The organism is Staphylococcus sp. HMSC056G08, from assembly GCF_001812305.1.
Taxonomy (GTDB): domain Bacteria; phylum Bacillota; class Bacilli; order Staphylococcales; family Staphylococcaceae; genus Staphylococcus; species Staphylococcus simulans.
On the sequence record NZ_KV808446.1, the window covers coordinates 1 to 57671 of the forward strand.

Annotated in this window: 62 protein-coding genes (1 of these 62 running past the window's edge); 33 read left to right on the plus strand and 29 right to left on the minus strand. The window is 36.3% G+C overall.

Annotated elements, in window-relative coordinates:
* Positions 1-153 precede the first annotated feature (153 nt).
* From adhP to HMPREF2846_RS02365, 4 genes are all read right to left on the minus strand, one after another.
* On the minus strand, positions 154-1164 hold the full coding sequence (adhP, locus tag HMPREF2846_RS02355; protein WP_023014845.1) for an alcohol dehydrogenase AdhP: 1011 nt from the start codon (positions 1162-1164) through the stop codon (positions 154-156).
* A 105-nt stretch (positions 1165-1269) separates the two neighbouring features.
* The gene (locus HMPREF2846_RS14895) at positions 1270-1644 is read right to left on the minus strand and encodes a serine hydrolase (protein ID WP_141751854.1); all 375 of its coding nucleotides are present in this window, start codon (positions 1642-1644) and stop codon (positions 1270-1272) included.
* Between the two features lie 6 nt (positions 1645-1650).
* Positions 1651-2064 carry a D-alanyl-D-alanine carboxypeptidase family protein gene (locus HMPREF2846_RS02360; RefSeq protein ID WP_070625507.1) on the minus strand — a complete coding sequence of 138 codons (414 nt, stop codon included), beginning with the start codon at positions 2062-2064 and terminating at the stop codon, positions 1651-1653.
* Between the two features lie 142 nt (positions 2065-2206).
* On the minus strand, positions 2207-2716 hold the full coding sequence (locus HMPREF2846_RS02365; protein WP_070625509.1) for a YagU family protein: 510 nt from the start codon (positions 2714-2716) through the stop codon (positions 2207-2209).
* Positions 2717-2891: 175 nt separating this feature from the next.
* On the opposite strand from HMPREF2846_RS02365, the gene HMPREF2846_RS02370 reads away from it, so the two are divergent.
* The 4 genes from HMPREF2846_RS02370 (at position 2892) to HMPREF2846_RS02385 (ending at position 9698) form a co-directional block, all read left to right on the plus strand.
* Positions 2892-4757, plus strand: a complete 1866-nt coding sequence (locus HMPREF2846_RS02370) for a BglG family transcription antiterminator (protein WP_070625511.1) — start codon at positions 2892-2894, stop codon at positions 4755-4757.
* 78 nt (positions 4758-4835) lie between these two features.
* Positions 4836-6800 (plus strand): PTS fructose transporter subunit IIABC, encoded by a 1965-nt coding sequence (locus HMPREF2846_RS02375; protein ID WP_070625513.1) that lies wholly within the window; start codon positions 4836-4838, stop codon positions 6798-6800.
* Between the two features lie 13 nt (positions 6801-6813).
* Complete coding sequence (gene manA / locus HMPREF2846_RS02380; protein ID WP_070625515.1) at positions 6814-7749, plus strand: mannose-6-phosphate isomerase, class I; 936 nt, start codon at positions 6814-6816, stop codon at positions 7747-7749.
* 677 nt (positions 7750-8426) lie between these two features.
* Positions 8427-9698: an amidohydrolase family protein gene (locus HMPREF2846_RS02385; protein ID WP_023014842.1), complete on the plus strand. Its 1272-nt coding sequence runs from the start codon at positions 8427-8429 to the stop codon at positions 9696-9698.
* 62 nt (positions 9699-9760) lie between these two features.
* Here HMPREF2846_RS02385 and pbp4 read toward each other — a convergent pair whose 3' ends face one another.
* Entirely contained in the window at positions 9761-10999 is a 1239-nt protein-coding gene (gene pbp4, locus HMPREF2846_RS02390; RefSeq protein ID WP_070625517.1) for a penicillin-binding protein PBP4, read from the minus strand.
* A 164-nt stretch (positions 11000-11163) separates the two neighbouring features.
* Complete coding sequence (locus tag HMPREF2846_RS02395) at positions 11164-11544, minus strand: (4Fe-4S)-binding protein (protein WP_061055023.1); 381 nt, start codon at positions 11542-11544, stop codon at positions 11164-11166.
* Between the two features lie 186 nt (positions 11545-11730).
* On the opposite strand from HMPREF2846_RS02395, the gene HMPREF2846_RS02400 reads away from it, so the two are divergent.
* Together HMPREF2846_RS02400 and HMPREF2846_RS02405 are read left to right on the plus strand one after the other, a co-directional pair.
* Positions 11731-12009, plus strand: coding sequence for a GNAT family N-acetyltransferase (locus HMPREF2846_RS02400; protein ID WP_002480239.1), 279 nt, complete (start codon positions 11731-11733; stop codon positions 12007-12009).
* A gap of 179 nt (positions 12010-12188) precedes the next feature.
* The gene (locus HMPREF2846_RS02405) at positions 12189-12938 is read left to right on the plus strand and encodes a sugar phosphate isomerase/epimerase family protein (RefSeq protein ID WP_023014838.1); all 750 of its coding nucleotides are present in this window, start codon (positions 12189-12191) and stop codon (positions 12936-12938) included.
* A 140-nt stretch (positions 12939-13078) separates the two neighbouring features.
* Here the strand turns inward: HMPREF2846_RS02405 and HMPREF2846_RS02410 are convergent, their stop codons facing one another.
* The gene (locus tag HMPREF2846_RS02410) at positions 13079-13687 is read right to left on the minus strand and encodes a methyltransferase domain-containing protein (RefSeq protein ID WP_023014837.1); all 609 of its coding nucleotides are present in this window, start codon (positions 13685-13687) and stop codon (positions 13079-13081) included.
* 208 nt (positions 13688-13895) lie between these two features.
* On the opposite strand from HMPREF2846_RS02410, the gene rbsR reads away from it, so the two are divergent.
* From rbsR to rbsK, 4 genes are all read left to right on the plus strand, one after another.
* Positions 13896-14891, plus strand: coding sequence for a ribose utilization transcriptional repressor RbsR (gene rbsR, locus HMPREF2846_RS02415; RefSeq protein WP_070625519.1), 996 nt, complete (start codon positions 13896-13898; stop codon positions 14889-14891).
* Between the two features lie 171 nt (positions 14892-15062).
* Positions 15063-15944 (plus strand): ribose/proton symporter RbsU, encoded by an 882-nt coding sequence (gene rbsU / locus HMPREF2846_RS02420; RefSeq protein WP_002480233.1) that lies wholly within the window; start codon positions 15063-15065, stop codon positions 15942-15944.
* Between the two features lie 17 nt (positions 15945-15961).
* The gene (rbsD, locus tag HMPREF2846_RS02425; RefSeq protein WP_023014834.1) at positions 15962-16366 is read left to right on the plus strand and encodes a D-ribose pyranase; all 405 of its coding nucleotides are present in this window, start codon (positions 15962-15964) and stop codon (positions 16364-16366) included.
* Positions 16367-16383: 17 nt separating this feature from the next.
* Positions 16384-17295, plus strand: a complete 912-nt coding sequence (rbsK, locus tag HMPREF2846_RS02430; RefSeq protein WP_002480231.1) for a ribokinase — start codon at positions 16384-16386, stop codon at positions 17293-17295.
* A 44-nt stretch (positions 17296-17339) separates the two neighbouring features.
* Here rbsK and HMPREF2846_RS02435 read toward each other — a convergent pair whose 3' ends face one another.
* On the minus strand, positions 17340-17849 hold the full coding sequence (locus HMPREF2846_RS02435; protein ID WP_070625521.1) for an SA1002 family membrane protein: 510 nt from the start codon (positions 17847-17849) through the stop codon (positions 17340-17342).
* A gap of 112 nt (positions 17850-17961) precedes the next feature.
* Here HMPREF2846_RS02435 and HMPREF2846_RS02440 point away from each other — a divergent pair, with 112 nt between their 5' ends.
* From HMPREF2846_RS02440 to HMPREF2846_RS02465, 6 genes are all read left to right on the plus strand, one after another.
* Entirely contained in the window at positions 17962-18795 is an 834-nt protein-coding gene (locus HMPREF2846_RS02440) for a CPBP family intramembrane glutamic endopeptidase (RefSeq protein ID WP_002480229.1), read from the plus strand.
* A 253-nt stretch (positions 18796-19048) separates the two neighbouring features.
* Positions 19049-19450: a transporter suffix domain-containing protein gene (locus HMPREF2846_RS02445; RefSeq protein WP_002480228.1), complete on the plus strand. Its 402-nt coding sequence runs from the start codon at positions 19049-19051 to the stop codon at positions 19448-19450.
* On the plus strand, positions 19422-19862 hold the full coding sequence (locus tag HMPREF2846_RS02450) for a MarR family winged helix-turn-helix transcriptional regulator (RefSeq protein ID WP_002480227.1): 441 nt from the start codon (positions 19422-19424) through the stop codon (positions 19860-19862). Before HMPREF2846_RS02445 ends, HMPREF2846_RS02450 begins: the two co-directional genes overlap by 29 nt.
* Positions 19863-20000: 138 nt before the next feature.
* Positions 20001-20723, plus strand: a complete 723-nt coding sequence (locus HMPREF2846_RS02455; protein ID WP_070625523.1) for a gamma-glutamyl-gamma-aminobutyrate hydrolase family protein — start codon at positions 20001-20003, stop codon at positions 20721-20723.
* Positions 20724-20727: 4 nt separating this feature from the next.
* The gene (locus tag HMPREF2846_RS02460) at positions 20728-22086 is read left to right on the plus strand and encodes an APC family permease (protein ID WP_070625643.1); all 1359 of its coding nucleotides are present in this window, start codon (positions 20728-20730) and stop codon (positions 22084-22086) included.
* Positions 22087-22215: 129 nt separating this feature from the next.
* Positions 22216-23166 carry a CorA family divalent cation transporter gene (locus HMPREF2846_RS02465; protein ID WP_070625525.1) on the plus strand — a complete coding sequence of 317 codons (951 nt, stop codon included), beginning with the start codon at positions 22216-22218 and terminating at the stop codon, positions 23164-23166.
* A 61-nt stretch (positions 23167-23227) separates the two neighbouring features.
* On the opposite strand, the gene HMPREF2846_RS02470 is transcribed toward HMPREF2846_RS02465, so the two are convergent.
* Both HMPREF2846_RS02470 and HMPREF2846_RS02475 read right to left on the minus strand, forming a co-directional pair.
* Positions 23228-23959 (minus strand): glucosamine-6-phosphate deaminase, encoded by a 732-nt coding sequence (locus HMPREF2846_RS02470; RefSeq protein ID WP_070625527.1) that lies wholly within the window; start codon positions 23957-23959, stop codon positions 23228-23230.
* Positions 23960-23982: 23 nt separating this feature from the next.
* Positions 23983-24651, minus strand: coding sequence for an N-acetylmannosamine-6-phosphate 2-epimerase (locus HMPREF2846_RS02475; RefSeq protein ID WP_070625530.1), 669 nt, complete (start codon positions 24649-24651; stop codon positions 23983-23985).
* Positions 24652-24823: 172 nt separating this feature from the next.
* Here HMPREF2846_RS02475 and HMPREF2846_RS02480 point away from each other — a divergent pair, with 172 nt between their 5' ends.
* Positions 24824-25633 carry a MurR/RpiR family transcriptional regulator gene (locus HMPREF2846_RS02480; RefSeq protein ID WP_023014827.1) on the plus strand — a complete coding sequence of 270 codons (810 nt, stop codon included), beginning with the start codon at positions 24824-24826 and terminating at the stop codon, positions 25631-25633.
* Positions 25634-25727: 94 nt separating this feature from the next.
* On the opposite strand, the gene HMPREF2846_RS02485 is transcribed toward HMPREF2846_RS02480, so the two are convergent.
* Complete coding sequence (locus HMPREF2846_RS02485; protein ID WP_023014826.1) at positions 25728-26594, minus strand: ROK family protein; 867 nt, start codon at positions 26592-26594, stop codon at positions 25728-25730.
* Between the two features lie 246 nt (positions 26595-26840).
* Here HMPREF2846_RS02485 and HMPREF2846_RS02490 point away from each other — a divergent pair, with 246 nt between their 5' ends.
* Both HMPREF2846_RS02490 and HMPREF2846_RS02495 read left to right on the plus strand, forming a co-directional pair.
* Positions 26841-27722: an N-acetylneuraminate lyase gene (locus HMPREF2846_RS02490; RefSeq protein ID WP_002480218.1), complete on the plus strand. Its 882-nt coding sequence runs from the start codon at positions 26841-26843 to the stop codon at positions 27720-27722.
* Positions 27723-27753: 31 nt separating this feature from the next.
* Entirely contained in the window at positions 27754-29280 is a 1527-nt protein-coding gene (locus HMPREF2846_RS02495; protein ID WP_002480217.1) for a sodium:solute symporter family protein, read from the plus strand.
* Positions 29281-29374: 94 nt separating this feature from the next.
* On the opposite strand, the gene merA is transcribed toward HMPREF2846_RS02495, so the two are convergent.
* Positions 29375-30700 (minus strand): hypothiocyanous acid reductase MerA, encoded by a 1326-nt coding sequence (gene merA, locus HMPREF2846_RS02500; protein ID WP_070625532.1) that lies wholly within the window; start codon positions 30698-30700, stop codon positions 29375-29377.
* A gap of 19 nt (positions 30701-30719) precedes the next feature.
* On the minus strand, positions 30720-31139 hold the full coding sequence (hypR, locus tag HMPREF2846_RS02505; RefSeq protein ID WP_070625534.1) for a redox-sensitive transcriptional regulator HypR: 420 nt from the start codon (positions 31137-31139) through the stop codon (positions 30720-30722).
* A 215-nt stretch (positions 31140-31354) separates the two neighbouring features.
* On the opposite strand from hypR, the gene HMPREF2846_RS02510 reads away from it, so the two are divergent.
* Positions 31355-32215, plus strand: coding sequence for a WYL domain-containing transcriptional regulator (locus HMPREF2846_RS02510; protein ID WP_070625536.1), 861 nt, complete (start codon positions 31355-31357; stop codon positions 32213-32215).
* A gap of 183 nt (positions 32216-32398) precedes the next feature.
* Positions 32399-32710: a TM2 domain-containing protein gene (locus tag HMPREF2846_RS02515; protein ID WP_002480213.1), complete on the plus strand. Its 312-nt coding sequence runs from the start codon at positions 32399-32401 to the stop codon at positions 32708-32710.
* Between the two features lie 135 nt (positions 32711-32845).
* Here the strand turns inward: HMPREF2846_RS02515 and HMPREF2846_RS02520 are convergent, their stop codons facing one another.
* Positions 32846-33196 carry a MerR family transcriptional regulator gene (locus tag HMPREF2846_RS02520; RefSeq protein WP_070625537.1) on the minus strand — a complete coding sequence of 117 codons (351 nt, stop codon included), beginning with the start codon at positions 33194-33196 and terminating at the stop codon, positions 32846-32848.
* Between the two features lie 71 nt (positions 33197-33267).
* Between HMPREF2846_RS02520 and HMPREF2846_RS02525 the strand changes: the two genes are divergently transcribed.
* Positions 33268-33888 (plus strand): nitroreductase family protein, encoded by a 621-nt coding sequence (locus tag HMPREF2846_RS02525; protein WP_070625539.1) that lies wholly within the window; start codon positions 33268-33270, stop codon positions 33886-33888.
* Positions 33889-33992: 104 nt separating this feature from the next.
* Here the strand turns inward: HMPREF2846_RS02525 and HMPREF2846_RS02530 are convergent, their stop codons facing one another.
* Together HMPREF2846_RS02530 and HMPREF2846_RS02535 are read right to left on the minus strand one after the other, a co-directional pair.
* Entirely contained in the window at positions 33993-34226 is a 234-nt protein-coding gene (locus HMPREF2846_RS02530; protein WP_002480210.1) for a hypothetical protein, read from the minus strand.
* 147 nt (positions 34227-34373) lie between these two features.
* Positions 34374-34922, minus strand: coding sequence for a TetR/AcrR family transcriptional regulator (locus HMPREF2846_RS02535; RefSeq protein ID WP_070625541.1), 549 nt, complete (start codon positions 34920-34922; stop codon positions 34374-34376).
* A gap of 154 nt (positions 34923-35076) precedes the next feature.
* Between HMPREF2846_RS02535 and HMPREF2846_RS02540 the strand changes: the two genes are divergently transcribed.
* The 6 genes from HMPREF2846_RS02540 to HMPREF2846_RS02565 all read left to right on the plus strand — a co-directional run bounded on the left by HMPREF2846_RS02540 (position 35077) and on the right by HMPREF2846_RS02565 (position 41226).
* Positions 35077-36099, plus strand: a complete 1023-nt coding sequence (locus HMPREF2846_RS02540) for a 2,3-butanediol dehydrogenase (RefSeq protein WP_070625543.1) — start codon at positions 35077-35079, stop codon at positions 36097-36099.
* A 115-nt stretch (positions 36100-36214) separates the two neighbouring features.
* Entirely contained in the window at positions 36215-37021 is an 807-nt protein-coding gene (locus HMPREF2846_RS02545; protein WP_023014816.1) for a metallophosphoesterase, read from the plus strand.
* A 14-nt stretch (positions 37022-37035) separates the two neighbouring features.
* Positions 37036-37377, plus strand: a complete 342-nt coding sequence (locus HMPREF2846_RS02550; protein ID WP_070625545.1) for a hypothetical protein — start codon at positions 37036-37038, stop codon at positions 37375-37377.
* A 373-nt stretch (positions 37378-37750) separates the two neighbouring features.
* A complete protein-coding gene (locus HMPREF2846_RS02555) occupies positions 37751-38872 on the plus strand; it encodes a M23 family metallopeptidase (protein ID WP_002480205.1) in 1122 nt (373 codons plus the stop codon).
* 212 nt (positions 38873-39084) lie between these two features.
* Positions 39085-40392, plus strand: coding sequence for a CitMHS family transporter (locus HMPREF2846_RS02560; protein ID WP_002480204.1), 1308 nt, complete (start codon positions 39085-39087; stop codon positions 40390-40392).
* A 174-nt stretch (positions 40393-40566) separates the two neighbouring features.
* Positions 40567-41226, plus strand: a complete 660-nt coding sequence (locus tag HMPREF2846_RS02565) for a hypothetical protein (RefSeq protein WP_070625546.1) — start codon at positions 40567-40569, stop codon at positions 41224-41226.
* A gap of 137 nt (positions 41227-41363) precedes the next feature.
* Here the strand turns inward: HMPREF2846_RS02565 and HMPREF2846_RS02570 are convergent, their stop codons facing one another.
* The gene (locus HMPREF2846_RS02570) at positions 41364-42035 is read right to left on the minus strand and encodes a hypothetical protein (RefSeq protein WP_070625547.1); all 672 of its coding nucleotides are present in this window, start codon (positions 42033-42035) and stop codon (positions 41364-41366) included.
* A 235-nt stretch (positions 42036-42270) separates the two neighbouring features.
* On the opposite strand from HMPREF2846_RS02570, the gene HMPREF2846_RS13825 reads away from it, so the two are divergent.
* A complete protein-coding gene (locus HMPREF2846_RS13825) occupies positions 42271-43644 on the plus strand; it encodes a YqeG family HAD IIIA-type phosphatase (RefSeq protein ID WP_083309959.1) in 1374 nt (457 codons plus the stop codon).
* 118 nt (positions 43645-43762) lie between these two features.
* On the opposite strand, the gene HMPREF2846_RS02580 is transcribed toward HMPREF2846_RS13825, so the two are convergent.
* From HMPREF2846_RS02580 to cstR, 6 genes are all read right to left on the minus strand, one after another.
* On the minus strand, positions 43763-44257 hold the full coding sequence (locus HMPREF2846_RS02580) for a thioesterase family protein (RefSeq protein WP_070625548.1): 495 nt from the start codon (positions 44255-44257) through the stop codon (positions 43763-43765).
* A gap of 4 nt (positions 44258-44261) precedes the next feature.
* Entirely contained in the window at positions 44262-45230 is a 969-nt protein-coding gene (locus tag HMPREF2846_RS02585) for a 3-hydroxyacyl-CoA dehydrogenase NAD-binding domain-containing protein (RefSeq protein WP_002480199.1), read from the minus strand.
* Position 45231: 1 nt separating this feature from the next.
* Positions 45232-46119, minus strand: a complete 888-nt coding sequence (locus HMPREF2846_RS02590; RefSeq protein ID WP_023014809.1) for a beta-keto acid cleavage family enzyme — start codon at positions 46117-46119, stop codon at positions 45232-45234.
* 153 nt (positions 46120-46272) lie between these two features.
* Positions 46273-46803, minus strand: coding sequence for a TetR/AcrR family transcriptional regulator (locus HMPREF2846_RS02595; protein WP_070625550.1), 531 nt, complete (start codon positions 46801-46803; stop codon positions 46273-46275).
* 197 nt (positions 46804-47000) lie between these two features.
* A complete protein-coding gene (locus HMPREF2846_RS02600) occupies positions 47001-47756 on the minus strand; it encodes a sulfite exporter TauE/SafE family protein (protein ID WP_070625552.1) in 756 nt (251 codons plus the stop codon).
* Positions 47756-48016, minus strand: coding sequence for a persulfide-sensing transcriptional repressor CstR (gene cstR, locus HMPREF2846_RS02605; protein ID WP_002480195.1), 261 nt, complete (start codon positions 48014-48016; stop codon positions 47756-47758). The genes HMPREF2846_RS02600 and cstR overlap by 1 nt, the downstream gene beginning before the upstream one ends.
* 150 nt (positions 48017-48166) lie before the next feature.
* Between cstR and HMPREF2846_RS02610 the strand changes: the two genes are divergently transcribed.
* The 3 genes from HMPREF2846_RS02610 to HMPREF2846_RS02620 all read left to right on the plus strand — a co-directional run bounded on the left by HMPREF2846_RS02610 (position 48167) and on the right by HMPREF2846_RS02620 (position 51720).
* Positions 48167-49222, plus strand: coding sequence for a DsrE/DsrF/DrsH-like family protein (locus HMPREF2846_RS02610; protein WP_070625555.1), 1056 nt, complete (start codon positions 48167-48169; stop codon positions 49220-49222).
* Positions 49223-49259: 37 nt separating this feature from the next.
* Positions 49260-50597, plus strand: coding sequence for a persulfide dioxygenase-sulfurtransferase CstB (gene cstB, locus HMPREF2846_RS02615; protein ID WP_070625557.1), 1338 nt, complete (start codon positions 49260-49262; stop codon positions 50595-50597).
* A gap of 232 nt (positions 50598-50829) precedes the next feature.
* Complete coding sequence (locus tag HMPREF2846_RS02620) at positions 50830-51720, plus strand: CPBP family intramembrane glutamic endopeptidase (RefSeq protein ID WP_070625559.1); 891 nt, start codon at positions 50830-50832, stop codon at positions 51718-51720.
* 148 nt (positions 51721-51868) lie between these two features.
* Here HMPREF2846_RS02620 and HMPREF2846_RS02625 read toward each other — a convergent pair whose 3' ends face one another.
* The 5 genes from HMPREF2846_RS02625 to HMPREF2846_RS02645 form a co-directional block, all read right to left on the minus strand.
* Positions 51869-52717 (minus strand): SAM hydrolase/SAM-dependent halogenase family protein, encoded by an 849-nt coding sequence (locus HMPREF2846_RS02625; protein ID WP_070625561.1) that lies wholly within the window; start codon positions 52715-52717, stop codon positions 51869-51871.
* Between the two features lie 316 nt (positions 52718-53033).
* Positions 53034-54416 (minus strand): NAD-dependent succinate-semialdehyde dehydrogenase, encoded by a 1383-nt coding sequence (locus HMPREF2846_RS02630; RefSeq protein ID WP_070625563.1) that lies wholly within the window; start codon positions 54414-54416, stop codon positions 53034-53036.
* Positions 54379-54702, minus strand: a complete 324-nt coding sequence (locus tag HMPREF2846_RS02635; protein WP_371099729.1) for an APC family permease — start codon at positions 54700-54702, stop codon at positions 54379-54381. The genes HMPREF2846_RS02630 and HMPREF2846_RS02635 overlap by 38 nt, the downstream gene beginning before the upstream one ends.
* A 286-nt stretch (positions 54703-54988) precedes the next feature.
* A complete protein-coding gene (locus tag HMPREF2846_RS02640; RefSeq protein ID WP_061055051.1) occupies positions 54989-55315 on the minus strand; it encodes a hypothetical protein in 327 nt (108 codons plus the stop codon).
* Positions 55316-55360: 45 nt separating this feature from the next.
* Positions 55361-56854: a catalase gene (locus tag HMPREF2846_RS02645; RefSeq protein WP_002480188.1), complete on the minus strand. Its 1494-nt coding sequence runs from the start codon at positions 56852-56854 to the stop codon at positions 55361-55363.
* A 208-nt stretch (positions 56855-57062) separates the two neighbouring features.
* Here HMPREF2846_RS02645 and HMPREF2846_RS02650 point away from each other — a divergent pair, with 208 nt between their 5' ends.
* A complete protein-coding gene (locus HMPREF2846_RS02650; RefSeq protein ID WP_002480187.1) occupies positions 57063-57485 on the plus strand; it encodes a cupin domain-containing protein in 423 nt (140 codons plus the stop codon).
* Between the two features lie 147 nt (positions 57486-57632).
* On the opposite strand, the gene HMPREF2846_RS02655 is transcribed toward HMPREF2846_RS02650, so the two are convergent.
* Positions 57633-57671 carry the end of a 2,3-butanediol dehydrogenase gene (locus tag HMPREF2846_RS02655; protein ID WP_070468887.1) on the minus strand. It continues 1014 nt past the right edge of the window, so the window shows 39 of its 1053 coding nt (coding positions 1015-1053); its start codon lies off the right edge, out of view; the stop codon is at positions 57633-57635.

Genomic DNA, 57671 nt, shown 5'->3' on the forward strand with positions numbered 1-57671 from the left:
TTTTGCTCACCAGTCCTATTTGACAGAGAGCCAATATATTTATTGAACAAAAACTAAGAAGCTCTGAAGGATATCAGTAATTAGATTTCCTTCAGAGCTTCTATCTATTTTTAATCAAGTGTTATTTAAATTAGTTGTGTTTTAAGATTATGATTAATGGCGTAAATCAATAACCATACGGCCGTTGATTTTACCTTCTTCCATTTCTTTGAAGATATCTTGAACATCTTCCATTGGACGTAATTGTGTTTTTGGCACGACTAGACCTTCAGCACCAAATTGGAAAGCTTCTTTTAAGTCTTCACGTGTACCTACTAGTGAACCTACAACACGAATACCGTCTAATACTAAACGTGGAATTGATAAGTCCATTGATTCTGTTGGTAAGCCGACTGCGACTACAGTACCGCCAGCACGTACAGATTCAACAGCTGCGTTGAAGGCTTGTTTAGCAACCGCTGTAACAACTGCCGCATGTGCACCGCCTACATGTTCTTGAATGTATTTTGCGACATCCACTTCTTTAGGGTTTAAAGTAACATCTGCATCGTATTGTTTCGCAAATTCAAGTTGACTGTCATTGATGTCTACTGCGATAACTTTAGCGTTAAATACTTTTTTCGCATATTGTAAAGCTAAGTTTCCAAGTCCACCTAAACCGAATAAGACAAGCCATTCACCAGCACGTACGCCTGATTCTTTAATCGCTTTGTATGTTGTGACACCCGCACATGTGATACTGCTGGCAGCTTCTGATGATAAACCATCTGGAACTTTAACAGAATAGTCTGCAGTAACGATACATTCTTGTGCCATACCGCCATCTACAGAATAACCAGCGTTCTTAACTTCACGACATAATGTTTCACGACCTGTAGTACAATATTCACAGTGGCCGCATCCTTCAAAGAACCATGCCACACTTGCACGATCTCCTACTTTTAAGCTTGTAACACCTTCAGCGACTTCTTTTACAATACCGATACCTTCATGACCTAAAATAGTGCCAGTTACATCGCCAAAATCAGCATGGGCAACATGTAAGTCTGTATGACAGACACCACAACATTCCATGTCTAATAATGCTTCACCGTATTTCAAAGGGCGTAATGTTCTCTCAGTAACTTGGGGTTGATGATCTTTACCTACTACAATTGCTTTCATTTAGAAAACCTCCTTACTTAATCAATACTATTATATTAATATTGAGAGCAATAAGGTTATCGTAAATAAGGCTAATTTAGTAACTTTTATATAAGTATTTAAGCGTTAAAGATAGTGCTCTGAGACATATCTACTAAGCATGTTAGCCATAATATTTGAAGATCTCAGTAATATTAAATGTAAGGCATCATCTAAGCTGATAATATCTCCTTCTCTAATGTCGTTGAGGTTATCTTCAGCCATGTCTTCAGCCTTAACAGTTAAATTTTTATTTAAATCCAGTGGATAATCTAAAGCGGTCAACAACGTCAATAGCTTAGTTAGGCTTGCGGGGTTATTGCGCGCATTACCGTTTTTAGAAATAAGAATTTCTGGTTTGAAACGTGTGAATAAATAAGGATTACATGATGGGTATTTTAAAACTGTATAAGCTGTTGTATCTACACCATCTAGAGAACCTTTATTTAAAAGATAATCAATAAGTAACTAAGCTTGATGGAATCGATTACCTCTCGCTTTAAGCAAGGTTACGATATAGACAGTCTCACCATCATAGATTAAAAGACATAGGTTTTTTATAAAGCCCACAGTTCCAGTTTTGCCGCCTAAAATATCGTAATATTGATTCAGTTTTTCATTATCTACTCTTGTTGTGAGATCCATACGTCTTGCATTAGGACCCTTAACCCAGAATGAATAATGCTTCTTCTTCCAAATTCTCACAATATCCACATTCGCACTCGCATGTAGTGTTAACAATGACAGATCATAACTCGTTGATAGTTGATACTTTTCCGTTAAACCCGTAGGATTTTTAAACATAGAACGAGACATACCAATACTAGCTGCTTTTTCATTCATCTTCTCAACAAACATTTGAATTGTCTTTGGCTTTTCCACACTGATGCTCCTTTGTTGTAATTATCAATATATTACTATTGTATATCAATCAAAGGAGAATTAGTTGTGTATATAAAAGTTGTAGAAAATTTGTTACAAGTGATACTTAGTCAAAATAAGGACAGTCGTAAGTTAAATGATATTATGATTTTAAGGTCTTATCTTTGTAGATTGCATAACGTCTTACTAATTCAATTGTCATCATCCATACAATATGACCGAATAGTTCAGATAAATGTTCATCAAATGGTTGGTCCCAAGGTGCTGGAACAGTTTGAATAATAGGCATAATCAATAAATGGAAAGCTACCCATATAAAGATGCCGAATAGAGCACCATAACCTGCATAAACAATTGGATGTTTTTTAGCTAAATAAATATAAATTATTGCAATCACAATAGAGAAACTATAGTGAACGATAAAGCTGACCCACGGTAACATTTGTTCTGAAAATTGATAGGTTTGGTGTGTAAAATCTTGCGAAAATCCAAATTGCTGCAATAACTGTTGGGGTGGGTTAGTAGCATTTCTTTCTGGAGTACGAGGTGGAAACATGACTTCCCAACCTAATTTGACAATTCCTGATAATAATCCTGCAATGACCGCAGTGTAGATAAATTGAAATGTAGAACTTGTTTTTTCTTGATGCATAAAATTCTCCTCCTTAACAATAATCTTATATTAGCATGGTAAGGTTGTGTATAATATAACAAATTCAAGAAAGTTGAAAATCAATTAGCAGGATAAGAAATTGTGCTTAATATAAAAGATAGGAATTTTTATTAAAGTGCTTTAAACTAAATATAATAAATAGGAGGTGGTTTCTATGATTGAAAGACAGATTAAATTAATACAACTTTTTATTAATAATGCAGAACAGTATCTTACGTCTGACGACATAGCCACTTTCTTGAATGTATCGAATCGTACCACGAGAAATGATATTAAAGCAGTGAATACAAACTTTATGAAAGATTTAATAGTAAGTGTAAAATCAAGAGGTTATCAAATCAGCACTAAGCAATATACTATTAAAGAAGTTGAAAAACGACTCGAAGAATATACTGATAAAGACCATAAAATACTAGTAACTTTAGGTTATCAACTATTGATGAATGATACTCAATTAACATTACATCAATTAGAAAAAACGTATCATCTGACTAAGAAAGAAATACTTGATTATATTGGACGTATTCATGCCTGGTGTGAAAAGTTTGATGTAGCTATCAATGTTAAGCCCCGCAAAGGTATAGAAGTAGTAGGAAGTCAGACTAACCTAAACAATGCCACACTTCATTTAAATCAGCTTTCTACGCGTAATCATCGTGTAGAGTCACTTATATTAGACGAGTTGCCTAGAGCGCATGTAGATACAATCACACAAATTATAAAACGTAATCTCAATGACTTTGACATTAAAACTTCAGATATTCAAGTTGAACAGTTATTGATTCATTTGATTTTAATTATGAAGAGAAGCTTTACAGAGAATATCAACGGGGGGTTAAATGAAGAAGCATTATTAATTTCAAATAAGATTATTGAAGAAATAAACCTTAAGTTAGGCTACACTTTAAATTTACAAGTGACTAAACTGTTCTCATTTTTTATTAGCTATCACTTTAATAAGTTTGACTTAGGCGTGCAACAACTATTTATAGAAAGCTATATTAACCGAATGATTGAACGTATGGAAGAAAGAGTAGGCGTACACTTTACGCAAGACCAAGTGCTAAAAGAGAACCTCTATTCCCATTTTGGACGGACATATTTAAGAATTATGAAAGAAGTTTACCTTAACAATCCACTGACTAAAGAAATTAAAGCACTATATCCGTTCATTTTTAACGTACTTTATGATATTGGGCAACAAATGACAGAAGAAGCGGGTGTAGAATTAACTGAGGATGAGATTGCCTTTCTGACAATACATTTTCAATCTTCAATTGATCGTAATGAACAACATCATTTAAATGTGGTGATTGCCTGTTATTATGGAATTGGTATCTCTCAATTACTTGCTACAAAAGTTTCGAAGTTAAGTAATCATATTAAAGTTAAAGATACGATTAGATTGGAAGATATCGATCATTATGATTTCACAGGAATTGATATGCTAATCACAACTCATGATATTATTATTGATCAACTTACAGAAGATGTAGAGTTACTTCAGGTGTCACCGCTTTTAAGCGATGATGATAAGCATCAATTAGAAACATTTATGGCCAAAAAGTTAAAACCAGCTATGAAGTCAGATGAGTTTTCAGGTGTGAACTTTATAGTTGAAACAGAAAGTGAAAAAGCATTTAATACTGCTTCTATATTTGAAAAAGCGCAAGACATACTGAGTAATAATCATGCTGTATTAGAAGGGTATATCGAAAGTGCTTTAGAACGTGAGAGAATGTCTTCAACCTATATAGGAAATCAAGTTGCTATACCGCATGGCAACCCTGAGAAAGTATTAAAGTCTCATGTCATTGTTTTTAAAAGCACTAAAGGTTTCTATTGGAAAGAGCACCAAGTTAAATTAGCTTTCTTCTTAGCAACGACTAAACAAGATATTCAACTTACAAAACGTATAATTCAAACTATCGCACAACTGGATGAAAAAGCTATAGATGAGCTTATATATCTTGAAGCACAACCATTTAAAACTAAACTAATGAAAATGATTAAAGGATAATTGCCACTAGTAACGGTAATTATCTTTTTTTATGTCTTGGTGTTAGCGCTTACACTTTAACTAAGGAGCGTGATTCACATGAAAATATTAGCGATTACGTCTTGTCCGAATGGTATCGCTCACACATATATGGCTCAAGAAAAATTAGAGCAAGCAGCTAAAGAGATGGGTGTAGATATCAAAGTTGAGACACAAGGCGGCGTAGGTGCAGAAAATGTATTAACAGCAAAAGAAATTAAAGAAGCAGACGGTATTATTATTGCGGCAGATAGACAAGTAGACTTATCACGTTTTAACGGTAAACGTTTAATTAACGAAAATGTCAGAGAAGGTATACATCATCCAAAAGAATTAATACAACGTATTATTGATAAAGATGCACGTATTTATCATCATGAAGGTGCTTCAGAAGATGACAGTTATGAAGAAGAAGAGAAGAAGAGCGGCGTACAAATGATTTACCAACACTTGATGAATGGTGTGTCCTTTATGGTGCCTTTCATCGTCGTTGGTGGATTATTGATTGCCATTGCCTTAACGCTTGGCGGTGAACCTTCAGCTAAAGGTTTAGTCATTCCAGATGATTCATTTTGGAAATCTATAGAGAAAATCGGAGCATTGTCATTTAGCTTTATGGTACCAATACTAGCAGGTTATATCGCTTATAGTATTGCTGATAAGCCAGGGCTCGTACCAGGTATGATTGGCGGTGCTATTGCAGCAGACGGAAGTTTCTATGGCAGTGAAGCTGGTGCAGGATTCCTAGGCGGTATCGTTGCTGGTTTTATTGCTGGTTATGTTGCGAAATGGATTAAAAACGTTAAAGTGCCTAAAGCTATGGCACCAATTATGCCGATTATCATTATTCCAATTTTAGCTTCATTAGTAGTTGGATTAATATTTGTCTTTGTTATTGGTGCGCCAATTTCAGGCGTATTTACAGCATTAACTGGTTGGTTAAAAGGTATGCAAGGCGCGAACATTGTTGTTCTCGCACTCATTATTGGTGCCATGATTGCATTTGATATGGGTGGTCCAGTCAACAAAGTAGCATTCTTATTCGGTTCAGCATTAATTGCTGAAGGTAACTATGCAGTAATGGGTATGGTAGCGGTTGCGGTATGTACGCCTCCAATAGGTTTAGGGTTAGCGACATTTATTCAAAAACGTAAATTTAATAACTCAGAACAAGAGATGGGTAAAGCGTCATTCACAATGGGGCTATTCGGTATTACTGAAGGCGCGATTCCATTCGCTGCACAAGATCCGCTTCGTATCATTCCAGCAAATATGATTGGTGCTATGGTGGCAGCAGCTATCGCAGCTTTAGGTGGCGTAGGAGACAGAGTAGCTCACGGCGGTCCTATTGTTGCAGTACTTGGTGGCATTGAGCACGTATTGTGGTTCTTCGTTGCAGTTATTATCGGTAGCTTAATCACAACAGCAACAGTTTTATTATTCAAAAAAAATGCACCGGCTGCAGTACTTGAAGGAGAAGGTGTAACAACGGAACTTTCTGATGAACAAGATACGCAAACAAACATAGCTCAAACAAAAACAGAGCCGGTACATGCAGACACAAATACACAAGAAACAAAAGAAGATACTGTTTTCCATAAAAGCCTAATTGAATTAACAAACAGTGAAATGAAACGTGATGATGTGATTGATCGACTCATCACAGAACTAAAAAATCAAAACTATGTTGAAGACTTTGATCAAGTTAAATCCTCTGTATTAAAACGTGAATCTGAATCTACGACAGCCATCGGTATGAACGTAGCTATTCCACATGCGAAATCAGATGCAGTCAAACAACCTGTAGTTGCAGTATTACAAAATAAAAACGGTATTGAGTGGGAAAGCTTAGATGGCTCATTACCTAAGATTGTTTTCTTAATCGTCGTACCTAACAACAGTAATGATACACATCTGAAATTATTACAACGCTTATCTAAGACTCTTATGGACGATGAAACACGCGAAAAATTAATTAATGCAGAAGATAAAGAGACAATTTACGACATACTAAAAGCAATATAAAGGATGATAACGTATGGTATTATTTCTAAAACCAGTATTTCAAGAACGTATTTGGGGAGGCACAGCCTTAAAACAATTTAATTACAACATCCCAAATGATTTAACAGGAGAATGTTGGGCAATTTCAGCCCTGCCACATGGCTCAAATGTGATTGAGAATGGTCAGCATCAAGGTAAAACGTTAGAACAAGTGTGGAATGAAGATAGAGCATTGTTTGGAAATGACCAAAAAGACGAGTTTCCACTTTTAACAAAAATTTTAGATGCGAATGATAAATTATCTGTTCAAGTTCATCCAGATGATGCATACGCGAAAGCACATGAAGGCGGCTATGGTAAGACTGAGTGCTGGTATATTTTAGACGCTAAAGAAGATGCAGAAATTATATATGGTGTTAATGTAGATAATCAAGAAGATTTAGAGCGTATGATAGATAATAAAGAATTCGAAGGTTTATTCCATAAAGAAAAAGTAAAACCTGGTGATTTCTATTATGTACCAGCAGGTACTGTTCATGCGATTGGCGCAGGGATATTAATTTTAGAAACACAACAATCATCGGATACAACGTATCGTATTTATGACTATGACCGTAAAGATAAGCATGGTAATACACGTGAATTACATCTTGAACAAAGTAAGGCAGTCATCGATGTAAACCAAACAAATCCAAATACAAAACCAATTCACGAAACACGCGATGGGCAAGCATTTACACAATTTGTATCAAATGAATTCTTCACTGTAGAGAAATGGGATATTCAGGGTGAATTGATTTTCAAAAAGCCGTATGAGTATTGTTTGATCTCTGTGATTGAAGGAAGCGGAGAAGTAATTGTAGATGGCCAATCAAACACTATAGACAAAGGTACACATTTTGTCATAACTTCAGAAGATTTAGATATCACATTCAAAGGTGATATGAGTATTATAGTAAGTCATTCATAAATATTTGTATGAACTAATGAAGAGTTGAGACAGTTTTGGCTGTTTTAGCTCTTTTTTTACTTTGCGAGAAAAAATATTACATTTAAAAATTATAAAGTAATTTATAGATAAAGGTGGTATAATATCCAAGAATAAAGAACCTTGCATGAAATAGAGAGAAGCATGTGAAGCCGCCTCGAGCCTTAAATGGAGTTATCGGGGAGGTGATAGTATGGATATTACGCTAATAGAAATTCATTTGAATTTTGAAAATGTATGTTCCGTCGTTTTAGTAACTTTTTTGCTAAAAGGAGCTATCAATAAGATGGAAAAAATAACTTCTGTACTAACGGACAATTAAGTACAGAAGTTAACTAACCATTTAGGTTCGTTAGAGTTTCACAAGATCCATTGTGAGCCTTTATTAAAGGCTAAGTAAGTTCCAGCTTGTTTAGCTCTTTATATTGCATTTATATAATATAACAGTATCATAATACAAGTCAATAAAAATATAAAATAATTTTTACATATTAATATGGGTGTCGGTTTGAACATATGGTTAAAATAGCTTCGAAGTGGTAAAACTCAATGCGTTAAGTTTCTTTATTGAATCTTAAGTTGATAAAATTGGGATGTAACATTTTTGGAATACTGAATAATTTTTTGTTTGTGAAGGTAAGAGAGATGGAGGAATGGAAATGAGCAAAAAATTTATTAACGCATCAATCTATAAACATGATGATGCCTCTGAAATCTTAGTAGAGAACGGCAAGTTTGTGGCGTTCGGTAATGATTTAGGTGACGCTGATGAAGTCATCGATTTACAAGGGCGTTTAGTGCTACCACCTTATGTAGATTCACACTTGCATTTAGATTACTACTTTACAGGACAAGATCCTAAAATCAAAAACGAATCAGGTACGCTATTTGAAGCGATTGATTTATGGAATGATTATAAAAAAGGTACGACAAAAGAAGAAATGAAAGAACGTATGCGTAAAGCAGTCAATGATGTCGCAAGTTACGGAACACAATATATCCGTGCACAAACAGACTGTACAGACCCTAACTTAACAGGGATTAAAGCGGCAATTGAAGTCAGAGACGAATTGAAAGACAATATCACAATTCAAGTAGTCGCATTCCCACAAAACGGTATGTATTCATTCGAAGAAGACGGTAAAACAGGCCGCGACTTAGTAGAAGAAGCATTGAAACTAGGTGCTGACTGTGTCGGAGGTATTCCACATAACGAATGGAGTCCTGAAGACGGTGCAGAATCAGTGAAAGAAATCGTACGTCTTGCGATTAAATATGACAAATTGATTGATGTACACTGTGATGAAACAGATGATGCAGAAGCACGTTATCTTGAACAATTGAACGCAGAAGCAATGAAACAAGGATATGGTCCTTATACGACAGCTTCTCACACTTGTTCATTCGGTTCAGCAGATGATGCGTATGCATTCCGTATGATGGGCTTATTCCGTCAATCTGGCTTGAACTTTGTTTCATGCCCAACAGAGAACTTATTCTTGCAAGGACGTCAAGATACGTATCCTAAGCGACGTGGTTTAACACGCGTAAAAGAATTTGTAGATAACGATATTAACGTCGCATTTGGTCAAGACTCTATCGTAGACCTATGGTATCCAGCAGGTTCAGGTAACTTGATGAATATCTTAGATAATGGTCTGCATGCGACACAATTAATGCGTGAACAAGACTTCCCACGCAACTTTGATTTAATCACTTACAACGGTGCACAATTAATGCGCATTGAAGATGAATACGGTTTAGATGAAGGCAAACCTGCTAACTTTATCGTAGTAGATGCGCCAACAGTATTTGAAGCACAAAGACGTCGCTCAGACTGCCTAGCGTCTGTACGTCATGGTGAATACTTGTTCAAGAAAGCATTACCTAAATATGAAACAGAACTAGATGTTACACGTAAAACAAAATAAAAATAGATTCGAAAAAATGAGCGGAACCTGTGAGATTCCGCTCATTTTTACATATAGAATGATTATCTACGTCGTTTCACAATAATATAGATGATTGCAGTCAGTAATATGACACCGCCAATCATGACAAGCGCACCTAAAACCAAAGTACCCCAGTGCGTTACTGGCTCAACTTCAACAGAAGGTGCATGATAACCTTTAAGGAATTTTCTAGGATAGTCTACTTTTAATTGTTCATCTTCAATAATTTTCAAGTCATATTTAGCTTTGTCTTTAGGCACCAGATCATATAAATCTTTTTTTACTTCATACGTCTTACCATCAATTTCATGTTCACCTTTAGAGATAACTTTACGGTATTCATAGTTTTTGAAAGCTTCTTCCGTTAAAGCATTCGCAAGCTTTTGGCGTGCATGTTTCGCAGCTTCATTAGGATAAGGTTGTACATTCATAACGACTGTGTTGATACGTAGTTCTTTTTGTTTGGCTGTTAATACTAAATTGTAGCCATTTTCACTCGTCCCTGTTTTTAGACCGTCAGCATTTACAATTTTTAATGCATCTGGACCATGCGGTAACGATAAGTTTGTATTTTTTAGTGTTTTACCATACTGTTTGTCGGTTTCTAACTTTGAGTAATTGAGTACCTCAGGATACTTTTTCAAGATTGCTTGAGAAAGTATTGCCATGTCTTGTGCTGTACTTTGAGAAGTTGTTTCACTTTTATAAGCCTTTGAGATAAATTGATGAATCAATTGGTTATTCGCACCACTTGGATTAGTAAAATGTGTATGATGCATCCCTAATTGTTTCGCTTTGTGGTTCATGCGGTCTGTGAATTTAGAAATATCACCATCCACATGGTGTGCAAGTACTAATGTCGCAGCGTTACTAGACTCTAACATGGCTTGTTTCAACAATTGGTCTACAGTATAGGTTTGTTTATTTTTTAAAGGAAATGTCGTCAAATTCGGGAGTTGAGACATTTGTTCATAAGTTGGTGTGATTTTAACTTTATCTGACAGGTGAGCGTCACCTTGTTTGATGTCTTCTAATATTAAGTATATGGTCATCAACTTTGCGGTAGAAGCAGGGTCGATGTTACGTGTGCCGTGATAATCATACAAAATTTGTCCCTGTTCGGTAGTCACATAGGCACTTTTAGGATCAAACTGTTTTTGAATCGTTTGATGGTTTTCTTTCGCAACGTCTATTGGCGTCCGTTCAGCGTGAGCGGTAGGTGCAATCAGTATATTCATTAAGAACATAACTGACACAATGATGCTTATAACTCTTTTCACAATGTATGGCCATCCTTTTATAAGATAATATACTCTTACGTTACTATAAGAGAATACTGTATTCAACAAGATTTAAATAAGATTTATTAATAAAGCGTAAATTTAATAAAACTACACTTCTAACTCTTTTATAAACAAGTCAAGAAGTGTAGTTAATATGATGATTAGTCTAAAGTATAGAATGGATTATCTGAAACATTCGGACCGCCTTTTAAAATCGCACGGTTTAATTCAATGACTTCACCATTATGGTTTAACGTAAATTCACCTTTAATAATAATTTGGTTATCTTTGCCGATTGAGATTTCTGTGTGTTCGTGATGTTCATTTGGTTTACCGTCTTTACGATGATATTCCAACGCACCGCTTGGACAACGTTCTACGACTTCTGCGATTTGATCAGCTGTCGCATTCGCAGGGTCAATCCAAGGGCGTTTCTTTGTATCAAAAACTTGTGGTAATCCTTTCACACATTCAGCTGCATGGATACAACGCGCAGGTTCAAAAGAGACATCAATTGTTTCACTAGTATAAGTCTTTCTCATTTTATCACTCCTCATATTATGCCAAATACTTAAGTTCAATATAGCACACAAATAAGTTGTTTAAAATTAATATCACTCGTTATACTATCGAGAATTATAATCAGTATTGTAAGGTAAGTTAATATTCTTGCTTTTAAGAGGTGCACAAGGTAATATCAAATTAATAAAAAGAGGGAAGTGATCTCAATGACAGAAGTAAAACACGGACACAATAAATTTTATGTAGGCCAAGACGAAAATAACTATCAAGCACAGATGACATATGTCCCAACAGGTCCAGACTTATTTATTATTGATCATACAGAAGTATCAGAAGCATTACGCGGCCAACGTGTAGGCTATGCAATGGTAGAAGCAGCAGTCAATTATGCGAGAGAAAATAATATGAAAATCGTTCCATTATGTCCATTTGCGAAAAGTGTCTTTGATAAAACACCAGAATATGCGGATGTATTAAAGAGCTAACACATTCTATACACACGACTTATGATAACAAGCAGACTTCTTCTTTAGAGAGGTCTGTTTTTTTGTCTTAATCATTGAATATAAAAAAATGAAAGCGTCGACATTTTGAGTAAACCAGTTTATGATATGGATGAGAATGATAAATGGGTTTACTAATTTATGTAAAGGACTGAACAACAATGAACAACAACTTAGTATTTAATACCTTAGTATTTCAAGCAAAAATTAACAGTGGTTTGAAGCAAGTTGAACTTTTTGATGATATTGTATCTTTAGGTTTCAATAAAATTGAACCTAGAAGAGAGTACTTCGTGGACATCGACAAAGAAATTCCTGAGATGCGCAAAGCAGCGGAGAGTAAAAACATTACGTTATTTTATAGCGTGCCCGACTATATATTTTTAGATGACGGTGAATTAAACCCTAAAATTTTCGAATATTTTGAAGAAGCTAAACGTCTTAATGTGGCTAACGTCAAGATGTCGATTGGAAATTATCGACATTTTAGTCAATTAAAACAACTGAATTTTATTAATGATCAACCATTTAACTTTACGGTTGAAAATGATCAAACACAACAGTCAGGAACGATCAATAAGATTAATCAATTCTTACAAGATGCTAAAAAAGCTAAATTAAATATAGGTTATACATTTGATTTGGGTAATTTCCGATATGTTCAAGAAAGTGAAGTTGATGCGGCTGACACATTAGGATCATATGTTACTTATATTCACTTGAAAAATCTAGCAGAACAAGATGGTAACTTTATTGTTACATCCTTAGATAAAGGTATTATTGATTGGAAATCAGTAGTTGAAAAACTACCAACAGGGCTACCAATAGGTCTTGAATATCCTTCTAGCGATGTTGATGAAGTATTAAGAGATAAGCAGTCAATCGAAGTGTTAGAAAATGAAAGAAAGTAGCGATGAAAAGTTTGCTTATGCAAGTATGAGCTCATCACAATCGCATTCTTTACATGCGAAACATTAGTGATATTTCAAAAGACAAATAAAAGCTGAGACAAAGTATGCTTTAATACATGTCTCAGCTTTTCATTTATTTATTATAGCTTTTCAATATGTCCTTGAATGACGCTCGCATGTCCTGTGTGTGCAGTGCCTTCTTTACGTTCAATATCTCTTTTTTCTAGACTATGGATTTTAACAGGAAGGTCTTCAAGATAACCTTTGATTTCATCTACTTCATAAAGCATGGCTTTGTTTGGTGGGCCACCTGTTTTATTTTCGAGTTGTTCTGTTGAATAAAGTTCAAAGTAACTATGACCTTCTGATTTTAAAGGTTTGATTAAGTTGTTGAACATCCCGCGTTTACCTTCTGGAGGAACATGTCCGAAGATATTCACGCTATAATCATAGGCATTTTCTGCAGTTAAATCAGACGCAGTGATGTCACCATAGTTCGCATCGACTGTAACACCTGCTTCTTCCGCAAGTTTCAATTCTTTCTCAATGCCGACTTTAGATAAATCATACGTTGTGACATCATAGCCTAATGTCGCAAGATAAACTGCGTTACGTCCTTCACCTTCAGCTAACATCAATACTTTCTTTGGTGTATCTACTTTTTCTGAAAAGACGCTTTTAACATATTGATTCGCTTCTTTACCATAAATATATGTGTCGGAATCAAATTTTTCATCCCAATGATTCATGGTGATGCCTCCTCTCTTTAACCTCAGTACTAGTCTAAAAAGTTTGAAGGAGTTAAGCAATTAAAACGAATTTAATAAATTATGAAAGGATTAGAGTTACAATGACTTACGAACTCTACAAACGAAATCAGAGATGATATGATGAAAGAGATAAAAAGGTGGCACATTTGCGTAAGCGAGTCTGTCAACGTAAGGGGATTAAGCACTCATGAAGAAAGTTTCAATTAAAGATGTCGCAAAAGAAGCAGGTGTATCCTTAACCACGGTTTCGCACATTTTAAATCATAAACAAGAACGCTTTTCGCAAGCGACAATTGATAAAGTGTTAACAGCTAAAGATAAATTAGGTTATATTCCAAATAAAAATGCTCAACAATTAAGAGGGCATACGATTAAATTAATCGGGGTTTTAGTCCCCAGTTTAACGAACCCTTTCTTCTCAGCGATTATGCAGAGTATGGAACAACATAAGCCGGACTATGTGGATTTATTCTTCTTAAGTACTTCAGGTGACCATCTAGAACATAACATCAAGCATTTAGTTGAAAGAGGCATGGACGGTTTAGTCATTGCGCGATTAATCGATCAACCTGAAAGTATGAACAATTATTTAGAGAGACACAATGTTCCTTATGTCGTGTTAGACCAAAGTGAAGATAATGGGTATACCGATATCATCCGAACAGATGAACAGACAGGCGGTGCTTTAGCGGCAGCACATCTTATTGCTTTAAATCATCAACATATTGCCATTGTACAACCGTATGAAATGATGTCGAATATGCAGGCACGTGTGAAAGGTTTTGAAGATTATTGCGAATCCCATGATGTTCAAAAACCGTTGAAGATAGAAACAGAACTATCACCTTCAGGCGGTAAACAAATCGTTGATCAAATCATCGACAGTCAAGTGACTGCGGTTTTTGCGATTAACGATGAAATGGCCATCGGGCTGATACGCGGCTTAAATGAACGTGGAAAAACTGTGCCTGAAGAGATTTCAGTCGTAGGGTATGATAACATCAGTTTTTCACAATATATGACACCGGCATTAACGACAGTAGCCCAACCCATTGCGTTAATTGGGGAAACAGCATTGAGATTAATCGTGAAGAAAATTACGGAGACTGATCAAGGGGTTGAACGTATTGAATTGCCGAATGAACTCGTGGTCAGAGAAACAACACAACAATTAAATCAATAATCATTCATCAAAGACGGGGCGCTTATCTCTTGATAAGTGTACTCGTTTTTTATTGTGTCGAAAATCTTAAATCTATATGAAAACGTATACAAAATAAATGAAAAGTGCTAGTATGTGAGTAAAGTAAAACGTTTTACTAAATCCACTTAGAAAAAAATAGAGGTGTTATTCATGAATCTAGTCGCTTTACTTATTGGTTTAGGTCCATTGCTTGGTTGGGGTTTATTCCCGACGATTGCGTCAAAGTTCGGAGGCAAACCAGTCCATCAAATTATCGGAACGACGGTAGGGACATTAATCTTTGCGTTAGTCTTTGCGGGATTGACAGCCCAACACTTCCCGACAGGTATGAACTTAATGTTTGCGTTGCTTTCTGGGGCAGGTTGGTGTTTCGGTCAAATTTTAACGTTCAAAGCCTTTGAACTCATCGGTTCTTCAAGAGCAATGCCAGTCACAACAGCTTTCCAATTGCTTGGTGCTTCATTATGGGGTGTCTTTGCGTTAGGTAACTGGCCAGGATTAAGCAATAAAATTATCGGTTTTGTGGCGTTAATTGTGATTTTAATCGGTGCACGTATGACAGTATGGAGTGAACATCCTGAGGAACAAAACAGCGGTAACTTAAAGAAAGCAGTGGTTATCTTGCTGATTGGTGAAATTGGATATTGGCTATATTCAGCTGCACCACAAGCGACAGATATCGGAGGAAAAGCAGCCTTCTTACCTCAAGCTATGGGTATGGTTCTCGTCGCAGTGATCTATGGTTTAACAATGATGAAGAAAGACAATCCATTTAAGAATAAGATTACATGGCTTCAAATCATTTCAGGTTTCTTCTTCGCATTTGCGGCGTTAACTTACTTAATTTCAGCACAACCAGATATGAACGGTCTTGCGACAGGCTTTATTTTATCTCAAACGTCAGTGGTTCTTGCGACGTTAACAGGTATTTATTTCTTAAATCAACGTAAGACGAAGAAAGAAATGTTGATTACGATGGTTGGTTTAGTGTTAATTTTAGCTGCCGCAACAGTCACAGTCTTTATTAAATAATTTTGGAGGGAATAGAAATGAAGAAAACCCCTGTATTAAATAGTCATGTTTCACAAGCCATTGCGACAATCGGCCACTTTGATTTATTAACCATTAATGATGCGGGTATGCCGATTCCAAATGATGCACGTAGAATTGATTTAGCGGTCACAAAAGAGTTGCCACGCTTTATTGATGTGCTAGAAACAGTCTTAACAGAAATGAAAATTCAAAAAATCTATTTAGCTGAAGAAATTAAAACACATAACCCAGCGCAGCTAAAACAAATTAAAGCACTGTTAGAGGATGATGTAGAGATTGAATTTATTCCACATACAGAAATGAAAGCCTACTTAAGTCATCCATTAAATAAAGGCAATATACGTACAGGTGAAATCACACCATTTTCAAATATTATTTTAGAATCTAATGTGACATTTTAAGCGAGGAGAGATACAGTATGACGAATAAAGTAGTAATTTTAGGTTCAACGAATGTGGATCAGTTCTTAACTGTTGAGCGTTATGCGAAACCTGGTGAAACCTTGCATGTCAAAGAAGGACAAAAGAAATACGGCGGGGGTAAAGGTGCGAACCAAGCGATTGCGACAGCACGTATGAACGCAGATACCACGTTTATTTCAAAAGTCGGTAAAGATGGTTTAGCTGACTTTATGTTTGAAGGTTTCAAAGAAGCAGGAATGAATACCGAGTATATTACAGAATCAGAAACAGCAGATACGGGACAAGCATTTATTACAGTAGATAAAGACGGCAGTAATACCATCTACGTCTATGGCGGTGCGAACATGGATATTACACCTGAAGATGTGGCACAAGCTGAAGCAGTGATTAAAGAAGCGGATTATGTAGTGGCACAATTAGAAGTTCCTATACCGGCGATTATCCGTGCGTTTGAAATTGCGCGTAAGCATGGTATTACAACGATTTTAAATCCAGCGCCAGCGAGCGAATTACCTGAAGAATTATTAGGGCTTATAGATGTGATTATTCCGAATGAGTTTGAAGCGGAAATCTTATCTGGTATTCCAGTGACGGATGAAAAATCAATGGCTCAAAACGCAGACTATTTCTTAAGCTTAGGAATTAAAGTGGTATTAATTACTATCGGTGCACAAGGAACATATTACGCAGTCAAAGGCAACTCTGGCTTAGTCAAAGCATATAAAGTTGATGTTGTGGATACAACAGCAGCCGGAGATACTTTTATCGGCGCATTTGTCAGTGCGTTTGACGTGAAACAAATGAATTTAGAAACTGCGATTGATTTTGCGAATAAAGCAGCATCTTATACAGTTCAAAAAGCAGGGGCGCAAATCTCTATTCCATTCGCAAAAGACATTGAATATTAAACGAACTTCAAAAACCTATCCATATATGCGAGGATAGGTTTTTTTCATTGTCTGAGATTAATCTTATGCATGATGAGGGAGATCCAACTGATTAAAAGCACAGGCAATAACGTTAAATTCAAAGCTTCGATATTCAAGATATGAAACAGCGTATGGATGTCGACTTCTAATTTAATTCTAGATAATGATTGTGTCATCACTTGATAGAGTGTGAGATAGACTAATAACCATTGGATGAAATATTCAACGACAGTTAAGGTCCATACATCATTGAACCAACGTTTGATGAAATAACGAAGTAAGAAAAATTCAATAATTCCACTTGTTAAAATCATTAAAAGTCCCGTTACGAATAAATCATTACCCAAGTCAATGACAGCGCTTATTAATAAGATAATAGATACGCCTAGCAGTAAAGCAATAAAAGCGGTCAAGATTAAGAGTGTACTTAAGAGTGCTGTTTGTAGGAATGCGTTTTTCTTTTTACCGAGATTAGCCAAATAATCAATAGCTAAAAACATGATAAGTACTAAGATGATGTTAAATAGCGTCATAGATGTCACGTCCTTTGATTAATGAAGTTAAAAAATAATATTTGCGGTAGATATCCGATTGTGAGAAAATTAAATAGATAAACTATACTAATTATATAATGGAGAACAACTTATGGAAAATCAATTTACACAACATTATAAGGGAAGTTGGCTTAAGTTTTCACTCTTATCCATCTTGATGATGCTAGGTGGCGGGTTGTTTGCGGGGCCTTTTTATTTAATGGTCAGAAATCATCCCCTTCAAGAAGTCATTCTACTTCCTGTCCCATTTATATTTTCAATATTAATTCTCTTTTGGTATGTACATAACAGAGAACACCTTCCGTTAAGTTCAGTCGGTATTTACCGTACATATGCTTTTAGAAAGCTAGGTATCGGAGGCTTATTCGGCTTTATCGTCTTCTCTGTAGTGATTTTAATTTTAGTGTTATTTGGCAATATCTCAATTGTCGGTAATACGCTGAATCAAACGGTGTTATTAGGTATCGGTTTAGCATTTATTGGATTTTGTATTCAAGCAAGCGCAGAAGAACTTTTGATGCGTGGATATCTCCAAACACGTTTAACACAGCGATATGGTGATCGTTTTGCGATTGTGTGTTCAGCAGTGGTCTTCACCTTACTCCATGGAATGAACCCTAATATTTCCATTGTCGGTGTGACGAATATATTCTTAGTCGGTATTGTCTTGTCTTTAATCTACAGAATCGACGGTACGATTTGGACAGTTGCTGGGTTCCATATTATATGGAACTTCGTACAAGGTTGTATTTATGGGATTAATGTCAGTGGAAATGAACTGAATTTCAGTTTGTTTAAAACGAAATATCATACGGATAACATACTGACTGGCGGTACGATGGGTATCGAAGGCAGTATTATTTTGACAGTGTTGTTTATCGTGCTGATTATTAATTTGGCGAAGCGGCTCAAAGTAAACTTTTAACTTAATACAAATGAAATTAGTCTTTTTCATCCTCTTTCATGTGAGTATCTCATTAATGAAAGAGGATTTTTTTATATTTATTTTTAAAAGAAATCCTTTAGTGACAAGGCTTTAAAGCGTATTGATATGAAGCAAATCAAAAAATTTAAAAAAAGTTGAGCTTAGGGGGTTTACAAATTTTAAAACACCACTTATAATTTAGTTAAGTTAACTAAACTAATTAAATAAAACAAGGAAGAGGTAGGCGGTTATTATGCTTAAAAATAAATCGAAAAAATTTAAAATAGGAATTACACTTTTAATTATTGGAGCAGCGATGTACGGTGTTGCAGCACTTATCGGATTCTTACCGATTGCGTTAAAACTTAAAGGAATTATTATCGGCAGTGTCTTAGTATTTGGAGAAGTTAATATTTTAGTATCAATCGTATTGCTTGGTAAACAAGTCGTTAAAAAATACAAAAGCAAATTAAACCCGAAAAACTGGTTCAAGAAAAAAGAAACTGTAGTCACAGAAGCAACTGAAGTGAACGTTGAGAACGCAACAGAAGCCCCTTATAATGAAACACAAGCAGATCAAACAACAGTTATTGAATTAAAAACAGTGAAAAAAGGAAGTCGTAAACATGACACAATCAAACCTAACGCAAATTGAACATGTCGCTCAGGAAATCACCAAAATTAACGAAGAGATTGCGATAGAATACATGCAGCAAGAACGAGAGTATTCACATTTTAAATTAAACAATCAGCAACATGTGATTATGACCATCTTAGTAGAAAACCAAGATATGAAACCAAGTGAATTAGCACAACGTTTAGATGTCTCTAAAAGTGCCATCAGCCAACAACTTCAAAAGTTGAAACAAAAAGATTATATCTATCTGTATAAAGATGACCATGATAAACGTTCATCCATCATTGGTCTAGGTGAAAAAGGACTAGAATATAAAGAGAGTATTAATGATTATATTCATGATTTTAGTAAAAAATGCGCAGATACTTTCTCATATGAAGAGCTTGTAGAAATCAGAAACGCATTAATAAAGTTACAAAAAATCATTTAATTTATAGATTCTAAAAGGCAACTTCCAATTGGAGGTTGTCTTTTTTATTGGGATGATATCTGAAAATTATGAATTCACATTGACAATTCCGACGGTCTCACTATAATTAAAATTATTCAACAACAGGAGGCAGACATCATGAAAACGATAGGTATTTCCGCAAATATATTAACGGATCAAGCAGGAATGTTTCCAGGCTATAAGCGTTGTTATGTCAATCAGGATTATATCCGCTCGATTGTGAAACAAAGCGCTGTGCCGATGGTTATTCCTATAACAGATAACGATGACATTATAGAAGCACAAATCAGACAAGTAGATGCTTTACTTTTAAGCGGGGGACAAGATGTCAGTCCGCAACTATACAATGAAGACCCGCAAGACAAATTAGGTGAAACATTACTTGCGAGAGATGTGTTTGATTTTAAATTGATAGAGAAAGCGAAAGAACGCTTTATACCGATTCTAGGGATTTGTCGTGGTGCACAAGTCTTAAATGTTTTCCACGGTGGTTCTTTATTCCAAGATACGTCATATCGTCAAATACAATCACTCAGACATTGGCAACCAACAAACCCGACTGAGAAGACACATGAAATCAGAGTCTTTCCGAACACACGTCTAAGTGCGTTATTTCCTGAAGGTCGATTCTATGTGAACTCTTTCCATCACCAAGTCGTTAATCAACTCGCAGAAGGCTTCAGAGTCATGGCACAATCTAATGATGGGGTGATTGAAGCCTTTGAATCAGAATCATATCCATATATGGTCGGTATTCAGTGGCACCCTGAAATGTTGTGGCATGAAAACAGTATGGATGCTCTATTTAAAGATTTTGTGGATCAAATTGAAAGAAGATGACAGCATGAAAAAACTAGGATTTTGGTCTATTGTCCTTTTAGCGATTAACTCTATTATCGGTTCAGGTATTTTCTTATCACCTGGAGCGGTTATTCAAAAAGCAGGTAAGTATACTTTAGTAGTTTATGCCGCCGCTGCAATCTTTGCGGCAGTATTAGCGATTACTTTCGCAGCTGCAGCGAAATATGTGAATAAAAGCGGGGCATCTTATGCTTATGCCACAGCAGCATTTGGTGAAAATGTAGGTTTCTATGTAGGGATTACACGCTTTGTTGCGGCAAGTATTGCTTGGGGTGTCATTGCGACGGCAGTAGTGAAAACCACACTCGCAATTTTCGGTGGTAATGCCCAAGATTTTGTATCAGTGACTATCGGGTTATTGATTTTAATGGTGGTGTTATTACTGGTGAATGTGACAGGTAATAAAGTATTTGCCTTTTTCAATAACTTAGCTACAATTGGTAAACTCGCTGCCTTAATCACAACGATTATTGTTGGTTTTATCGTCGTAATGATGACCGGTCATTCTCACTTTAATGACATTAATCAATTAGTCGATGTTTCTAAATTAAATACATCAACTTTTGTGATGGCAGTTATTGCAGCATTTTATGCCTTTGTGGGCTTTGAGAGTGTCGCAAGTGGTGCGGAGGATATGAAAGCACCAGAAAAGAATTTGCCACGTGCGATTCCATTGGCCATTTTAATTATCGCAGTGATTTATATTAGTATTATTGCGGTCATTATGATGATTAATCCGACCGCAGTATTAACCAGCAAACATGTCGTATCTTTAGTTACTGTGTTTGAATCACCTATTATTTCGAATATTATTTTGTATGGTGCTTTAATCTCTATGGTAGGTATTAGTATCGCAGGATCATTCTCAACACCGAGAATTTTAGAAGCGATTGCGAATGAAAACCAAGTACCCGCATGGTTTAAACAAAGAACGAAATATGATTTTCCGTTCAATGCGTTCATTACGACGTTCTTAGTCGCATTAATTATTCCGATGGCCTTTCAATATAATATGGTGAGTATCATTGTATTAAGTTCAATTTCACGCTTTATTCAATTCATTGTAGTCCCTATCGGTGTGATGATGTTTTATTATAATCGTTCACGAGGGGAAGTATTGCCGAATGTCTATAAAAATAAATTTACAGATGTGATTTTACCAATTATCGCATTAATTTTAACCGTAGTGTTACTTATCAAGTTTGATTGGAAAGGTCAATTCTCTATTGTGACACCACACCATATTGAACCGAATTACTTCGCGATTACTGCGATGGTAATTGGTTATGTTGTCTTACCATTGGTGTTATTTATAGCAAACCAAAAACGCAGACATGTATAAAATGAATGTAGGCAGACACTATCTTCTTTTGAATCATCAGGGAAGATAGTGTTTTTGTAGGTATATGAAACTTTTTCTTTCATTAGGGTAATTAAAATACAAAATAAGAAAGAGAAAGGAGCGTACACTATGGCGATACGTTGTATATATGTGACACCAGATCATGAAGTTATTGCGACAGATAAAGTTGAAGAAGTGCCAAAAGAAAGTGTGTTTACTTGGTATGATTGTATACAGCCGACGAAAGAAGAAACGCATTTTCTCGCAGCAACATTTGAATTGAATATTCAAGAGATTACAGCTTCTATATATACATTAAGACGGCCGAACCTCTACCATGATGCTCAAAATGATGTTGAACATTTATTGATGCATGCGATAGATGGAAAGGACTTTGAAGCGGAACCATTAGGGATTACGATAGATGGTAATCATGTGATTACGGTTCATGATGCTGAACTTCAAACGGTGACACAATTGTTTGATGCTGTTAAGACAAATAAAGTAAAACGAGATGCTGGATTAATCGCATTGAAGTTATTGAAGGGGATTGTAGAGTCTTATTTCTCTTATGTCAATGCGATTGAAGATCAGGTGTTTTCATTTCAATACGAAGAAGAGAATCGTAAACAACGACGTGCATTTATGAAGCAAGTGTATGAGATACGGTCTGAGATTATTAAGTTGAAGCGGATATTACTGCCGATGGAACAAATGGTCAATGCGATTCAGACATTAGATATTTATGACAGCGGTCAAGATAAAGCACGTTTGTATCATCAAATTTATAACCATTTGAAACATCAAAATGCAACATTAGAATCTTGTGAAGCATTGACGGATGATATTAAAGACAATAATCAGTCTTATCACTCAAGTCGTATTAATTCAGTGATTAATGTGCTGACAATTATTTCATCCATCTTCTTCCCGTTATCTTTCTTAGCGGGTTGGTATGGCATGAATTTCACAAACATGCCAGAGCTGCATGGTCAGTACAACTACTTTATTTTCATCGCATTTTCTATCATTATCGTAGTGGTATTGTTGTTAATCTTTAAGAAGAAAAAGTGGTTCTAACTATAAAATGCCTTTGAGGACATTCATTTTGTCTTCAAAGGCATTTTAATATAGTAAGTCATTATTTAATCGCTTGATAAATGACGTCATCTACAATGATTTCTACATTATCGTGGTTGTGAAGGATGGACGCAGGTAAATCTTCTGTAGTTTCACCGTTAACGAGTCGTTGTATCGCATCGATTTTCTTATCTCCGAATGCGAGTAAGATAATACGTTTTGCGCGCATGATAGAAGAAAGACCCATAGACAGTGCTTGTTTCGGTACATCTTCTGAGTGTTTGAAATGGACACTGTTCGCATGCATCGTAGAAGGTGTAAGGTCTACGACTCTTGTTTGGCTATCGAAAGGCGTACCGGGTTCGTTGAAACCGATATGACCATTTTCACCGATACCTAAAATTTGGATGTCAGGTTGACCGACAGCTTTAAGCGCATCTTCGTAATGTTTTGCTTCTTGAACTAAGTCTTCAGCTACACCGCTTGGAATATAGATATTGTCTTCATTCCATTGTTCATTTTGGTTAAAGAAACGTTGATGCATGTACGCATAATAGCTATGCAGATCTTTTGGACCTGCACCAACGTATTCATCTAAGTTGAACGTTCTGACACCACTGACATCGACGTGATTCGCATTTAATAAATCTGAGAGTTGAGTATATAAATCTGTCATCGTCGAGCCTGTAGCTAGTCCTAAGACAGCGTCAGGGCGTGCTTTAATTTGTTTCAAGAATTCGATTGCGACATATTGACTGGCAAGTTGTTTATTTCTTAAGTTGTAGAGTTGCATTTCTAATCCTCCAAGTAGTATGACTATTCTTTTACGGCGTTAATAAAACGTTCTGTAATTTGTTTCGGACGTGTAATCGCACCGCCGACAACCGTACAGTGTACACCTAAATCACTGACTGCTTTATACATTTCTGGTGTAATCACATTACCTTCAGCGATGACTTTCGCATTTACTTGATCTAAGACTTCCCTTAAGAATGCGAAGTTGTTTTCATATAGAATATGACCTTGAGTATAGTCTGTATATCCGCGTAATGTTGTACCTACGTAATCAAAGCCAAGCTCATCTGCATGTTTTGCTTCTTCAATTGTGGAGATATCAGCCATGATTTCAACGTTTGGTGCTTTTTCACGAATATAAGCAACAAGTTCTTCTAACGTTTCTTTCGGACGTTCTTGTTTTGTCGCATCTAGCGCGATGACCTCACATTTACTTTCAATCAGTTCATCGACTTCTTTTGAAGTCGCAGTAATATATACTTTTGAACCTGGATAATCTCTTTTAACGATACCGATAACAGGTAACGGTACTTCTTCTTTAATTGCGATGATATCTTCTTTACTGTTTGCGCGAATACCGACTGCACCGGCTTGGTACGCAGCTAGTGCCATTTTTGACATAATAAATGATGAATGTAACGGTTCATCAGGCAAAGCCTGACAAGAAACGATTAAACCTTGTGATAACATAAGCACACACTCCAAAATATTGTTAATTTGTAAATATAGTAGTTCAAAGGTTGTCGGTTAAGTTACTCATATCATAACACGATGAAATTTATATTCAATTCTTTACTATCATTTGAAAAAGATTTTCATATATAATAGAGTAAATGTAATACCTTAAGGGGAGTGAAGAGGCATGAAGTTTGAAAATCGTGTTCAACGTAGCCGCCATTTACTGACTAAAATGGATAAGAAGATTATTGAGTTTATCCGTACCAATGAATTAGATGATCGTTTCTCAACGATTAATTCTTTAGCACATGCGATAGGCACCTCTCCGGCTACTATTACTAGATTTAGTAATAAGTTGGAATATCATAATTTCCAAGATATGAAATTCAATTTACAACATGAAAAATCAGAGAAAGTTGTGGAGAATGCACCTTTAGTTCAATTGATACACCGTTATCATCAAAATATTATTCAACAAACGGGAGAGTTTATCTCAGAAGAGAAGATTAAACGGTTTGCGCATTACTTAAAGACCAGCAGACAAGTCAGTTATGCAGGACTAGGAAGTTCTGGCTTAACTGCGAGTGAGTTTTATTACCGTACGATGCGTATGGGTATTCGAGGTAATGTCTCAACGGATGCGCATCAAATGAAAATTTCAGCTTCATTGTTATCTTCACAAGATATGTTTGTCGGTATTTCTAATAGCGGTGAAACTCAAGAATTGGCAGATGCGGCTAAGATTGCACATGAACAAGGTGCCTTTGTGGCTGTGGTCACAAATTATAAAGGCAGTCTGATTACGAAACATGCAGACTTAGTTTTGATTACTTCTGCGAAGTCGAACGTCAATGATGCACGCTTTATTAATACACAAACTGCGACTACATTCTTGATGGACATTATCTGTTACTTATTATTGAACAATGATTATATGAATCAACTTTATCAACGTACACGTCGCACAGTATTAGAGAAAGGTGAAGACAAGTAAGGCTAACGGTTGTCTGCAGTCAGACATACGGAATACTAAATAAACCGCGTACTATCAAGGGTCTTAAGACCCTATGAGATAGTGCGCGGTTTTTTTAACCTTCGGTAATTGCGCCGAATAATGCAGCGTGATTTTCAGTTTTTGTTGTTTGGATAGGTGCATGTCCATAGTTTGGTGGCAAGAATTGATTGATTTTAGGTTCAATGTATTGGATAAGATTTTCACCTTGTGAAGAGATACCGCCGCCGATTAAAATCAAGCCTGGATCATAAATGATTTGAATTTGAGCGATGCCTTCAGCGACATAAGTTGCCCATTCTTCTAAGATAGCTTGTGCCTGTTTATCATTTGTTTGTGCGAGTTCAAATAACTTCGGTACGTCAGTACCATATTGAAAATCTCGTTCTTGCATCAAAGCTTTGAGGGCTGACGTTGAAGCACGTTGTTCAAACGTTTTTTGATCAGTGTCTCGATATAATAAATAGCCGATTTCATTCGCACGATAACGTGCACCACCATAAACACCTAATTGTTGATTATAAAATGCACCGCCGATGCCTGTGCCTAAAGTTAAACAAAAAATATTATCCTCTTCATAATCATTGAGTGACAATTCTCCAAGTAGGGCTGCATCCACATCATTGTGTACGGTCATTGATGAATATAAGTCTTTTAAAGAACGACGAAAATTCGTACCATCAAAGTTTTTAATAGTTGGACCAGTATAAACAATTTCTCCTAATTCTGAATCGACAACACCTGCACTGGAAATGCCGATATGGGGTTTATCTAGCTTATGTTTGGTGATAAGTTCATGTGCTAATTGATACACTTCATCGATAATCAGTGTCTGCACATTATCGGGTGTTGAGATTTTCTTATAATCTTTAATTTCTTGATTTTCATTGATGAGGGCTGCCTTGATGTTTGTGCCTCCGATATCTATTGCGATCTGGTTCATAAGATGATTCCTCCTCTGCTTCCACTTCATTATATATAGAGCATACTTCAACTAGGAAGTGTAAATCCAATTTTGAAAATTATTTTCATTATTTTGTCCATATTTTGTTACAATCTTTCAAAACCAGTTGTGTAGGGTTATGATAGCGTTTACAATTGAAAGTGTAAATATAGTATAAACAAGGGACATTGTTGGATGTTTAGGATAGCCATTGTGCTATTAATACTTAACTTGGAGGATTTAGATATGGAAGAAAAATTAAAAGGCTTATATGCTGCGTTACTTGTTCCATTTGATGAACAAGGACAAGTGAAAGAAGAAGGCCTCAAACAAATAGCGAGAAACGCGATTGAACATGAAAAATTAGACGGTTTATATGTCAATGGCAGCTCTGGTGAAAACTTCTTAATCAACACAGAACAGAAAAAACAAATCTTCAGACTTGCGAAAGAAGCAGTCGGCGATGATGTGAAATTAATCGCACAAGTAGGCTCATTAGATTTAAATGAAGCGATTGAATTAGGTAAATACGCGACTGAACTTGGTTATGATGCCATTTCAGCAGTAACACCTTTCTATTATCCTTTCTCATTCGAAGAGATTAAACAATATTACTTCGATTTAATCGAAGCAACTCAAAATAATATGATTATTTATGCGATTCCTGATTTAACAGGTGTCAACATCAGTATCGAACAATTCGGTGAGTTGTTCAATCACGAGAAAATTGTTGGTGTGAAATATACTGCGCCAAACTTCTTCTTATTAGAACGTATCAGAAAAGCATATCCAGACAAACTGATCTTATCAGGGTTTGATGAAATGTTAGTTCAAGCTGCGATTTCAGGCGTGGATGGTGCCATCGGTTCTACTTATAATGTGAACGGTGTGCGTGCACGTCAAATCTTCGATTTAGCTAAAGAAGGCAAAATTGATGAAGCTTACCAAATTCAACATGATACAAATGACATTATTGAAGGTGTTTTAAGCATGGGCTTATACCCAACACTTAAAGAGATCTTAAAATCACGTGGTATCGACGGCGGTGTGCCGAAACGTCCATTTGCGCCTTTCAATGAATCAAACAGAGAAGCGTTAAATAATCTTATTGATAAATACAACTTGTAATACCGACATAAAACGTTAAGGGGTGTTGTTTATGCAACAAGTGGGTTTTGGCACATGGAACTGGGTAGCGGTCATTACCTATCTAGTAGTCATGTTAATAATTGGAGCGTACTTTACTAAGCGCGCAGGTCAAAGCACAGATAGTTTCTTTACAGCCAGTGGACGCCTTCCTTCGTGGGCCATCGGTTTCTCAATCTATGCAACAACGTTAAGTGCGATTACATTTATGTCTACACCAGAAAAAGCATTTTTAACTGACTGGTCGTATATCGCAGGGAATATCGCGATTGTCGCAATTATCCCGGCTTTAATCGCATTCTACGTACCGTTCTTCAAGAAGCTTCGCGTAACGTCAGCTTACGAATATCTTGAAGCACGTTTCGGTCCAAGTGTCCGTGTTCTCGGTTCATTACTCTTCGTAGTGTTCCACTTAGGTCGTATCGCAATCGTTATTTACTTACCGACACTTGCGATTACAGCCGTTACTGACATTAATCCTTATTTAGTCGCAAGTTTAGTAGGGATTTTATGTATTCTTTATACTTTCCTCGGCGGTTTCGAAGGGGTGGTATGGAGTGACTTTATCCAAGGTGTTATCCTTTTAGGCGGTGCCCTCATGATTATCGTAATTGGTGCGATGGAAATCAAAGGCGGTTTCGGCACAATTCTTCATGATGCATTAGCTGAGAAAAAGTTATTGAGTGTAGATAACTGGAAGTTGAATACAACAGCGGCAGCCTTGCCGATTATCTTCCTAGGAAACATCTTTAACAACTTACATCAATATACAGCCAGTCAAGATGTAGTACAACGTTATCAAGCATCAGACTCTATTGATGAAACGAAAAAATCATTATGGATTAACGGTTTATTAGCGTTAATCTCAGCGCCGATCTTCTATGGTATGGGTACAATGATGTATTCATTCTATGAACACGAAGCAGCGTTACCACAAGATTTCAACACGTCTTCAGTGGTACCATTCTTTATCTTGACTCAAATGCCGCCATTTGTAGGTGGATTATTAATCGCAGCTATCTTTGCGGCAGCGCAATCTACGATTTCTTCAAGTTTGAACTCGATTTCTGCGTGTATTTCTGAAGATATTAAAGATCGTTTCTTCAGTAAAGGTACAGATAAAGGCAACGTTCGCTTTGCACGTTGGACAATCATTATCGCAGGTTTATTAAGCTATGGTATTGCGATTTACTTAATCGCTGCGGATTCTAACAACTTATGGGATTTATTCTTATTAGTTACTGGATTATTCGGTGTACCTTTAGCAGGTATCTTTGCGGTTGGTATCTTCACAAAACGTGCGAATACATTCGGTGTCTTAGTCGGATTATTCACAGGTGTTATTGTCGCTTACCTATTAAAAGGTATCGGTGGCGCGAACTCACCATTCTATGTATCAATTATTTCATTCTTCATCGCATTCTTATTCGGATACATTGTGAGTCTGTTCGTACCTGCTAAATATACGAAAGATATTACAGGTTTAACAATTTACGACAAAGATAAACCATCTACGTATATTTCCAAAACAAGACAATAAGCTGAAACAATCAAATAGATAAACAAAACAACCTTATATAAACATAAAAAAGTGATGCGTACACAAAGTATGCATCACTTTCTTTCGTTATAACTTAAACTTGAAAGATATTATTAAAGGCTTCAGCCATTGTAGGGTGTGTATAAATATTGTTGGCTAATACTTCTGCTGGGATGTTTTGATCAATCGCTAGTTTAACAAGGTTGATAATTTCCTCAGAGTTACGACAATACAGTGTCGCACCAAGTACTAAACCTGATTGTGCATCTATGACTGCTTTCAACATACCACGTGCATCATTATTTACTTTATGACGTGGGATATTCTTAACCGCAAGATTTGTTTCGTGTACTTCATAACCTGCAGTTTGTGCTTCATCTTTAGTCATACCGACACGAGAGAAAGGTGGGTTAATGAACATAGAATATGGTACCACGCCGCGATTTTCTGTCGTACGTTTACCTTCACCAAAGATATTGTCTTTAATAATTCTGAAGTCATCGAGTGAGATATATGTGAATTGTAAGCCACCAGTAACGTCACCTGCTGCATAAATGTTTGGTACGGCTGTTTGTAGGTGTTCGTTAACTTTTATTTCACTGCGTTTGCCGACTTCGATATCTGTATGGTCTAAACCAAGGTCTGAAGTATTTGGATGACGACCTGTCGCAAGTAAAACAGCATCTGCTTCAAATTCGCCTTGTGATGTATGCACAATTGTACTGCGTTCTTGATCTTCAAAGCGTTGTGTTTCTACATTATAGACAATGTTTACACCGTCTTGAATCAAATCTTCTTCAATAAGTTCAACAATTTCACGGTCTTCTTTTGGCAACAATGTATCGTGATGTACAAACATTGTCACTTTAACGCCGAAACGTGCGAAGAGTGACGCAAATTCTAACGCGATATAACCTGCACCGACAATCACTAAATGTTCAGGTTTAAATGGTAAGTCCATAATTCCTGCAGAATCATAAAGGTGTTTTGAGTCTCCAATACCTTCTATGTTTGGGATAACCGGTGTAGAACCTGTATTGATTAAAATATCTTCAGCAGTTAAGACATCTAATTCTTGGCCTGCTTCATCTAATAATACGATTTCTTTATTAGATTTAAATTGCGCTGTAGCATTAATCACATCAATCCCTGGTGTATCTGCCAACATGTGATAGTTTTTGTTATTTAATGCGTCTACAACTTCACGTTTACGATCAAACGCACTCGCAAAAGAACTGCCTTCTAAACTATCATGTATTAATGTTTTTGACGGAATACATCCGACGTTGATACATGTACCGCCATACATTTTCTGATCTTTCTCTATCATTGCGACGGCTTTACCTTCACTCGCCGCAAACTTAGCTAACGTTTTACCTGCTTTACCAAATCCAATAATCACTAAATCATAATGTGTCATGAAATCTTCCTCCAAATTCTTAAATTGCTGTTAATGTTTCACGTAAAACTTCTTCAATTGTGAAATCACGATAATACTGCATCAGCAGTTCGTGTTCCGTCGCATGATGTTTAGCCATAGTATTCCCGATTTTTCGAGAAATCTCACAATGACTGGCAGAATTTCCTGTAAAAAGACGACCTTGTGTCCGTTCAGCAGTAAATAATTGAAACAAATCTGCTAAATCAGCTTTGGCTGTTTTAACATTAGCTTGATAGCCACCATATTTACCGCGTACTGTATCAATATAGCCTTGTTCCACTAACTTTCCTGTCACACGCCGTAATTGTACGGGATTAATACAAACTAACTCAGACAAAGCTTTACTTGAGAAACGTTCATCTGCATGTTTCGTTAAGAAAGCCAGCACATGTACCGCAATATTAAATTCTAAGTTCACAGTGTTCACCTTCTTAATGTAACTATTATAATTACATTTAACAATATTTTGAGAGAAAAATAAACAGTTTTGCTCATAATGGTTTATCAATGGGGTAAGACAGGTAATTATTCATAATAATAAAGTGAGTTATTTGATAAATAACATAGAAGATTGTGTAATGGACAAAGATTGTCCACTTATAACTGTATATTGAACTGTAGGAGATGGTAAACATGGATAAATCAACAAGAGTCTTGAATATCTTCACACGTTTGTTGAATGGGGAAACAGTTAGAAAATCAGATCTCTCTGATTTTGGGAATGTAAGTACGAAGTCGATTCAAAGGGATATTAGAACGATTAATGATTTTTTCTATGAAAGTGAATATTGGAATAATAGAAATACTGAGGTAGTACATAAAAAGGGCGGCTATGAATTAATCACGCATTCTAACAGTTTAAGCGGCTTAGCACTGTTAGGGCTTATGGTAAAAATTAAAAGCTTAACACCTATCTTGCATGTAGATGTGTATAACTTATTCAGAAGAGAAATACAGGGCATGCGTATTGAAGATAGAAAAGTTTTAAGTGAAATGTTGGATCATTTCAATAACCGGAATGAAACATTTCCAGGTGAAACTCTAATGTTAATCGAAAAAGCGATTAGTCAAAAATACTTAGTATGGATGAAATTCAAAGGACGTAATATTGAAGTGAAACCATTATCAACGATGTACATGCATTATGACTATTGGTTTACTTATGAATATGAAAAAACAGTTTATACCGAGCGCGTCCGCCTGATTGAAAATTTTATGGTTTCCAATCATAAGTTTGATGAAGTCAAAAGCAAAGAACTCGTCACGGTTGAAATTGATGAATCGAAAATGGCATTGTTCCGCCAACAATATAAGATTGTCGAGGTGCTAGACCGTACACAGGATGGAAAAATCATAGTGAAAGTCGCTTGTACGGAATTAGATGCATACTATATTGCTTATCAAATGGCACCTTTAGCACGTATTTTAGAACCTCAAAAGTACATTGATAGTTTTATTGAGCGTATTAATCAAATCAAAAGTTGCTATGAGTAAACAAAAACAAAGGTAAGTAAACGGTAAGCAAGAAAGTTAAATAAAATGAAGATTTAAAAGTTATTATTTTGGAAAAACAAAAAATTGCATTACTGGACAATAATTGACCACCTAGATGTGTATAGTAAGATTTATTAAGTTTTTATTAGGATTGATTGAAGTATACAGAAAGGTAGAACATTGATGAATTTACAAGAAAAAAGTTTTATTGAATCACAAATCGCAAGCAAAGCAAAACAACCTGCGATTGCTTATGTATTATGGTTTTTCTTTGGAAGCTTAGGAGGACACCGTTTCTATTTCGGTAAAACGGGATCAGCTATTGGGATGATTGCGTTAACATTATTAACAGCTTGGTTTACATTTGGTATTCCAACGTTGATTTGGGTAATTGTGGATGCGTTCTTAATTCCAGGTTGGGTTGAAGCAGATAAAACAAGAGTAAGAAGAGAAGCAGAGAACGAAATACAATTGATGCAAGGTAGCCATTCATAAGTTATCTTTTATGGACAAGACAGCTACATAAAAGAAATAAAATAGAGTCAGTAGACGAATACCCCCTTACACACGATAGAGTGAGGGGGTATTTTTATATAAGTATGCTTGAAGAAAGATTCCATACTTGAATAACTAAATTGTTTTTTTAGCGCGATGTAATCTTTCTTCAATGACATCAATACGCATTTCGATAATATCTTTTTCTGCTTTAAGTACTTTAAGGTGTGCTTCTAAAACATCTGAAATCTGTGCTTTATTCTCGTTAAGTTGTTCAACGTAATACTTAATTTTCTTGAGTGGCATATTGAGTAAACTTAAGCATTGAATTAAGCTGATAATTTCTATGTCTGTTTCAGAATATACACGTTGATTATTTGCATTTCTTTCAATATTCATCAATAAACCATGCTTTTCATAATAACGCAATTTACTCTTAGAGATATGTTTCATCTCAGAAACTTCTTGAATGGAGTACTTTTTCAAACAAATCACTTCCCTTAAACCATAGTTTAACCTGTAGTCTATTGTATAGAAAATATATATGAGGTGAAAGTATGGAAAACTTTACTGATATTCTAAATAGTAGAAAGTCTGTAAAAGGGTTCGATCCGGAGTTTAAAATTTCAAAAGAAGAAATGAATGAGATATTGGAAAAAGCTGCGACAGCACCTTCTTCAGTGAATATGCAGCCATGGAGAGTTGCTGTGGTTGAAAGTGATGAAGCTAAAGCGAAATTAAGACCACTCGTTCAATTCAATACGAACCAGAACGACACATCCTCTGCGATGCTCGTTATCTTTGGCGACTTGCAATGCTATGAGAATGCAGAATATATCTATGATAGTGCAGTTGAAAAAGGTATGATGCCACAAGAAGTCAGAGACCAAATCCTGCCACTCGCAAAGAACGGTTATAAAAGTTTAACGCGAGAACAAATGAGTGACATTGTCAAAATCGATAGTAGTTTAATGGCTATGCAATTGATGTTAATTGCGAAACAACATGGTTATGATACGAATCCGATTGGTGGATTTGAAGCAGATCAAATTGGTGAAGTCCTAGGTTATCCATTAGAACGTTATGTACCTGTAATGATCATCGCAATTGGTAAACAAGCTAAAGCACCACGTGATTCATTTAGAATGCCAAATGAAAAATTTGTTGAGTTCCAATAAGAAGTATAAGCTGTCAGTGTAAAAACTGGCAGTTTTTTTGTTATGTATGATCTATATAAAAGGAAGCGGATCAACCCTTGGTCGATCCATTGCTTCCCATCATGCTATGTTCGTAAGACATGATGAACAGTTGCAACGAAGACATCTTTTGAATAAAAGTGCCTTTTATTGCCTCTGGGAGAGAAAGGCTTGATAACACCATCCTCTATCCACTCTTCGAGCAGACCTTGAGGATAGCCAGCCTCCACCAATTCGTCTTCGTCAGTAATAAGTTGATCCCAAGCGAAATTAATATCCTCAAGATCTACTGCACTATCAGAAGCTTCAAATTGTTCCACTATATCACCCTTTCTGCATCGATATAAGTATGGATTATAGGGCTTAGCGGAAGAGGCCTGTTTGCACAAATCTCTCCAATATACGGATACCCATTTTTATTATTTTTAATTTGAAAATAACCTTTTCATTTAAAATTCTACTTATAATTATATTGTTTTAGTTTTGAAATAAGGTTTGACTAGTGTGGCTATTTCTTCAACTTTAGTTGTATAATCCTCATCATTTTTAGTAACTGATTCAATAACAATACCTAAAACTGCACTCGTTAAGAAAACTAAGATAGTTTGAACTGAGATGTTGTGCATTTGTAAGTAAGCATGATTAAGTTTAGGCTCTACTAGTTCAGTAATGACAGAACCTAGTCGTGTAAGAAATAGATTAGAGACTGGACTTTTATAAAGTTTTATAAAAACAACCTTATTTTTATGAATAAAGTTAAAGCCATTCAGTATGCCTTGTTTGAAGTTTTCAGGCGTACTTTCTGAAGCGGCTTGGCGCATTGCTTGGGTATAGTCATTCATAATTTCATCTATTACTTCAAATTTGTCTGAAAAATGATTATAGAATGTACGTCTACTAATACTTGTTTGTTCACAAATCATAGTTACAGTGATGGTTTCAAAGGAGTGTGTATCTAAGAGGTCTAATAAAGTAGATTTAATTTGTTCCATTGTATACTTTGTTCTTTTATCCATGTTTATCCTCTTTCTGCACAAATTGTATATAAGTGTGCAGAACTTTCGAGTAAAGTTCTGCTTTAGAATTCATTCCTTCATATAACCAGTCTATAGTTGAGGTTACAAGTTTTCATTATAACGTAATTTCAAAAGAAAAAGGGAGGAATTCATAATGAAAGCAGCCGTTTGGTATGGCGAAAAAGATATTAGAGTTCAAGAGAGACAATTAAAAGAACTGAGCAGTGATGATGTCAAAGTGAAAGTAGCTTGGGCAGGTATTTGTGGTTCAGACTTGCACGCATATTTGCATCCAGACTCAGTACCGATGGAGAGAGGAACTGTGCTTGGACATGAATTTTCAGGTGTAGTAGAAGAAGTAGGTTCAGATGTTACAGAGCTTAAAAAAGGCGATCGTGTTTGTATTTATCCGATGATGTTCGAAGACCAAGAGAATGCATTATATGAACGTTTTGTTACTTTAGATGCGGTTGGTGCACAGATTGATGGAGGATTTGCTGAATATACAATTATTCCGCAGAATTCTGTATTCAAAGTACCAGAAGAGCTATCATTAGAACGAGCAGCATTGGTAGAGCCGGCATCTGTTGCGTATCAAGCTGTTAAAGATGCTGGAATTAAAGAAGGGGATATTGTGACTGTCTATGGTGCTGGGCCAATCGGTCTGTTCTCTATTTCGGCCGCAAAAGCACAAGGCGCAAAGCAAGTAATCGCAATTGATATTGCTGAGGAACGTTTGAAAATAGCTGAAGCAATGGGTGCAGATACAACGATTGATTCTACAAAAACAAATCCAGTAGAGACCATTAGAAAAATGTATCCAGAAGGTGCAGATGTAAGTATAGAAGCAGCCGGTGTGGCAGATACATTTACACAATCTATTCAATCTACACGTGTAAGAGGCACAGTCATGATTGTAAGTTTCCACACGCAAAGTTTAGAATTCAACGTACCGCAAAACTTATTGTTTACGGGCGTAAATATTATGGGTTCTGTTGGATATGGTAATGACACATACAATCAAGTTATGAATGAATTAGCTTCCGGTGCATTAGCGTCAGAACCTATCATTACTAGCAAAATTACTTTGGACCATATTAAAGAAGATGGTTTTGAAAGATTGATTCAAGATAAGTCGCAAGAAAAAATCTTAATCCAACTCAATACGATAGACTAAGTTCCTATTTATATAGTAGTAAGTTCAAAGGAGGATGAGCATGTAATGCTTGTGCTCCTTTTTAATTAGTCTAAAATAATACATAAACGTTCAATAAAGAGGAAGGATCAAACAAATGAAAATAGGAGTCATTTCAGATTTACATATCGATCGCCCTTCTGATTATACTGAAGCACAATATACAGAACATTTAGCGCAGCTTGTTAAACAAGAACAATTAGATTTGTTAGTGATTGCTGGAGATATTTCGAATGATCATCAACAATCGTATATCTTCATCCAACAAATGGAAGTGTTAACAGGTATAGATGTACGTTTTATTCCGGGCAATCATGATTATTGGTCAACAGATGGCACGTCTACACAAGTGATTCATGATTTCTTTATGAGTAAGCCGGAACAATTGATGGGCAATCCTTACATTATTAATGATGAATGGGCAATTGTCGGAAATAGCGGTTGGTATGACTATAGTTACGCAAATCCTAAATATAGCTTAGATTATTTAGAACGCAGACGCTTTAAAGGTGCAACGTGGCAAGATAAAGTCCATGTTGATTGGGGAATGCCAGATAGAGAAGTGTCTCGTAAAGCAGCTGAACTGGCAGAAGCGGATATGAAAAAGGTTCAAGGTAGAAATATTATTTTGATTACACATGTGGTGACGGACCCTAGTTTTAAAGTGCCAATGCCGCATCGTATTTTTGATTACTTCAACGCATTTATCGGAACTTCTGACTTTATGAAGTTATATCAAGACTATCCCATACGCTATAGTTTGATGGGACATGTTCATTTCAGAGGAAGTATCACAAAGGATAATATCCATTATAGTTGTGTTTCATTAGGCTACTTCAGAGAGTGGCGGACAAAAGATATTGATAAAGAAATGCGTCATGCATTACAGGTGATAGAAATATAAAGGAGATTATCATCATGAATGAACTGTTCGGTTTCATATGGAACATTTTAAAAATCATTGTGTTTGGTGTTTATTTTATAGTAGCAGTTGGAGCGATGCTGAAGTTGTATCTGAAATTGATAGATTTTTATAAGACGCATTTAAGTCGAGTGTTTCTTGGAAGAGAAAATAGTGATAGTACAAGATGGTTGGTTTTAATTATTTCTATTACTTTAGCGTTTCTTTCCTTTATCTTAATGACATATATTATTGCGAAAGTTATAGGTAATGGTGTACTTTTCCTATTCTTTTTAGCTGGTTTGTATTTTGTATTTCGATATTATCAACAAAGTAAAGAAAACAATAAGAGTATGTAGTTAGTGTGATAGAGGATGGAAGAGAAGCGGTTTTGAAGTTGAAAATGTAAGGCAAATCCAGGGGTTATAAGGCTTTTGCGCACAAGAATCATTATTAAAATATCCGGAAATCAAGGGTTTCAAACATTTCAATATAGTAATAAAGAGATAACAAAGGAAAAGAAGAACGACGTTTTAACCCCGTCTTCACAGTACTTACAAGGTAGTAATATTTCAGTAACTATATTACATGCAAAATACATTTGTTTACAAAACAATTATACGCCTTTATTTAGTGTACTTCCCGTGTTACCTTTAGTCTTGTAATTTTGATTGAGAGAAAAACGAAAAACGTATTAACGAATCAATAAAATTTTTAAGGACGGGAGTTTACATGATGAATAAATTAGTAACAGCTACTATTGTAGGTTTGGGAGTTTCTTCAGTAGGATTTATCAGTCACCACGCAGACGCAGCTGAAAATAACCAAGTTGCACCGCAACAAACACAACAAGCACAACAGACAGCAGATCAGACTAAAGGTTATTCATATGGATCATACTTCACGAAAGATACACAAGGTAATTACCACCACACATTAGATGGCAATTGGGACCAATCAATGTTTGATAATAAAGAATATCAATTCACTATCGTAGATGAAGCAGGGGCAACACACTATTTCTATTTCCCACAAAGTTTATTAAACCCTAGCTACCAATACGATGACAATAACTATTCAGCAAATGCATCAAACTCAGATGTTCAAGCAAATGGTTATGACGTAAATGAAGCACCATCAGCAGAAGATATCGCAAACAATCCAAACAAAGCTTCAGAAAATAACGCAACTTATAACAACAATACATCAAACGCACAATACGAAAACACATATAACCAATCACAAGATAATACAACATATGCACCTGCACAAAACGCTACATCTGATGCAGGTACAGCACAAAATGTTGAAGCTACACAAGCACCGGCACCACAAACAACACAAGCTAATGCTGCAGCTCAAGGACAACAAGGCGGCGGCTCAACACAAGGTTCTGACCAAGCAGCACAAACATCTGGTGACAGCGCACCTTCTAACCAAGCAGACGGTGCAACAGCACAAGATGCAGGTTGGTTAACTAAACATCCTAAGATCCAACCATATGGTCAATATCACGGTGGCGGCGCTCACTATGGTGTAGACTATGGTATGCCTGAAAACACACCTGTTTACTCATTAACAGACGGTACAGTAACACAAGCTGGCTGGAGTAACTATGGTGGCGGTAACCAAGTTACAATCCAAGAGAAAAACAGCAATAACTATCAATGGTATATGCACATGAACAGCTTAAATGTACAACAAGGACAAGATGTTAGTGCTGGTGACCAAATCGGTCTATCAGGTAGCACTGGTAACTCAACTGCACCACACTTACACTTCCAACGCATGCAAGGTGGCGTAGGTAACCAATACAGTGTGAACCCAGACAGCTACATCAACAGCAGAGCATAATTATTAACTTATAGTTCGATATCATTAATCATATTTTATAACCTTTTCACGTTATCTCTGAAGCTTATTCGGAGATAACGTTTTTTATTTGTTTTAAATGAAAATACCCGACTTTAATGATTAGAATATTCAAAATACTATATGTTGTGGTAAACTATATATAATTGTAAGCGTTTGCTGACAGTTAAATTACAAACAAAAGGGGATACATCATGAATTTAGCATTATTAGGTTTTGTAATGATCATTGTCTTTATGGCTCTGATTATGAGTAGAAAAATGTCAGCGCTGGTAGCACTTATCGTGGTACCAGTAGTATTCGGATTAATCGGAGGATTTTACTCTAGTTTAGGAAAGGATATCATTGCGGGAATTACTACTGTTGCGCCAACTGGAATTATGTTGGTTTTCGCGATTCTCTATTTTGGGGTTATGATTGATGCTGGATTATTCAATCCAATTATCAGTGTGATTATGAAAGGGGTTAAGGGAGACCCTGTAAAGATTACAATCGGAACAGTCGCCTTAGCATCTATTGTTGCGTTAGATGGGGACGGTACTACTACATTTATTATTACTGTTACAGCGATGTTGCCGTTGTATAAGAAAATGGGTATGAATCCATATATTTTATCAACGCTTGCACTATTAGCTATCGGTGTGATGAATATGACGCCGTGGGGTGGACCGACAGCACGTGCTATTTCAGCACTTCAGTTAACAACGGAGGAAGTATTCACACCTGTTATTCCAGTGATGGTCGCAGGGATTCTCTTTGCGTTTGTGGCTGCTTATATCTTGGGGAAAAGAGAGCGCAAACGTATCGGTATTAAGAACCATTTATCACTGACTTTAGAAGAAATGCATATTTCAAATGACAAAGATGAAGATGAACTTGCATTATTACGACCAAAATTAACGATCATTAACGCTGCTTTGACAATTACCTTATTAGTGGCATTGATTACAGATTTCTTACCGATTCCTGTACTCTTTATGCTTGGCTTTGCGTTAGCGTTAATTATTAACTATCCTCAACTTAAAGTACAATCCAATCTGATTAAACGCCACGCAGGAAACGTACTTGCGGTAGTGAGTTTAGTTTTTGCGTCAGGTGTATTTACGGGAGTTATGAGTGGGACGAAAATGGTAGACCATATGGCAAGTGCTTTAGTACATATTGTGCCAGATGCGATGGGGAATCATTTCGCATTGATCACTGCCGTGCTCAGTATGCCGTTCACTTACTTTATGGCGAATGATCCATTTTATTATGGTATCTTGCCTATTCTCGCAGAATCTGCACAACAATTCGGTGTTTCTAAAGCAATGATGGCGAGAGCGTCTATCTTAGGACAACCAGTTCATGTCTTAAGTCCTTTGTATGCGGCAGGTTACTTGCTTGTAGGTATGCTTGGTATAGATTATGGAACGAACCAAAAGGTTGTTTTAAAATGGGCAATCGGTTCTTCGGTATGCATGATTATTGTGGCAGGTATTATTGGGGTTATCGCATTCTAATTTCATAAATAAGTTTCTATGTTTTACGTGAAACTTTGAAGTACTTCAGGGTAACTGAGGTACTTTTTTAGTTTTCTTTAACAACTTTACAGTTTCTTAAAACGTTTTATGTAGAAAATTATCAAAGTTTTAAATATAATTGAATTGTGAAAAAGATTTATCGGAGGAAGGAATATGGGGAAATACTGTACAACATGTAAAAATGCGTTACAGTCTAGTGAAGCTTTTTGTACTCAATGTGGTACACCTAGTCAATTTTCTCGTTCGGAGGTCATACATCAACAAAAAGATCGTGGCAGAATTAAAACTTTCGTTTGGTGTAGTGTACTCGTATTAGTATTCTTAGCTCTGGTCGCTGGACTATTCTATGGTGTGTTGGCATTTTGGTCGAATCAAGTTGGTAAAGCACAACCTAGAGCGTCACATTTACCACCTACGCATAAAGTAGAGATTGATGTGAACTCACCAATGTTCAGTCAAGGTTATATGCATGCGCCTAATACTGAGGGGTATGAAGGTTTTGAAGTAGGGGAAACCAAAAGTGCGATAGAGAGAGAATATGGTCGTGCAGAAGGTGCTAAAACAATTGATGGCAAGAAAGCTGAATTATATGGCAATATCGGTGTCAGTTATAATTCAAACAATCAAGTCAGTCATGTGTTTGTAGTACCTGGAAAAATGACAAAAGATGACTTCACAGATTTTCATAATGGGCCTGATGAAATTTCAAATGGCAATTGGTATTACGATACAGATAAAGCCAACGGCTTTTCAATCAAAGTCTATACTTCAAAAAATGATATAGAAGCCATTGAAAACATCATGCAGAGATAGATTCAAAACAGTAGAAGTACGAAATGGTACATAAGATAAAGCGCCTGAACAAAAAGTTCATGGCGCTTTTTTAGCATCAAAGGTCAGACTGACGTTTGTCTGAAGTAAGAGATACGGACGTATTATAAACCTTGTAGTTATGCGTTTTCACTAATATATTCGCAGACCTTATCGATTTGTTCGGAGAAAGATCCGTCGAATTTGTTTTCAAAGAATGCGCTGCCGATTGTGAATGCCCAAGGGTTCACTTTTTTAATCAAGTCCAGTTTTTCAAAACTGTCGATACTTCCAGCAACACAAACAGGATAATCGGTCTGAGTGACAAATTGTTTAATTAATTCTGGTGGATTTTCAATGTGACGATAACCTAATAAATCAAAGCCATACACACCTGATTGAATATAACGTTCAGCTTGCTCTTTCATTTCTTGAAGTGTGCCTTTAAGTATAGAAGGGCGTTCTGAAATATGGCCGACAAACGGCATATATTTAATATTATGTTTTTGGCAAAACTGATTCACTGATTCGAAGTAAACAGTACCCATTAAAATATCACAGTTACAATCTAATGCTAACTGTGCCCCTTTGATACATTCAGGTTCTGTATATTCAACAACTTCAAGAATAGTTGTCTTATTATGTTGTTTCATAAATCTAAACAGTTCTATCATTTGTGCTTTAGGTAATCCACTATCTTTAAATCCCCAATAATTGGCTTTAGTATGTTTGCATGTCTCAAATATTTCATGTGCATTTTCAACTGTATAATCGTTGTGTGTCAACATCACAATCAACTCACTCTTCCCCAATTCCCATCAGCTCCCTCGGTTTTTGTTTCAATCAGATTAACACAATAAATTAACTATTACAATTTATTTTTTGTTTTTTAAGACATCACAAACTGTAAAAATATATAATTCAGTTGTTGACATTAATATTGCGTTGACTTTGATATGTCATTCACTTACACTAATCCATATAATTATTTTTAATTTATTAAATTGAGTAGATTTATTTAACCTGAGAATAGGATGTGGCATCTTCGTGTTTAACTTTATATTTCCAAATGCATACGTAGATAATGTGTTTATGATTAATTATGAGAAAATTCAAAAATTAGGGTTTAAAGCTTTGATTTTTGACATCGATAGCACTTTAGTACCGCATGGTGCTGATACAACTGCTGAAGTTGATCAGTTATTTAAACATATTCATGAACTAGGCTTAAAAACATTATTGCTGTCTAATAATAGCGATGAACGTATAAAAGACTTCAATAGAAATATTCAAACGTTGTACATACCTATGGCTAATAAACCTAATAAAGCGAATTATTTAAAGGCAGTTAAAATGTTAGGTGTTGAGAAATCTGAAGTTTTATTGATTGGAGATCAAATGTTCACAGATGTTTTAGGTGCTAACCTATGTGGCATTCAAAGCATTTTAGTGAAGTATTTGTTGCACGAAGGTGAAACTAAGATTGGTAAGAAGAGACGCGTTGAACAAGTATTGTTAGGTCTATATAACTTAAATCATTATTATCCAAAAAGAATTACAGACATCATTAAAGAGGAGAAGAAACCTATGCCCAAGAAACGAAAATTATTAAGTGAGATTCATCCTGTCTTTTATGCACTAGCTGAGAAAAAAGGGATTTTAAAACGTAATATTGATGACGCACGCGGACATAAAAAGTTTTCAAAAGAAAAAGAAGAGGCATTACTGCCCAATGTAGTTTCTTACAATGCATCTAACTTAATTAAAACAGGGCGAGGTATTGATCCTGTCTTACAAGAAAACAAAGCCTATAATATTGATTTGGCTGCTTCTAAAATCGATAAAATTGTCGTACATCCAGGAGAAGAATTCTCATTTTGGAAACTCGTAGGCAAAATTAATAAACAAAATGGTTACAGAGATGGTCGTGTGATTATCAATAATAAAATTCAAGCTGGCATGGGTGGCGGCCTATGTAACTTAGCTAACTCTATTCATTTGCTTATTTTGCATAGCCCATTAACTATTACAGAATTCCATAATCATTCGGATGCTTTGGCACCAGATCCAGGTAAACGTGTTCCGTTTGCGACAGGTACATCTATTTCATATAACTATGTAGATTACCGATTCAAAAATAAAACAAACCAAGATGTTCAACTGCATTTATGGTGTGCAGATAAGAAACTTCATGCAGAGTTAAGAAGTGAGGAAATATTCCCTTGGGAATACAGATTAATAGAAGAAGACCATCATTTTGCTAAAGAAGGCGATAAGTACTATAGAATCTCTAAAATTTATAAAGAGACAGTTGATAAACAAACATCTAAAGTGCTTAAAAAAGAATTAGTTTTAGATAACCATTCAGAAGTTCTATTTGATTATGATTTGATTCCTCAAGATCAAATTAGAAATGCTTAATGTATAAAATTATATAAAGTATAAGATACAAAAAGTTCCACTTACTTTATCGCAAGTGGAACTTTTTTATCTATATGAAACCCATTCGGGTGTTATGCAAATTGTGATATTAATCGATTCATTGTATTGTTCTTATTTTTTTACGTTTGATACCGATTTGACGACCAAGTTCTTTAGGTTGGTCTAATCCTTCTTTATCTACTAGTTCAGCATCTTGTTCAATATTTTGTGCGATGTCTTCAGGGAAGGGTGCTGGGCGACCTGAGTTTGTATCAATGCCCATTAACATGACTTCGTATGTGGCACATACATCTTGTGCTTGATCATACAGTGTCATGAATGCATGAAGACGTTTCGCATCATGATCGACAAGTTGTACAGTCACCGTCAAATCTTCATCTTTGTTAACTTCTTTTTGATACGTTTCATGATTTTCTAAAGTGAAGACTGTGTAATGACGGCACTCGATTTCAGCTTCGCTTAAACCTAAGTAAGCGAGATATTCATCTGTCGCATTACTGAAAACACGGTTGTATTCTGCATCGTTCATATGATTATTATGATCGAGCCATTCGTCTTTTACTGTCACTTGATACGTAAAGAGTTGTGTCATGAATTTATACCCCCTGTGATTGAGGTTGACGTTTCTTCATACCTGGTGTTTCAGTTGGCCAATATTCTTGCGCAAGTTTTTTCACTTTCACTAAGAATTCATTACGTTTTTGGTCAAGTTCTGACATTGTGTAACCTTGTGAACTTGTTTCGCATCCTTCTACAACTGCGTTGTATAAATCAGTTGTTAATTCTGGCGCAACTAATTTAGTCCAAGGTTTCTTAAGTGCTGGACCGAATTGTTTCAACATGTGACGCATACCTCCATTACCACCAGCTAAGTGGAATGTCATGAATGGACCATATTGTGCATAACGTAAGCCTGCTGCGTGAGTGAAGGCTTTATCTACTTCTTCAGTAGTTGCGATACCTTCATTAACGATGTGTAATGATTCACGCCATAAAGCTTCCATAAGACGGTCCGCAATGTGTCCTTCGATTTCGTTACGGACATGTAAGACGTCCATACCGATACCTTCATAAAGTTCTTCAGCTTTTACAACTGTGTCTTCTGCAGTTTCTTTACCTGGTACAATTTCAACTAATGGTAAGATATAAACAGGATGGAAAGGATGTGCTACAACTAAACGCTCTGGATGTTTTAATCCTTCTTGCAGTTCAGTTGGCATAATACCTGAAGTACTTGAACCGATAATTGCGTCAGGGCGTGCGTAAGTGTCGATTTCTTTTAAGACACTTGCTTTGATTTCTTCAACTTCTGGTACATTTTCTTGAATCAAGTCTGCATCTTTCACAGCTTCATCTAAGTGTGGTGTGAAAGTCAGATTATCTAAAGATGCACCTTCTGCTAATCCCATTTCTTCAGCGTATGGCCAATTTTGTTTGATTTGTGCCATCATTGCTTCTTGTGCGCCTTCACCTGGGTCAGTTGCGATCACTTCGTGACCATGCGCAAGCATGCGAGTGATCCAGCCACTGCCGATAACGCCTGTTCCTACTACTGCAAATTTCATTTTAATTGTCTCCTTTTGGCTGAGTTAAATTGTATTTTTCACGCGCTTCTTGCGGTGTCATAGGTTCCATATCTAAACCTTTTAAGATTTCTACTGCTTTTTCTACTAGTTCTTCGTTTGTCGCTTTAACACCTTTTGATAAATAGATGTTATCTTCTAAGCCGACACGTACGTTGCCGCCGCGTTTCGCAGCTTCTTCTACTGTTGGCAACTGCATTTTACCGATACCGAATGCTGACCAATGAGCATTTTCTGGTAAACGTGTTTTGAAGTATTCAATCGTTTCTGCATCATTGTCTGCACCCCATGGAATACCTAGGCAGAATTGATACATTGGTTCGCCTTCGATTAAACCTTCAGAAACTAATTGGTTCGCAAAACGGATATGACCGCTATCGAAACATTCTAATTCAGGTTTTACACCTGCATCTTTGATTAATTGTGCTTGACGGCGTAACCAATCTGTCGGGCTGATATAAACCATATCTCCGAAGTTGACACTACCGCAGTCTAGTGTACAAATTTCTGGTAATAATTCTCCAACTGGCTCATGACGTTCATCTGGTGTTTGGATATCTGAACCTTCTCCGGCTTGGTAAGGGTTCTGCATATCTGGGATGAAGTCGCCACCGCCGCCTGCAGTAATATTAATCACAATATCTTCATCTGCTTCACGGATTAAACGTACTGCTTCTCTATATAATTCAACATCATGGCTTACGCCACCTGTTTCTGGATCTCTTGCATGAATATGTGCCACTGTTGCGCCTGCACGTGCACATTTAATTGCGGCATCCGCAATCTCTTCAGGTGTTACGGGTACATGTTTATTTTTTTCTGTTGTGTCGCCAGCGCCTGTAATTGCTGCTGTTAACATTACTTTTTTCATGGACTATTTATCCCTCCGAGTTTCAGTTATTTTTTTCAACGGTTGTTAGTGTACCAACTGGACGGTTTTATTTCAACCCCTTTGTTTAAGAAAAATAAAAAAAGAGAGTCTCTTTTTTGTAAGAGCCTCTCATGACAAGGGTTGTACCTCTATTTATTTACTGCTTAATTCTTTTAAGCGACCTAAGACAGCTTCTCGCATGTCTTCGTCGATAGATGTTAAACCGAAAATTTCAGATAGCCATAAGCCATCTACAGCTAAACGATAAATCGTCGCATCCACTGCGTCTAAACCATCTGATTCAATATGGTTTTGCCAATCTTGGTAGGTTTCTTGTAGGGGACCGAGTAAATTACGATCATTACCTTGTGCTGCTAGAATGGCAGAAGTCACAGCTTTGTTTTCTTTACGATGTTCACGTGTTGCCTCAATAAAGGCATGGAGCCATTTACTTTCTTTTTCATTATCAATATAATGATTAACATTTTCTTTATAAAGTTCATTCGCATGGTCCACTAGACCTTGAATTAAGGCTTGTTTGGTATTGAAGTGATAGAGGAGTCCACCTTTACTCACTTCTGCACGTTGTGCCACGGCATCAAGTGTTAAGGCACTGACACCTTGTTCATTCACAATATCGGCTGCTGCTCGTAATAACATCTCTCGCTTTTGATTCTTAGCCATTATTTCACCACTTTCTATATAGCTAGGTAGTTTTAACGCTTCACTATTAATTTTAGCGTAAAACTTCACAGAAACAAGTTTAACCCTGAGTTATTGCTTTAAATAGAGGGTTACACCTATATGGACGCTTATTTTATACCATGATACCTATATGTATAAATAAAAAACCAAGCTCTATATCAGAACTTGGCATCTATTTAAAAGATTAATTGAATGACTGCGATGATTATTAATATACTGATAATCCATTTTTGAACAACACTTGGTAATTTCTTACCAATCATTAAACCAATCGGTGCGAAGATAATACTACCAATGACTAAAGGAATCGCATCTGCGATAGGAATAAAGCCTTGGAAGAGTTTAATCACAAAGGAACCGATAGATGAGATAAATGCGATTACGATACTGTTTGCGACGACGGTATTCATCGGTAATTTAAAGAATACGAGCAAGACTGGAATAATCATGAACGAGCCGCCTGCACCAACAATACCAGAAATGGCCCCGATACCAATGCCGAATAAGATGAGTAACATACGGTTTAAGTGCGGTGTGCCTTCTTGCGGTTTCACTTTAATGAATAATAACACCAACGCAAGAATTGCGACCACGATATAAACAATATTTACTGCAGTCGTACTGAACCATTGTGTAAAGAAAGCACCGACTGTACTCCCAATTAGTGTGCTAGCACCCATGTACAGTACGAATTTTAATGAGAATTCTGGATTGCTTTTCGCTTTAATCGAACCGCTGAGTGTACTGAAGAATACTTGGCTGGATGCGAGTCCTGAAGCGAGATAAGGTGTGTAAGTGTGAAGACCTAAAAGGCTCGGAATGATAAGAATAGCGGGGTAGATAATAATTGCGCCACCTATACCGACCATTCCAGAAATTAAACCGCCAAATACTCCGATAAGGAGCATCGTAATTAAAGTCACGATATCCATTATTTACTTTTCACAAGCAAGTTGATTGCTTCTTCAATTAAGGCTTGTGAATCTTCGTTATTATCTTCTGCTGCTTTAACGCATTCTACTAAATTTTCACTGACAATCACTGCCATTAAGCGTTGTAATGCGCTTTTAGAAGAACTTAATTGTGTAATAACATCCTTACAATCTTTATCTTCTTCCATCATTTTCACGACGCCATTCAATTGTCCTTGTAAACGTTTAATACGATTAATCATTTTTTGATCATAATTCATTCATAATACCCCCATATTAAGACTGAGTAGTTTTATTGTAGTTGGAAAAAGAATTTTTGTCAAATACCCCCTAGGGCATTTGACATTTATCTTGAAAGGTTTTAAGATACCCCTATAGGTATTTTTGAAAGGGAGGCAACACGGGAGTATATGAAAACACAACACATTAATGAATTCAGTAATAAAGATTTTGAACGTTTAGCAAAAGATGGACAATTAATCGATGTCAGAACACCTGAAGAATACGCAGACGGGCACATTAAAGGTGCGGAATTATATCCAGTCGATCAAATAGAACAGTTCGATAAGAAGAAAGATAAAACGTACTATATTTACTGCAGAAGCGGTAAACGCAGTCTAAAAGCTGCAGAGTATCTAGACAAACAAGGTTATGACGTTGTAAATCTAGATGGCGGTTATGTGGCTTATAGTGAAGGTAACGATAATACAGAAGTTAAAGAAAGTACAGAAACGAAAGTAAAAGATAACCGCAAACAATTAAACTACAGTGGCTTACAATGTCCTGGTCCTATCATGAACTTAAGCCAAGAAATGAAACAACTTAAACCAGGTGATCAAGTTGAAGCAACAGTTACTGACCCAGGTTTCTACAGTGACATTCAAAGCTGGGTGAAACAAACAGGTAATACCCTAGTACGTATTAACCAAGATGACGAAAAAGTCACAGCAATTATTCAAAAAGAAGAACCAAAAGCAATGGAAGTTTCACATTCCGCAAACGGTACAACAATCGTATTATTCAGCGGAGAACTTGATAAAGCATTAGCTGCGTTGATTATCGCAAATGGTGCGAAAGCAGCAGGTCGTGACGTTTCAATCTTCTTCACATTCTGGGGATTAAATGCGTTGAAGAAAGAAAATCCAGCGAATGTGAAGAAAAAAGGTATCGCAAAAATGTTCGATATGATGTTGCCGAAAACACCAGTGAAAATGCCGTTATCTAAAATGAATATGTTCGGCTTAGGCAACTTAATGATGCGTTATGTAATGAAAAAGAAAAATGTGGATTCTCTTCCAGCATTGTTAGATAAAGCAATCGAACAAGATATTAAATTGATTGCCTGCACAATGAGTATGGATGTCATGGGCATTGAAAAAGAAGAATTACGTGACGAAGTGTCATACGGCGGTGTAGGAAGCTATATCGGTGACACACAAAACGCAAGCCATAACTTATTTATCTAAAGAGAGACAAAACACAAATAAGTAAAGGAGTTTTAGAATGTTTTTCAAACAATTTTATGATAATAAATTATCACAAGCCTCTTATTTAATCGGTTGTCAACGTACAGGAGAAGCAATGATTATCGATCCAGTACGTGACTTATCTAAATATATTGAAGTCGCAGATGATGAAGGCTTCACAATTACTAAAGCAGCTGAAACACACATTCACGCTGACTTCGCATCAGGTATCCGTGATGCAGCTGAACGCTTAAACGCACAAGTGTATGTCTCAGCTGAAGGCGGAGAACAATTCGGCTACAAAAATATGCCTGAAAACACAACATTTGTGAAAGACCATGATCATATTGATGTAGGTAACATTGATATTGAAGTGTTATTCACACCAGGTCATACACCAGAAAGTATCAGTTTCTTACTCACTGATAAAGGCGGTGGCTCTTCAGTACCGATGGGTCTCTTTACTGGTGACTTCATCTTCGTAGGCGATATCGGTCGTCCAGACCTATTAGAAAAAGCAGCACAAGTTGAAGGCACAACTGAAAAAGGTGCGAAACAAATGTATGATTCTATTCAATCAGTGAGTGAATTACCAGACTATATCCAAATCTGGCCCGGTCATGGTGCAGGCAGTCCTTGTGGTAAATCACTAGGTGCTGTCCCAACATCTACACTCGGTTATGAACGTGTAAACAACTGGGCATTCAATGTGAATGATAAAGAAGCATTCGTGAAACAGCTCACTTCAGAACAACCTGATCCACCACATCATTTCGGTCATATGAAATATATCAACCAAATGGGAACAGACTTATATACACCATATGATGTATATCCAAGTCTAGATTCAGACCGTCTCGCATTCGATGTACGTTCACGCTCAGCGTATCATGGTGGTCATGAATACGGCACAATCAATATTCCATTCGATAAAGGTTTCATTAACCAAATCGGTTGGTATCTTGACTACGACAAAGACATCGATTTAATCGGTGACCGCGACTTAGTACAACAAGCAGCTTACCAACTTCAATTAATCGGTTATGATCGTGTCGCAGGTTATCGATTACCGAAATACGATGTCATGACACCTTCTGTACACAGTGCAGACATGACAGGTAAAGAAGAAAATGTATTAGACGTACGTACAAATGATGAATGGGATGCAGGTCACCTTGACCAAGCGAAACACATCAAACACGGTAAATTACTAGATGCTGATGTTCCATTTGATAAAGATGCGCCAATCTATGTACATTGCCAATCAGGTGTACGTAGTTCAATCGCAGTCGGTATCTTAGAAAATAAAGGCTTCACAAATGTGATTAACGTAAGAGAAGGTTACCAAGCAATTCCTGATTCTCTTAAAAAATAAGTAATCATTAAATAGGTAAAATCTAGTCTAACCGAGCACTCGTTTAAGGGTGTTCGGTTTTTTTAGTTGTTCAAATAAAACAATAAGAACTTGAAATAAAAAAAGTGAGGAAGGTGTAAAGTACAATACCTTTTAATATAATTATTTAAATTTTTGTGCTATGATTTTAGAAGTTATACTTTCACCTACTAAAACATCAAAGTAGAAAACATCAAGAAAGGGGATGGAAGTAATGCAGTTTGAATTAAATCAAAGTATGAAACAGACACAAAAAGAGTGGGGGAATAAGTCGCCGTGGATTGCGATAATAATTGCAGTTGCTGCGCTGATTGTATCAGATTTTCTTTCAACTTTTTTATCATTACCACTTATTATCAATCAAAAGTCACTCCCGGCAGGAGTCGCTCAGTTAATTGATACGCTTACGAATCTAGGCAGCTTTGGGGTATTATTACTAGTATTGTTGTTAGCGAATAAGTTTATTTTGAAAAAATCAACAGAGTCTTTAGGTTTTTATAAGCAAAATTGGATAAAACAGTATGGTTTAGGTGCAGCTATCGGAAGTATCATGCTGATTGTCGTTTATCTATTAAGTTTACTAACAGGTGGCGCGCAAACTGTGTTTAACCCTGACACAAGCGTACTTATTATCTTCGGTTATTTAATAGGCTTTTTAATACAAGGTATGACTGAAGAGGTACTCACAAGATCGCTAATCATGAATGCATTTAGTGCCAAGAAAGGCGTCGTTTACGGTATTATTATTAACTCGATATTCTTTTCATTAATGCACGGAATAAATTCAGGTATTGATATTTTAGCTTTAATCAATTTATTTCTAGCTGGCATATTCTTTTCGTTACTCTTTTATTGGAGTGGTAGTATTTGGGTAGCAGGTGCCGCTCATAGTTTATGGAACTTTGTACAAGGTCCTATTTTAGGAGTTAAAGTTAGTGGAGCCAGTATGCCTAATGCTTTACTTACAACAGATTTATTTGAAAATAGAGCTTTATTAAATGGAGGTAATTTTGGTTTAGAAGGTGGGTTAATAGATACATTAATTAGTATTATCGCTTGTGTAATTTTATGGAAATTATGTCAGCGAAAAGGATTAATCCATTAGGAAGCATACATTTAATAAAATAGGTGATTTATAACAATATATCGAAATATGTTAATTCGAAAAGGAGAGCCAAGCTATATTAAGCAATGGCTCTCCTTTTACGTTTATTCAACTATATTTTAATCATTATAAGAATTACTAGTAGAGGTTAGAAGGTTGGTCCTTTGGTTATTTCGATACGCCAGTCATTTCCTGTGCCAATATGATAGAGTTTAGAAAATGAATTTTGGTTGACCGCAACGCCTATATTAACGAGTGAGTTAATGTAAACTAAAGGTTCACCAATATTGACGTCCGCAAAAGAACGTACGAATTTCATGATGTTTTGATAGACTTTGTTTTCACGGTTATAAATGGTCACAATCAGGTTATCTCCATGGTGTATATCATTCTCTTTAAAGTAAGAAAGTGGAATGTTGGTCCATAGAGAGCCGAAGCGGATATCTAAGACATCAATATAACCGATGAGTGTATCGCCTTCTTGTCTAGAATCATTGATTGGAAGTTGTTTGATTGAGTCTAAATCAATAGACTGGCCTAAATCTTCAAATTCAATTTGACCGGCAGCTAAGCGAGCACCATTATAGGCATAAATATCACGACCATGGAAAGTATGACTTTCTTCAGAATGCGGTAAACGACTTTTGACTTCATCTATCGCAATGACTGATTCAATGCCTTCATAATGCAGTATATGTGTCAGTGAACCGTTATCTGGTGTAATGATATAGTGACCTGTTTTGGTCAAGCAAGCAATACTTCTGCGATCACTGCCTACACCAGGGTCTACGACAGAAACAAAGACTGTGCCTTTTGGCCAGTATTTCACAGTCTGGTAGAGACGATAGGAAGCCACCCAAATATCATAAGGTGGAATGTCATGTGTTAAATCATTGATGAAGATATTGTCACTGACCATACGTGCAACACCTTTCATTGCGCTGACTGCACCGTCTTCTATACCAAAATCTGATTGTAAAATTAAGTTGTTACTCATCTTTATTCTCTCCTCTAATGTGTGATTCTTCAGATGACGGACTTATTATTTAAAAAATCTGAAAACTTTAAACGTATGCCTATATTATGCCCTTTTCATATGAAAGTCAATATCCTTTTAAAATACTAGGTATTCAATATAAAAATACGCTTAGTATTTAAATTTTCTCAGTTTTAAAACTGAGGAGGCGTTTAACTTTAATTGGTAATATTATTTTTAGTAGTACGTATAGGCTCAATAAAAGATCGATGAAAACACTTAAGGTTTTCACCGACTTTTTATTTGAGACTTGATTTATTACTTGTTTTTAACTCGTTTACATATCGCCGATAGATAAATATTTCGTTTCTAAATATGGCTGAATACCTTCAATGCCGCCTTCTCTGCCATAACCACTTTCTTTCATACCGCCGAATGGGGCATGTGCAGCAGAAGGGCCGCCATCGTTCCATCCAATAACACCATAATCTAAATTATTATAGATGTAGAAACCAGTTTTATAATTATTAGTGAAGAAGTAAGCAGCTAAACCGAATTCAGTGTCATTCGCCATTTTGATTGCGTCATCTAAATCAGCATAAGCCATAACAGGCGCTACAGGACCAAATGTTTCTTTATGCATAATTTCCATATCTTGATTCGCATTTGAAATGACGACTGGTTTTAAGAAATTGCCGCCTAGTGATTCAATTTCATCCAATGAACGAGATAATTGTCCGCCTTTAACTTCTGCATCTTTAATTTGATGAACGACTTTATCTACTCCATCTTGGTTGATTAACGGACCGACGTCTACTCCTTTATCTAAACCGTTACCTACTTTTAATTCATGTACTTTTTGTATTAATTTATCTACATACGTATCGACAATATCCTCATGTACATAAATTCGGTTGGCACAAATACATGTTTGACCGGCATTTCTGAATTTAGTTGCGATTGTTTGATCGACAGCATCATCAATATTTGCGTCTTTGTGCACAATTACGGGTGCTAGACCACCGAGTTCCATAGTGACATTCTTAACAGAACTAGCAGCGCCTTCAATCAATTTCTTGCCGACAGGTGTAGAACCTGTAAAGGTAATTTTTTGAATGATTGGACTTTCAGTAAAAATACGTCCAGCATCTTTACCAGATATAATAACGTATTGAATAGCGTCTTTTGGGATGCCTGCTTCATGTGCTAGTTCTACTAAACGAATTGTAGTCAGTGGTGTTTGTACCGCTGGTTTACATACAATCGTACAACCTGCAGCTAAAGCAGGTGCCATTTTACGAGTAATCATTGCTGCAGGGAAGTTCCAAGGTGTAATCGCACCGACAACTCCGACAGGGAAAGATTGAACAATGATCTTTTTTGAAGCAGAATTTGCCGGAATAGTACGTCCATATAGACGTTTTGCTTCTTCTGCATACCAATCAACGTAGGAACGTGCATAATCAACTTCACCTAGAGCTTCTTTTAAAGGTTTGCCGCCTTCTTTTGTAATCAGTTCAGCGAGTTCCTCTTTATGTTCATCAATTAATTTTGACCAAGCCCATAGTTTCTCAGAACGTGTATGGGCATCTACTTCACGCCAAGATAGAAAGGCATCATGTGCTTTTTCTATTTGTTTATTCATTGTAGCTTCATCCGTATACTCAAGTGTTTCAATCACTTCATTCGTTGCTGGGTTCAAAACTTCTAATTTTGTCATTTTCTATCACCTTATTTTTCCTTTTTTGTACATAATATAAAATCGCTGCAATTCCATACCAAACAAAGACAATTAGCCATTCAGAAGGCCATATTAATGAAGATGGCATTCCTGGCAAGTAAATAATGATGAACGATAAACTTAAAATAATTGCGATGACACCTATTGCTTTACCATTCTTGATTTTATAAGGTCGTTTTAAATCTGGTGCTGCTTTTCTTAACTTTAAGAAAGAGAGTGCAACCAATAAATAACCAATTACTACTCCAATACCCCCAGCGTCCACAATCCACACTAAAGCGGGATAAAAATAATAGGGTGATTTACTTAGGAAGATCCCCCAAACATTGCCCCCAAGATTAAGAATCAGTTATATGATTTTACCTAAACTGTTGGAAAACAATAGAATTTGTAATTACTCTTCAGAAAAGCCATCAAATGATTAAAATAGAAGAATTCATATTCCAATATAAATAAAGTAAAGAAGCTATCAACTCGGAAAAGACGATAGCTTCTTCTTTGTTATTAAAAGAATTAGTAGTACCTCGATCTTGCACTAAAACTTTTAAAAGTTATTTTATTTGCGATGTAACATAGGCTTTAAAGTTTTCAGCTTCATCTTGTTTGAAATCAGTTAATTTAAATGTGCCAATTTCAAATGTAAGACTTAATGTGTCTTCTGTGAGTTCAATCGCTTTAATTTCATTGTATGCGATGTTGCGATAATAGAACTCTCCAGCCATATCTACATTTAAAATCAAACGTTCATTTGTGGCGATGTAAGCTGCTTCAAAGATTTTAATTTCACCGTTCATTGGATAACCCATTTTGCCTAATACTGAAGCTTGTTGTGACTCGGTTGGAAATAGGTCATTTGGGTTTACTTTATCTAATATCATAAATAAGCTACCTCTTCTTTATATATTGCCTAGGAAATAATCGGCTTAGTCTTCAGCATTTAAATCAATACTGTTAATGTCGATACCCATTGCTTTTGCGACACCTTTACCATACTCAGGATCTGCTTTATAGCAATGACGAATATGACGTTCTTTTACTTCTAATGTTACGCCTTCCATTTCATTTGCTGTGTTTTGGAAGATGCGTTCTTGTTGTTCAGGTGTTTGTAGTCTGAACAATTTACCTGGTTGTTCGAAGTAGTTATCGTCATCTTCACGGTAGTCGTATTCATAAGCTGGACCATCAACGACATCCATTGGTGGACGTTTGTAACCTGGTTGGCTTTCCATTGCGCCTGTGCTGTTAGGGTAGTAATGTGTTTTACCGCCTTGGTTGCCATCTAAGAAGCGACCTTGACCATCACGTGCGAATGGACATAAGTTTTCAACGCCTACACCTTTAGGTTGGTTGACTGGGATTTGCCAGTGGTTAACACCTAAACGGTAACGTTGAGCATCTCCATAAGAGAATAAGCGACCTTGCAACATTTTGTCTGGTGAGAAGTCGATACCAGGCACAATGTTAGTTGGTGCGAATGCTGCTTGTTCAACATCCATGAAGTAGTTGTCAGGGTTGCGGTTTAATTCGAACTCACCGACTTCAATTAATGGATATTCATCTTTAAACCAAACTTTAGTTAGGTCGAATGGATTGTCTTTGTGGTTACGTGCTTGTTCTTCTGTCATGACTTGAATGTACATTTTCCATTTAGGGAAGTTGCCTTCTTCGATAGCTTCGAATAAGTCACGTTGAGATGATTCACGATCTTTCGCAATCACTTGTTCTGCTTCTTCTGGTGAGAAGTTTTCAATACCTTGTTGTGTACGGAAGTGGAATTTCACCCATACACGTTCGTTATCTTTATTTAATAAAGAATACGTATGTGAGCCGAAACCGTGCATGTGTCTATAGCCACGAGGAATACCACGGTCAGACATTAAGATTGTTACTTGATGTAATGCTTCAGGTAATGAAGTCCAGAAATCCCAGTTGTTTTGTGCACTGCGCATATTTGTACGTGGGTCACGTTTAACTGCGTGGTTTAAACTTGGGAATAATTTAGGGTCTCTGAAGAAGAATACAGGTGTATTGTTACCTACAAGGTCCCAGTTACCTTCATCTGTATAGAATTTTAATGCGAAGCCACGGATGTCACGTTCAGCATCAGCTGCACCGCGTTCACCAGCTACTGTAGAGAAACGTGCAAACATAGGTGTTTGTTTGCCGACTTCTGCGAAGATGCTTGCATCTGTGTATTGTGTAATATCATTAGTTACTGTAAATGTCCCGAATGCACCTGAACCTTTAGCGTGCATACGTCGTTCAGGGATAACTTCACGATCGAAGTGTGCTAATAATTCTAAGAAATATACGTCTTGCATTAGTAATGGGCCACGTGGACCAGCTGTTGCTGAGTTTTCACGATCTCCTACGGGATGGCCGAAAAGACCTGTTAATTTTGATTTGTCTTTACTCATATTCAACTCTCCTTATTTAGAATGATTCTAATCTATCTATATTGATTGTAGCATGACGCATTAAAAAACTGATAAAGAATAGCACTCGTTCTTTGAAAAAATTAATAACTGTTCTTGAAGAATTTGTGAACTCTTTATAAAAGTCGTTTCAATGAATTAAAACGGAGTGCAATATAAATGTAAGCATTAAATCAAGGAGGGTTTTAAAATGACTTATAATTTTGAAGACCAAGGTAACAAACCAGTAGTAGATAATATCGAAGGTATGACATTGGAAAATGAAAACTACCGTACTACCATTTGGACTGGTTCAAATATTCAAGTTACATTAATGACAATTCAACCAGGAGATGACATCGGTTTAGAAATCCACCATGGTATTGAACAATTCCTACGTGTTGAACAAGGTAAAGGTTTATGCCAAATGGGTCCTACAGAAGACAATTTGAATTTCGAAAAAGAAGTCAACCCTGACGATGCGATTATCGTTCCTGCAGATACATGGCATAACGTCACAAACAAAGGTGACGAACCATTAAAACTTTACTCAATCTACGGTGGTCCAGACCATAAATTCGGTACTGTACACAAAACACACCAAGATGCAGAAAATGATCCGAACGAACATTAATAACACACATCATCATATATAAGGAAAACGACATTTCTTGAAAGAGGAGTGTCGTTTTTTAAATTGAAAGAAAGAGTAATATATACTCAATATAAAAAGGCAGGAAGACTGTGCTCCCTACCTTAACTGGATATACCTATTATTTTATTATGCTTGGTCACCATTTAATCTTACTAAGATTTTAGC

Bases quoted from the DNA above. Each gene is read 5' to 3' on its own strand.
- HMPREF2846_RS02645 (WP_002480188.1), bottom strand. From the start codon at position 56,854: ATGAGTAAAGACAAATCAAAATTAACAGGTCTTTTCGGCCATCCCGTA.
- HMPREF2846_RS02370 (WP_070625511.1), top strand. From the start codon at position 2,892: ATGATTGAAAGACAGATTAAATTAATACAACTTTTTATTAATAATGCA.
- rbsK (WP_002480231.1), top strand. From the start codon at position 16,384: ATGACGAATAAAGTAGTAATTTTAGGTTCAACGAATGTGGATCAGTTC.
- HMPREF2846_RS02490 (WP_002480218.1), top strand. From the start codon at position 26,841: ATGGAAGAAAAATTAAAAGGCTTATATGCTGCGTTACTTGTTCCATTT.
- HMPREF2846_RS02625 (WP_070625561.1), bottom strand. From the start codon at position 52,717: ATGAGTAACAACTTAATTTTACAATCAGATTTTGGTATAGAAGACGGT.
- HMPREF2846_RS02640 (WP_061055051.1), bottom strand. From the start codon at position 55,315: ATGATATTAGATAAAGTAAACCCAAATGACCTATTTCCAACCGAGTCA.
- HMPREF2846_RS02475 (WP_070625530.1), bottom strand. From the start codon at position 24,651: ATGTTATCACAAGGTTTAATCGTTTCTTGTCAGGCTTTGCCTGATGAA.
- HMPREF2846_RS02465 (WP_070625525.1), top strand. From the start codon at position 22,216: ATGGCGATACGTTGTATATATGTGACACCAGATCATGAAGTTATTGCG.
- HMPREF2846_RS02600 (WP_070625552.1), bottom strand. From the start codon at position 47,756: ATGGATATCGTGACTTTAATTACGATGCTCCTTATCGGAGTATTTGGC.
- HMPREF2846_RS02610 (WP_070625555.1), top strand. From the start codon at position 48,167: ATGAAAACACAACACATTAATGAATTCAGTAATAAAGATTTTGAACGT.
- HMPREF2846_RS02525 (WP_070625539.1), top strand. From the start codon at position 33,268: ATGGAAAACTTTACTGATATTCTAAATAGTAGAAAGTCTGTAAAAGGG.
- HMPREF2846_RS02450 (WP_002480227.1), top strand. From the start codon at position 19,422: ATGACACAATCAAACCTAACGCAAATTGAACATGTCGCTCAGGAAATC.
- rbsU (WP_002480233.1), top strand. From the start codon at position 15,063: ATGAATCTAGTCGCTTTACTTATTGGTTTAGGTCCATTGCTTGGTTGG.
- merA (WP_070625532.1), bottom strand. From the start codon at position 30,700: ATGACACATTATGATTTAGTGATTATTGGATTTGGTAAAGCAGGTAAA.
- HMPREF2846_RS02445 (WP_002480228.1), top strand. From the start codon at position 19,049: ATGCTTAAAAATAAATCGAAAAAATTTAAAATAGGAATTACACTTTTA.
- HMPREF2846_RS02590 (WP_023014809.1), bottom strand. From the start codon at position 46,119: ATGAAAAAAGTAATGTTAACAGCAGCAATTACAGGCGCTGGCGACACA.
- HMPREF2846_RS02470 (WP_070625527.1), bottom strand. From the start codon at position 23,959: ATGCAACTCTACAACTTAAGAAATAAACAACTTGCCAGTCAATATGTC.
- rbsD (WP_023014834.1), top strand. From the start codon at position 15,962: ATGAAGAAAACCCCTGTATTAAATAGTCATGTTTCACAAGCCATTGCG.
- HMPREF2846_RS02555 (WP_002480205.1), top strand. From the start codon at position 37,751: ATGATGAATAAATTAGTAACAGCTACTATTGTAGGTTTGGGAGTTTCT.
- HMPREF2846_RS02495 (WP_002480217.1), top strand. From the start codon at position 27,754: ATGCAACAAGTGGGTTTTGGCACATGGAACTGGGTAGCGGTCATTACC.
- HMPREF2846_RS02515 (WP_002480213.1), top strand. From the start codon at position 32,399: ATGAATTTACAAGAAAAAAGTTTTATTGAATCACAAATCGCAAGCAAA.
- HMPREF2846_RS02540 (WP_070625543.1), top strand. From the start codon at position 35,077: ATGAAAGCAGCCGTTTGGTATGGCGAAAAAGATATTAGAGTTCAAGAG.
- HMPREF2846_RS02585 (WP_002480199.1), bottom strand. From the start codon at position 45,230: ATGAAATTTGCAGTAGTAGGAACAGGCGTTATCGGCAGTGGCTGGATC.
- HMPREF2846_RS02455 (WP_070625523.1), top strand. From the start codon at position 20,001: ATGAAAACGATAGGTATTTCCGCAAATATATTAACGGATCAAGCAGGA.
- HMPREF2846_RS02580 (WP_070625548.1), bottom strand. From the start codon at position 44,257: ATGACACAACTCTTTACGTATCAAGTGACAGTAAAAGACGAATGGCTC.
- HMPREF2846_RS02385 (WP_023014842.1), top strand. From the start codon at position 8,427: ATGAGCAAAAAATTTATTAACGCATCAATCTATAAACATGATGATGCC.
- HMPREF2846_RS02595 (WP_070625550.1), bottom strand. From the start codon at position 46,803: ATGGCTAAGAATCAAAAGCGAGAGATGTTATTACGAGCAGCAGCCGAT.
- HMPREF2846_RS02620 (WP_070625559.1), top strand. From the start codon at position 50,830: ATGCAGTTTGAATTAAATCAAAGTATGAAACAGACACAAAAAGAGTGG.
- HMPREF2846_RS02510 (WP_070625536.1), top strand. From the start codon at position 31,355: ATGGATAAATCAACAAGAGTCTTGAATATCTTCACACGTTTGTTGAAT.
- HMPREF2846_RS02560 (WP_002480204.1), top strand. From the start codon at position 39,085: ATGAATTTAGCATTATTAGGTTTTGTAATGATCATTGTCTTTATGGCT.
- HMPREF2846_RS02480 (WP_023014827.1), top strand. From the start codon at position 24,824: ATGAAGTTTGAAAATCGTGTTCAACGTAGCCGCCATTTACTGACTAAA.
- HMPREF2846_RS02565 (WP_070625546.1), top strand. From the start codon at position 40,567: ATGGGGAAATACTGTACAACATGTAAAAATGCGTTACAGTCTAGTGAA.
- HMPREF2846_RS02365 (WP_070625509.1), bottom strand. From the start codon at position 2,716: ATGCATCAAGAAAAAACAAGTTCTACATTTCAATTTATCTACACTGCG.
- HMPREF2846_RS02435 (WP_070625521.1), bottom strand. From the start codon at position 17,849: ATGACGCTATTTAACATCATCTTAGTACTTATCATGTTTTTAGCTATT.
- HMPREF2846_RS02535 (WP_070625541.1), bottom strand. From the start codon at position 34,922: ATGGATAAAAGAACAAAGTATACAATGGAACAAATTAAATCTACTTTA.
- HMPREF2846_RS02650 (WP_002480187.1), top strand. From the start codon at position 57,063: ATGACTTATAATTTTGAAGACCAAGGTAACAAACCAGTAGTAGATAAT.
- HMPREF2846_RS02405 (WP_023014838.1), top strand. From the start codon at position 12,189: ATGAACAACAACTTAGTATTTAATACCTTAGTATTTCAAGCAAAAATT.
- HMPREF2846_RS02460 (WP_070625643.1), top strand. From the start codon at position 20,728: ATGAAAAAACTAGGATTTTGGTCTATTGTCCTTTTAGCGATTAACTCT.
- HMPREF2846_RS02485 (WP_023014826.1), bottom strand. From the start codon at position 26,594: ATGAACCAGATCGCAATAGATATCGGAGGCACAAACATCAAGGCAGCC.
- cstR (WP_002480195.1), bottom strand. From the start codon at position 48,016: ATGAATTATGATCAAAAAATGATTAATCGTATTAAACGTTTACAAGGA.
- HMPREF2846_RS02410 (WP_023014837.1), bottom strand. From the start codon at position 13,687: ATGAATCATTGGGATGAAAAATTTGATTCCGACACATATATTTATGGT.
- HMPREF2846_RS02395 (WP_061055023.1), bottom strand. From the start codon at position 11,544: ATGAGAAAGACTTATACTAGTGAAACAATTGATGTCTCTTTTGAACCT.
- HMPREF2846_RS02630 (WP_070625563.1), bottom strand. From the start codon at position 54,416: ATGACAAAATTAGAAGTTTTGAACCCAGCAACGAATGAAGTGATTGAA.
- rbsR (WP_070625519.1), top strand. From the start codon at position 13,896: ATGAAGAAAGTTTCAATTAAAGATGTCGCAAAAGAAGCAGGTGTATCC.
- adhP (WP_023014845.1), bottom strand. From the start codon at position 1,164: ATGAAAGCAATTGTAGTAGGTAAAGATCATCAACCCCAAGTTACTGAG.
- HMPREF2846_RS02550 (WP_070625545.1), top strand. From the start codon at position 37,036: ATGAATGAACTGTTCGGTTTCATATGGAACATTTTAAAAATCATTGTG.
- HMPREF2846_RS02545 (WP_023014816.1), top strand. From the start codon at position 36,215: ATGAAAATAGGAGTCATTTCAGATTTACATATCGATCGCCCTTCTGAT.
- manA (WP_070625515.1), top strand. From the start codon at position 6,814: ATGGTATTATTTCTAAAACCAGTATTTCAAGAACGTATTTGGGGAGGC.
- cstB (WP_070625557.1), top strand. From the start codon at position 49,260: ATGTTTTTCAAACAATTTTATGATAATAAATTATCACAAGCCTCTTAT.
- HMPREF2846_RS02375 (WP_070625513.1), top strand. From the start codon at position 4,836: ATGAAAATATTAGCGATTACGTCTTGTCCGAATGGTATCGCTCACACA.
- HMPREF2846_RS02440 (WP_002480229.1), top strand. From the start codon at position 17,962: ATGGAAAATCAATTTACACAACATTATAAGGGAAGTTGGCTTAAGTTT.
- HMPREF2846_RS02400 (WP_002480239.1), top strand. From the start codon at position 11,731: ATGACAGAAGTAAAACACGGACACAATAAATTTTATGTAGGCCAAGAC.